Genomic DNA, 40,518 nt, shown 5'->3' with positions numbered 1-40,518 from the left:
TAAGCCCGTTTGCGCCGATGGTACTGCTATACCAAGTGGGAGAGTAGGTCGCCGCCTTCCTTGAACGCCCTTTACAAACGTAAAGGGCGTTTTTTTGTTTTTAGCTTTTTTCTTCTTTTCTTCACAACCAACACTATTTTAAAAGTAGGAATTAACTTACAAATTCTTATATTTGAATGCCTCACATGAATTTGTTTCAATAACCCGCATGTATTAACAATATGTAACGGATTTGCTATGGTTTTGAATTTGTAACCATTAAGACTATATAATATGAGGAAACAATTACTTTTTGTCACACTTTTTGTGGTAACCCTTACCGTAAAATCACAATCTTGTAATTGTGATGTTACTCTTTCTGGGTTGTCATCTACAACTTTAAACCTAGTCTGGGCATCCAATGTTAGCTACTCTCCTGGAGATACAATCTGCATACCAGCAGGGAATTATGCCGGCATACGCTTTTATGATTTTGAAGGAACAGCATCAAACCCAATAACATTTAAGAATTGCGGAGGGCAAGTTGTTCTTAACGAAACCGCCTATTCAGCATTGGAGTTTAAAAACAGTAAGTATATTCATTTAACAGGTACAGGAGACGTTAACCATAATTATGGAATTAAGATAGAAGGAACTGGTCCTTGGGCTATGGGCATGGTTTTAAGTGCTCTTAGTACGGACGTAGAAATAGATCATATAGAAGTTGCGCATGCTGGTTTTGCAGGTTTAATGGCAAAGACGGATCCCGATTGTAACAATCCTGATACATGGAGGGTTAACGGCTTTGTAATGAAAAATTTGAACATTCACCATAATTATATTCATAATACACATGGTGAGGGAATTTATATTGGATTTACCCTGGGATATAAATTAGATTCAGGGAGAAACTGTGGTGGTACAGAGGTCTATGGGCATTGGTTGGAAAATGTTGACATACACCATAACGTGGTTGAAGATACTGGTTGGGACGCTATTCAGTTGAATTTGGCTCATATTAATAGCAAGGTGAGAGACAATACCATTTATGATTATGGTACCAGAGGGAATTGGGGACAAGCCTTTGCCATGAGCATAGGTGGAGGCGCTTATGAAGTCTATAATAATCATGTGGTAAATGGCCCTTTGGAAAAAGGGTGGGGAATGCAGATAATTAATGGCGAGAGCGGTACAAAGGTTTATAACAATGTGTTTGTAAAACCTAAAATGCATGGAATCTTTCTTCATAACAGACATGAGTTTGAAGATTTAAATGAGGGTTATTATGTAGCAAACAATACAATAGTAGAGCCAGAAAGAGCTGGCGTGCATTATAATACTACAGTATTACACCCAGTAGATCCAGCAGATTTGTATAAAAATCAAAGCGAGGTTCCTTCATACTTTGTAAATAACCTAGTAGTTGATCCTGGATATGATTTTGAAGGAGGCAATACTTGGAAACAAAATCAGGAAAGTTATTTTGACTTTAATGAACGGGATACAAGGGACAGTTTGTTAGCCAACATCTATTCAAACATTATGACCCGTCAAATAGATACTTTAGGGTTAATGGATGTCTTGAATAATGATTATAGGCCTTCTTCTGCTGGTTCAGATGTGGTTGATGTGGGTTCAAGTGTTACTTCTTGGGGGGTAACGTTTGATATGGACAACGCATCAAGACCTTCTGGTAGTGCCTTTGATGTGGGAGCATATGAATTTCAGTCTAGCGGAACCTCTCTAAAAGCACAATTGCCTGAAGATGTTGAATTGTTTGATGTTCTTATCGAGAAACAAGCACAAACCTTGTTTTATCCAAACCCCACAAGTTCTTCTTTTAGATTGGAAAACAGTAGTTATGAAGATGTGGTGATCCAATTGATAACTGCTGATGGAAGAATTATTCATGCAGGCAACTATAAAATGGGAGCTTCCTTTAATGTGGAAGAATACACTCCTGGACTGTATTTTTTAAAATTGATCACATCCGAAGAAACTGAAGTTCACCGTTTGGTAATTAGATGATTGGAAACAAAAACTCCCCAAAATAGTTCTTTGGGGAGTTTTCTATAAAGGGTTTGGTTGGGTATTAATATTTAAACTCTTGGTAAATCACCATCACCTTTTAAAGGTAAGTTAGATTTCCCCATTAAGAAGTTGTCCACATGATGGGCCGCTTCTCTTCCTTCGGATATGGCCCAAACTATTAGAGATTGCCCCCTTCTTTGATCACCTGCAACAAAAACACCGGGAATGTTAGTTTTATAATCCTTGGTAGAGGCATTGATATTGGTTCTTGCGTCCATCTTCAATCCTAATTGGTCCGCTATTGTCGTTTCCGAACCTGTGAATCCAAGCGCAAGAAGGGCCAAATCACATTCCCATTCTTTTTCTGTTCCTTCCACTTCTTTAAGGGCAGGTCGTTGTCCTTGCTTTTTTTCCCAGTATACTTCAGAAGTGACCAGACCTTTTAAATTGCCTTTCTCATCACCCACAAATTTTTTGGTCGAAATACTAAAAACGCGCTCGGCACCTTCCTTGTGAGAAGAACTTGTTCTTAGCCTCATGGGCCAGAAAGGCCAAGGTTGCCCCTCCGGTCTGGTTGTGGTTGATTTGGGCATAATCTCAAAATTCGTTACCGAAACTGCTCCATGACGAATTGAAGTGCCAATACAATCAGAGCCAGTGTCTCCACCACCAATAACAATAACTTTTTTTCCTTTCGCAGAAAGCTCCTCACCGGCGTAGGGAATGCCATCTACTTTTCTATTGTTCTGTGGAAGAAAATCCATTGCTTGTACAACACCTTTTAGATCAGAGCCCGGTATGGGAAGACTTCTTCTAACGGTAGCACCACCACAAAGCACAATGCTATCAAATTCTTTTTGGAGTTCATCGGCAGTAACATCGATTCCCACATGAACACTGGTTTTGAAGACGATACCTTCCTTTTTCATTACTTCTAGCCGCCTGTCAATTATATGCTTTTCCATTTTAAAGTCAGGAATTCCATAACGCAATAGCCCGCCAATTTTTTCATCACGTTCTAAAACTGTAACAGAATGCCCTGCTCGGTTCAATTGTTGTGCAGCAGCAAGGCCCGCAGGTCCGGAACCTACGACAGCTACTTTTTTACCGGTTCTTTTTATTGGAAGTTCAGGTTTGATCCACCCATTTTTAAATGCTGTTTCTACTATGTTTTTCTCAATGTTTTCAATAGATACTGGATCCTCATTAATCCCCAATACACAGGCTTCTTCACATGGTGCAGGGCATAACCTGCCTGTAAATTCTGGAAAGTTATTAGTTGAATGAAGAATTTTGGTGGCTTTTTCCCACTTGCCCTGATACACGGCATCGTTAAAGTCAGGGATAAGGTTACCTAATGGACAACCGCTATGACAAAACGGAATGCCACAGTCCATACACCTTGCACCTTGGTCTTTTAATTCATTTTCTTTTAAGGGTATTGTAAATTCCTTATAGTTTTTGATTCTTTCTTTAACAGGAGCATAGGTCTCTATTTTCCTGTCAAACTCCATAAATCCAGTAGTCTTTCCCATGGCTCAACTTATAAGGTTTGCAATTTTTCTTTTTCTAATCGTATTAATGCTTGACGGTATTCTTCTGGAAAAACTTTCACAAATTTAGGTAAGCATTCTTCCCAGTTTTCTAGAATATACTGTGCTAATGGACTCAATGTAGCATTGTAATGGTTTTCAATGAGCTCTTCTAACTGCTTAATATCAATATCTTCTTCAACTGGCAGTAGATTTAATGTTTCGCCATTGCATCTTTTCTCAAAAGAATTGTCCTTGTCAAAAACATATGCAATTCCACCACTCATTCCCGCGCCAAAGTTTCTTCCAACGGCTCCTAAAATTACTGCAACACCTCCTGTCATGTATTCACAGCCATGATCACCAATACCTTCTACTACTGCTTTTGCTCCTGAATTTCTTACACAGAAACGTTCGCCTGCTTTCCCGTTTATATATGATTCTCCCGAGGTGGCGCCATACAAAGTAACATTTCCGGTTATGATGTTATCTTCTGGTTTTAGTGTGGATTTATAAGGTACTTTGATGATAAGTTTTGCTCCGGAAAGCCCCTTTCCTAAATAGTCATTGGTGTTTCCGTTAACAACCATTGTAAGTCCTTTTGTAGCAAAAGCGCCAAAACTCTGCCCGGCCGAACCTGTAAAATTGAGTTTTAAAGTGTTTTCTGGCAGTCCATCTGCCCCATAAATCTTAGAGACTTCATTACTGATAATGGCTCCAACCGCACGATCTGTATTGTAAATGGGGAAATCCAAGGAAATCTTTTCTTTTCTGAACAAAGCGGGATGTGCTTGGGCTATAATATCAAATTCCACGGATTTCTCAATGCTATGAACTTGCTTTTGAGTATTATGGAATTTAGTTCCTTCCGGAACATCCACTTGATATAATATTGGGCTTAAATCAATACCAGCTGCTTTGTAGTGCTCAATGGCCTTTTTTCTGTCTAGTTTTTGGACTTGACCTACCATTTCATCAATGGTTCTAAAGCCAAGTTTAGCCATGATCTCTCTAAGTTCCTGAGCAACAAAATACATGTAATTAACTACATGTTCCGGTTTACCCTTGAATTTCTTACGAAGTTCTGGATTTTGAGTAGCAATGCCCACTGGGCATGTATTTAGATGGCATACACGCATCATTATACAACCAGAGGCTACCAAAGGAGCTGTTGCAAATCCGAATTCTTCTGCTCCTAATAGGCAAGCTATGGCAACATCTCTACCTGTTTTCAGTTGTCCGTCACATTCTAAAACTATGCGGTTTCTTAAATCGTTTAAAACTAAAGTCTGTTGTGCCTCGGCAATTCCTAGTTCCCATGGAAGCCCTGCATGTTTTAATGATGTAAGAGGTGATGCTCCTGTACCTCCATCAAAGCCAGATATCAGGATTACATCTGCCTTAGCTTTTGAAACACCTGCAGCAACAGTTCCTACACCCACCTCGGATACAAGCTTCACATTGACTCGAGCGTCCCTATTGGCTGATTTTAAATCGTAAATTAATTGGGACAAATCTTCAATGGAGTAAATATCATGATGCGGCGGCGGAGAAATTAAGCCTACATATGGTGTGGAATTTCTAGTTTTTGCAATTGCAGGATTCACCTTTGGACCTGGCAGTTGTCCACCTTCGCCTGGTTTGGCCCCTTGGGCCATTTTAATTTGAATTTCTTTAGCATTGGTCAAATAGTTGGAGGTTACCCCAAACCTACCTGAAGCTACTTGTTTAATAGCACTGTTTTTCCAGTCTCCTGTTTGATTTTTATAAAAACGAGCCGAATCTTCTCCGCCTTCACCAGAGTTGCTCTTTCCACCAATTCGGTTCATGGCAATCGCTAAATTTTCATGGGCTTCCTTACTTATGCTTCCGTAGGACATGGCACCGGTCTTGAATCTTTTTACAATTTCGGTCCATGGTTCTACTTCCTCAATTGGAATTGGGTCATAGTTTGAAAATTCAAACAACCCGCGGATGGTCATCAAGTTTTTTGATTGCTCATTAACCAATTTGGAATACTCTTTATAAGTATCCGGCTCGTTATTGCGTACCGATTTTTGAAGTTTGGCAATACTTAATGGATTGAACATATGTTTTTCACCATCCCTTCTCCAACGATACTCTCCGCCAATCTCAATATCAAGATTAGCTGCTAACTCCTGAGTTTTGAATGCTTTTTTGTGGCGTTTTGCTACCTCCTTTTCAATTTCATACAAACCTATTCCCTGAATACGTGTTGGCGTATTAGGAAAGTATTTGTCAACTACCTTGGTATTTATGCCTATGCATTCGAATAATTGAGAACCTCTGTAAGAATTCAATGTTGAGATTCCAATTTTGTTCATCACTTTTAATATTCCCTTTCCTATAGCTTTATTGTAGTTTTTTATAGCCTCATCAAAAGTGTATTCTGTAATGTCATTTTCTTCAATTTGTTCGCCTATGATTTCATTAACTAAATAGGGGTTTATGGCACTAGCACCAAAGCCAAAAAGTAGAGCAAAATGGTGCACTTCCCTAGGCTCTGCAGATTCAATGATGATACTAAGCTTGGAGCGCTTTCCTAATTTGCTAAGCCCGCTGTTTACATAGGAGCAAGCTAGTAGGGCAGGAATCGCCGCCATTTCTGTGCTGACCATTCTATCTGATAAAATGATAATGTTGGCCCCTTCATCTATTGCGGATGAGGCTTTATGCAAAATTGTGTCCAGGGCTTCTTCTAACCCATTATGCCCTTTTGAAATTTCATACAGAATGGAAATGGAGACCACCTTGTAGTCTGGACTGGCATCGTAGTTTTTAATCTTATCCAAATCTTCTTTGGAGATAACAGGATTCTGAATCTTTAGTTTTCTGCAGTGATGCCCTGATGTGTCAAAAATATTTTGGTCGCTACCAAGTGTTAAACTGATATCCGTAATCAATTCCTCTCTAATCCCATCCAAAGGCGGATTGGTAACCTGTGCAAATAATTGTTTAAAATAATTGTAGATAAGTTGAGGACGCTCGGACAAGACTGCTATTGGTGTGTCTGAACCCATAGAACCGATAGGTTCTTTGGCATATTTTGCCATTGGCAAAATAATAGTGTTTATATCCTCTAAGGTGTAGCCGAAAGCAGCTCTTCTGGTTTCAATAGGAAACTCTCCATAAAAAACGGGACAATCATTATAAGGAATGTCCTTTAGGTGAACAAGATTGTTTTGTAGCCATTTTTTATAAGGGTGCTTTTTGGCAATAGCCTCTTTAACTTCCTCATCATTGATTATACGGCCTTCTTCCATATTTACCAGGAACATTTTTCCAGGTTCTAATCGGCCATGAAATTCAATGTCCTCTGGCTCCAACTGAACCACTCCAGTTTCTGACGACATGATTACATACCCTTTTTTGGTAACGGAATACCTGGATGGACGTAGTCCATTTCTATCTAGAACCGCACCTATATAATTGCCATCCGTAAAGGGGATTGAAGCGGGACCGTCCCAAGGTTCCATTACACAGGAGTTGTATTCGTAAAATGCCCTTTTGGATTCTGACATTTCTGTATTTTTCTCCCAAGCTTCTGGCACTAGCATCATCATTACTTCTGGCAGGGAGCGCCCTGTCATCAATAGCAATTCTACAACCATATCCATGCTTGCGGAATCTGACTTTCTTGGTAAAACCACGGGAAGTATTTTTTTAATATCCTCACCAAACCAATCACTTTTTAAAAGCTCTTCTCTGGAACGCATTCTAGATACGTTTCCTCTAAGGGTATTTATTTCTCCATTATGGCACATATAGCGAAAGGGCTGTGCCAAATCCCAGGTTGGAAAAGTATTGGTCGAAAAGCGCTGGTGAACCAGTGCCAAACGAGTTACTACTCTTGGGTCCAAAAGGTCTTCGTAATACCTGCTAATGTCATAGGGAACCAAAAGTCCTTTGAAGATGATGATTTTGGTGGAGAGACTTGGTAGGTAAAAGAACTGGCTCTGCGAAAGTTTACTTTTAATGATAGTATGTTCCGTAATCTTTCTTGCAATGAAAAGCTTCAAGTTAAAGTGAAAATCATCAATAGAATCATCCCTGCCAACAAACACTTGTTTTATAAAAGGTTCGGTCTCAGCAGCTATTCTTCCGGGTATGGAGCGATTGACAGGAGCATTGCGCCATCCCAATAACCGCAATCCTTGTTTTTCAATATTCTCTTCAAAAGTTGAAATACAGAAATTCCGTTGATTTTCTTTTTGTGGAAGAAAAACGTTGCTTACTGCATAATCACCAGCTTCAGGTAAATCGAATTTACATACTTCTGTAAAAAAGTCATGTGGAATATCAATTAGAATACCGGCTCCATCGCCTGTTTTGCCATCTGAGCTAACTGCACCTCGGTGCTCTAGCTTATCCAGTATCTCTAGAGCCTTATGAATGATATCATTGGACTTTTTTCCTTTTAAGCTACAAATGAATCCTGCACCACAGTTATCATGCTCAAATTCTGGTAGATATAATCCCTGTTTCTCTAACATCTTCATTATGGTATTTCTTCAAAAATATCATATTAACTGAATAAATAACAAGATTTTTAGCCAATAACGATTAAATCATCAACGTTTGGAATGAAGAGTTAAAAAATATTCAAAATCAAAATTTGAGCATTGCTAAATTATGATTATCTCAAAACACCTCTAAATATTTAGAGGTACATGTAGAAAAATGGGGGACAGGGATTAAATGTTGAACAAAAAAACAATTTTACCCATAAATAAATAGGGTTTGTTTAACCAAAAATCATATAAAAAGGGAGTTAGCCTATCAATTTGACGGGTAAGGTAAATTGTTTTACTGCTAATCTTTTAAGATACTCCTAGAAATCACAATCTTTTGAATTTCGGAAGTACCCTCGTAGATTTGGGTGATTTTTGCATCGCGCATCATCCTTTCCACGTGGTAATCTTTTACAAAACCGTTACCGCCGTGTATTTGCACAGCTTCAACGGCAGTCTCCATTGCAACTTCAGATGCATAGAGTTTGGCCATGGCTCCAGAAAGTGTGTAATCTTTTCCATTGTCCTTATCGCATGCTGCCTGATATACTAAATAGCGCGCAGCCTGAATTTTGGTATGCATATCGGCCAATTTAAACGCTATAGCCTGATGATTTGCAATTTCCGTTCCGAATGCTTTTCGTTCTTTTGAATATTTCTTGGCAAGTTCATAGGCTCCTGTAGCTATACCCAGGGCTTGCGCAGCAATGCCTATTCTTCCTCCAGCTAGGGTTTTCATGGCAAATTTAAACCCGAAGCCGTCTTCACCAATACGATTTTCTTTAGGCACTTTAACATCATTAAATAAAAGAGAATGTGTGTCACTTCCTCTAATTCCAAGTTTATTTTCTTTAGGCCCAATTTCAAACCCTTCCATTCCTTTTTCAACGATCAAGGCGTTAATTCCTTTATGTCCTTTATCTACGTCTGTCTGCGCTATGACCAAATAAACTTCCGCTGTACTACCGTTTGTTATCCAGTTTTTGGTTCCATTAACAATGTAATGGTCCCCCATATCAATAGCTGTGGTTTTTTGCGAAGTTGCATCACTGCCCGCTTCAGGTTCTGAAAGACAGAAAGCACCTATGTTCTCTCCTGAAGCCAAGCGGGTTAAGTATTTTTTCTTTTGGGCTTCAGAACCAAAAGTTTCTAATCCCCAACATACTAGGGAATTGTTTACGGAAACCACTACTGAAGCTGATGCATCAATTTTAGATAGTTCTTCCATAACAAGGACATATGAAAGGGTGTCAAGACCACTGCCTCCATACTCTTCTTTTACCATCATTCCTAAAAAACCAAGCTCGCCCATTTTTTTCACTTGCTCAGCAGGAAATTTTTGGGCATCATCTCGTTCTATTATCCCGGGCAACAATTCATTTTGGGCAAAATCTTTTGCTGCTTGTTGTATCATTAGTTGCTCTTCAGAAAGTGTAAAGTCCATGAAATTGAGAAATAAATAAAAATTGGATACAAATATAGCTCTATACTAGGATTTTTTTGATAAATGGCGTTAAAAAATGAGAATGATATAATGTTGTTTGTCGATTTTTCTAAATCGAGTATTTTTCTAGAAATTAGATTATGTAGGAAAACTCATTTTGAATATCTTTAGCAAAGTAGATTGCTTTTAAGCAAAATAAATTTCAACTAAATAAACCAACTAAACATGGAAACCATTCTCATTGCCATATTTGTTATTGGATACCTTGCCATTACCCTTGAACACAACTTAAAGATAGATAAGCTGATTCCGGCATTGGCAATGATGGCTGTTCTTTGGGCAATGATGGCATTTGGAATTGACGGGTTTACCACCTGGTTTGATTCTGGTAAACATGCTTTGATGGAAGGGTTTTCTGCCTTAGGACATGAAGATAAAATGCATGTTCTGGAAGAGACGCTATTGCATCATTTGGGAAAGACCTCTGAAATATTGGTTTTCCTCTTGGGGGCTATGACAATTGTTGAGATCATTGATTACTTTGATGGTTTTGCAACAATAAAATCTTTTGTAAAGACAAGGAGCAAAAGAAAAATACTTTGGATTTTTGCCTTTTTGGCATTCATTCTTTCCGCGATTATAGATAACCTTACTGCAACGATTGTTCTAATATCCATTCTACAGAAAATAGTTAAAGTAAGAAATGATAGATTATGGTATGCCGGTTTAATTATTGTTGCGGCAAATGCAGGAGGGGCTTGGTCTCCCATTGGGGATGTTACCACAACTATGTTATGGATTGGAAACAAAGTAACAACAGGTAAGTTAATAGGATACCTTTTATTGCCATCTTTAGTATGTATGTTGGTGCCAACCTTCATCGCTTCTTTTTTGCCTGCTTTCAAAGGAAATATTGATGTTGAGGAAGCGGAACCTGCAAAATCAAAATTTGGAGCAACAATGCTGTATTTGGGACTTGGGGCAATCGTATTTGTGCCCATTTTCAAAACAATAACACATTTGCCCCCCTATGTCGGTATGATGTTGTCTTTGGCAGTAGTGGCAACTTTCGCAGAAATTTACAGTAATTCAAAAATTTCTATTTCTTCTGTAGACCCAGAAAGTGATGCAGAATCGCATCACAGTCCGGTGCATAGTGCTTTAACTAAGATTGAGTTGCCAAGCATATTGTTCTTCCTGGGAATTTTAATGGCTGTTGCAGCTCTAGAATCATTAGGACTGCTGTTCAATTTTGCAGAAGGATTAAAACAAGGTATTGGGTTATTAGGGACTGAGCTTCCAGGTACTGAGATTTCTGATTTGGTCGTAATTATTCTGGGTATTGGATCGGCCGTAATAGATAACGTTCCTCTGGTAGCTGCAAGTTTGGGGATGTTTTCTGAACCCACGGATAACCCGTTATGGCACTTTATTGCTTATTCTGCAGGAACAGGTGGTAGTATGTTAATAATTGGCTCTGCAGCTGGTGTTGTGGCCATGGGGATGGAAAAAATCGACTTCTTTTGGTATTTGAAAAAAATAGCATGGTTGGCATTCCTTGGATTTATCTCTGGTGCTATTTGTTTTGTGGCGATGCGATATTTTTTCTAAAAAATACTTTACTTTAAAAATCTCCGTTATTATTGCAACTTAAATTGGGGATTTTATATGATTACTTTTCAAGATTTAGAGGAAGGGGTTGAGATGGGTGCAGCTATTTCAGAAGAGAAAACTCTTTCTGTCATTGATTTAATAGTTAACGGAGGAACGGGCAGCATAGTCATTATCATGGTGCTTTTTGTACTTCTCTTTGTTGCTTTGTACATTTATTTTGAACGCATTTTTGCGATTAAGGCAGCTTCAAAAATTGATAAAAACTTCATGAACCAGATTCGGGACCATGTCATGAACGGTAAATTGGAAGCAGCAAAGATTCTATGTGCACAAACAGATTCCCCTGTTGCCAGATTAACGGAAAAAGGAGTGTCAAGGATTGGCAAACCTTTAGACGATATAAATACTGCAATAGAAAATGCTGGTACCTTAGAGGTTTATAAACTAGAGAAAAACGTAAGTGTTTTGGCTACTGTGGCCGGTGCGGCACCAATGATTGGGTTCTTGGGAACCGTAATTGGTATGATTTTAGCTTTCCATGAGATGGCAAGCAGCGGTGGTCAAGCAGAAATGGGTTCTTTGGCTTCAGGAATTTATACTGCAATGACTACGACGGTCGCTGGACTTGTAGTTGGTATTATAGCATATATAGGGTATAACCATCTGGTAAATAGAACTGACAAAGTGGTTCATAAGATGGAAGCGAATGCGGTAGAGTTTTTAGACTTATTGAATGAACCTATCTAGAATTTCAGTATGAAATTAAAAGGAAGAAATAAAGTAAGTCCAGAATTTAGTATGTCATCCATGACAGATATTGTATTTCTGTTATTGGTGTTTTTTATGTTGACTTCCAATGCACCAAATGCTTTGGATTTACTGTTGCCAAAAGCAAAGGGAAAGTCTACAAATACGCAGAATGTTTCGGTGACCATTAATAAGAACTTGGAATATTTTGTGAACAATGAACAGATAAACGAGGAATACATTGAAATTGAATTAAAAAAGGCACTTGAAGGTCAAGAAAAGCCTACAATCATTCTAAGAGCAGAAGAAAGCGTGGCAATTAAAGAGGCCGTTAACGTTATGGATATTGCTAATAGAAATAGTTACAAGGTTATCTTGGCGGTGCGGCCAAAATAATGTCATTTTTAGATACGAGACACAAGAAAAAATCATTTACGCTTACTACACTTCTATTAAGCGTGGTATTGCTATTGCTTTTCTATATTGGACTTACCTATTTAGATCCACCAATTGAAAATGGGATTGCTGTCAATTTTGGCACCATGGATTTTGGTAGTGGTGAGGTGCAACCTAAAGAAAAAGTTCGTTCCCAGCCCAAAAAGGAGGTAACAAAACCGGTGGAACAGGTCAAGGAACAGGTTCAGCCAAAAGAAACTGCTACGGAAGAACCGGTAGAAAAGGTATTGACCAGTGAGAACGAGGAGACCATAAGAATAAATCAGCAAAAAGAAGCCAGACGAAAAGCAGACGAAGCTGCTAAAAAAGCAAGGGCCGATGCAGAACGGGTCGAACAAGAGAAAAAACAAGCTGAAGAACAAAAAAGACAAGAGCAAGAATCTAAGAAAAAAAGCCTTGATGCCTTAATAGGAGGTATTGGAAAATCTGACGGAGAAACAACAGGAAGTGAAGGGGACGATAATAAGGCGGGAGATAAAGGAAAACCAGAGGGAGACCCTTACGCAACCAGTTATTACGGAACCCCGGGAAGTGGAAGCGGAACGGGAGGATATGGGCTTAATGGACGTTCTTTGGTGAGTAAAGGAAAAGTACAACAAGAATGCAATGAAGATGGTCGTGTAGTGGTAAGGATTGTGGTAGACAAAAATGGAAGGGTAATAAAAGCAACTCCCGGAGTAAAAGGAACTACCAATAATGCGCCTTGTTTATTGGAGCCGGCAAGAAAAACAGCATTTCTTCATAAGTGGAACCTGGATTCCAATGCGCCATCTCAACAGATTGGTTTTGTGGTTGTCAACTTCAAGTTAGGTCAATAGATGACTTATAAAGAAACTTTGAATTGGATGTTTCAACAACTTCCAATGTATCAACAGAAGGGATCATCTGCATTAAAAAATAAGCTGGACAATATCATCCATTTTTCTGAAGTCCTTGGAAACCCCCATCAGAAATTCAAAAGTATACATGTAGCAGGCACAAATGGAAAAGGTTCCTGTAGCCACATGCTTGCATCTATTCTTCAGGAAGCGGGATATAAGGTTGGTCTTTATACATCCCCTCATTTAAAAGATTTTAGAGAGCGAATTAAAATCAACGGAAAGGCCATTGGTAAAGGCAATGTAAAAGATTTTATAAAAGCTCATAAGTCTTTTTTGGAAAAAAATGAACTTTCTTTTTTTGAAATGACTGTGGGAATGGGCTTTCATTATTTTAAAGAAGAGAAAGTGGATGTTGCGGTTATAGAAGTTGGTTTAGGGGGAAGATTGGATTCAACAAATATTATTGTTCCCGAAGTTTCTTTAATCACCAATATAGGACTGGACCATATTCAACTTTTAGGAGGCACTTTAGAAAAAATTGCTCTAGAAAAAGCTGGAATAATAAAAAGAGGGATCCCCGTGGTCATTAGTGAACGACAACCCGAAACCGAGGGAATTTTTAAGTTAATTGCAGCACAGAAGAATTCTGAAATTGTTTTCGCGGATGAACTTCCAATAAAAAACTATAAAACAGACTTGCTGGGCAACTATCAGCATAAGAATATTCAGGGTGTGGTTGCAACCATCAAAAAGCTAAAAAGTTTAACAGTCCATGATCACCATGTAAAAGCAGGGCTAAAAAAGTGTATTGATAATACTGGTCTTTTGGGAAGATGGCAGATTTTAGGTAAAAAACCAAAAATTGTGTGTGATACGGCACACAATAAAGAAGGGCTTAGTTTAGTGCTAGAACAAATAAAAAAAATTAAATCTCCGCAAGTACATTTTGTTCTTGGTTTTGTAAATGATAAGGTGTTAGATGATGTGCTTAGCTTGTTCCCGAAAAATGCAAAATACTATTTTGTAAAACCAAATGTGCCAAGAGGATTGCCAGCTAAAGAGTTAAAAGACAAAGCGGCAAAATTTGAACTTATTGGAGAAATCTCCAAATCTGTTAAAGAAGGTCTAGAAAAAGCTTTGGGCAATGCAAAGGATGATGATTTAATTTATGTTGGGGGCAGTACATTTGTGGTTGCAGAAGTGGTTTAGATATTTTATGTTTTTTCTTTTTGGTAAACAAAAAATGGTGCTATATTTGCACTCCGTTTTAAGAACGGGCGCGTAGCTCAGTTGGTTCAGAGCACCTGGTTTACACCCAGGGGGTCAGGGGTTCGAATCCCTTCGCGCCCACAACTAAAAACCCACCTTATTAAGGTGGGTTTTTTGCGTTTTGTACATTAGGTCCTCATAGGTAGTTTTACCTATTCTTCAATATTCCATAAAAAAAAGTCCCATTTTGTATACTTTCATTTGGAATCCCTCATCTGTTAATTTTCAAGGATTTAAAAGTAAATGGGTAAGCAACCCCGATATATTTTTACGTAAATCCTTATCGGATAGACCTATAAAGCGCTGTTTTTGTGGTAATTATATATGCAGTTTAACCAAACCACGATAACATGAGAAAACTTATTCAGCATTTTTTCTCTACTTACAAAGCCGGACCAGAAGTGTATAAGGATGTAATGACATCTAAATATGTGAAATCTGGACTTACCCTTCAAGAGGCTAAAGAAATAAGACAAAGGATACAAGAGGCTTTTGAAAATGACAAGGTCTACAAGAACAATGCAATAGGACTTAATGACCTTTCACAACATATTGCCAGAGATAGGTATAAGGTTTCACAAGTATTAAATGAATACCTGGCAAGGAACTTCTACTCCTTATTGAATCATTATAGGGTAAAAGAGGCAAAGGACCTACTAATATCACAACCATTTCTAAGTGTCAAAGCAATTATGTATGAGGTGGGGTTCAATAGTAAAACAAGTTTTTACAGCGCATTTAAAAAAGACACAGGTTTAAGTCCAAATGACTATCGTAGTTTGGCAATGTATGCTTCCTAAACAAGTTACAGTTTTCCATTAGTTTTTTTACCATTTCTGTTTTCCGTGGTTTTCTTCGGACAAACGAAGCTTTCCTTTCATTTAAAAATGCAATAACCCAATGGTCATTTTAGTAGGGTTTACTCTGCATGTTTTACGGTCTTAACCTATGGGTTATGAAGCCAAATGCTCTTTTAAGTTAAAAATTAACAAACCTTTTAAGTCACTGCCCTTAGATAACTAAATGTTAAAAAAGGTATTTCCCGTTGGGGATGAAGTTTTTTGTTGTTCGCCCCGTTTTAGAAGTACTCCTAGTTTTTAATGATGCAATTCTTTTGTTGTTGCAATTGTAAAGGTAAGGCGGTGAGAGGCCTTACTACCTTAAAATAGAGACTTTCCAATAAGTTTTGTTTTCGTACTAGGGAGTATTATTTGAATTAGCTATCAAACACCTTATCCCGCCTGCCTTTCTCAGTTGCGCTAACTCATTAATTACTAACAAAACTTTTAATTCTATGAAAGTAAAGAAGCTATTTGGGACGCTCGTGTTCATGTTATTTTGTGTAGCATTTGCTCGATCTCAAGAAAAAACGATTACCGGTACAATCATTGATCAAACAGGGATACCCCTGCCTGGGGTCAATATTGTAGTCGATGGTACTACTAATGGAACCCAATCTGATTTTGATGGTAACTATGCCATAAGTGCAAGTGTTGGTCAGACATTGGTGTATACTTATCTTGGCCAAAGACCTGCAAGAAGACTCATTGGTGCGCAAAGTGTTATAGATATTCAAATGGAGGAAGATGCGCAAGCCTTGGAAGAGGTTGTGGTAACAGCATTGGGTATTAAAAGGGAAAAGCAAGCTTTGGGATACGCAGTTGCCGAAGTTTCTTCTGAACAATTAGAAGATAAGGCCGAAGGAGATTTGGGAAGAGTCCTGATCGGTAAAGCATCTGGGGTTAATATCACTCAGCAAAGTGGACTTTCTGGATCTGGAACAAACATCATTATTAGAGGTTATAATTCTTTTAGTCAAAGTAATCAACCTTTATTTATTGTTGATGGGGTTCCTTTTAATGGAGATACTAATTCCTCGGGTAGACAAGGGTCTAGACAGGATTTTATTAACGGGAATAACGGATCCAGTAGGTTTTTGGACTTGGACCCTAACAGTATAGAAAGTGTAAATGTGTTAAAAGGTTTGGCGGCGTCTACACTTTATGGGTCTTTAGGTAGAAACGGTGTTATCCTAATAACAACAAAAGCAGGTGCTGGAGGTCAGGGCGCAAAGAAGACAGAGATTACTGTAAACAGTTCTTTGTTTTTTAATGAGATTGCTTCAACCCCAGAATATCAAAATCAATTTGGTAATGGTTTTGACCAGTCCTTTGGATGGTTCTTCAGTAACTGGGGACCTAGTTTTGACAGAGAGGGAATCTCTGGTTGGGGAAACAGTGCAGCTTTTGATGCCAATGGAACACTTCCACACCCATATTCAATTTCTGCTGCGGGACAACAAGCTTTCCCAGAATTTGCTAACGCAAGATATGAATGGAGACCTTATGATAGTTTTGGAGACTTCTTTAAAACTGGAACAGTTACCAATCTATCTATAAATGCAAGTGGTAGCTCTGACGATGGTAAAATATCCTACAATGCCAATTATGGCCATTTAAAAGATATTGGTTTTACACCTGGAAACAGCTTAAATAGAAACAATTTTGGTATAGGTGGTCGTGCTGTTCTTAGTAACAAGTTCACAATATCAGGAGCATTGAATTTTGCAAGAACAAAGTTTATATCGCCTCCAGTGGCCTTGAGTCAAGGTAATGGGGCCACAGGTTCTGGTTCTTCAGTATTTGGAGATTTGTTCTTTACACCTAGAAGTATTGATGTAGTTGGGCTTCCTTTTCAAAGCCCCATTGATGGAAGTAGTATTTATTACAGAAACGGTAATGATATCCAACACCCATTATGGACCGCAAATAATGCAGGAACAAGACAAGAAACCAATAGGGTTTTTGGTAATATGGGCTTACAATATCAGTTTAATGATAATTTAAACTTTATCTATAGGGTTGGTATAGACGTTTATAGTGAGAACAACGTGAATTTTCAAAATAAAGGAGGAATCAACGGGAATGTTCCACAACCTAGACTTGCTAGTGGTATTTATGAAACATGGAACAATACCAACACTATCTGGGATCATAATGCAGCAATCAATGGGGATTATGATTTAACCGAAAAAGTAGGGACCACTTTTAATATTGGTGTTAATGGTAGAAGAGAGATTTTTGACCAACAAGGAGTTGCCAGTGATGCACAGCAAGTGTTTAATGTACTAAGACATTTCAATTTCTTAAATCAAAATGAGATTCAACAAACCTCAGAACGTAACCTAGTTGGGTTCTATGGACAGTTGGAATTTGACTATGATAACTATTTGTATTTAACCCTAGCTGGAAGAAACGATTGGGTCTCCAACCTTTCAACTGCTAACAGATCACTTTTTTATCCTAGTGCAAGTATTTCTTTTGTGCCAACAAAAGCTTTTGATGGTCTCAAAAGTGAAAATGTACTCAACTACTTAAAAATAAGGGCAGGATATGGTACTTCAGCTGGATTCCCAGATGCGAATTCTGATAATTTCCCTGTTTCCAATCGATTGGTATTAGATACTCAGGATTTTCAAGATCCAACAGGGACAAATGTTGTAACCAATACAAGCCCGTTAACACTTGGAAATCCGGATTTGAAGCCTGAGCAGGTTTCCGAAATAGAAATTGGTGTTGAAACAAGATGGTGGGATGGTAGGATTACGTTAGATGCTTCGTTATATGAACGAACTACTACGGATTTGATAGTTCAGCAGCCGCTGGATCCGTCCTCTGGTTTCTTTAGAACCAATACTAATGTAGGTGAGATCAAAGGAGAGGGGGTAGAAATAGACCTTGGACTTAACTTTTTTAGAAGTCAAGAAGAAGGTGGTTTTAACTGGAACACTAATATCAACTTTACTGCCAACGAGTCTGAGGTTACTGATTTGGGACAAGAAACTGATTTAATTGTATACTCTGGTTTTGGTAACCTTGGGAACGCAGCCATAGAAGGAGAACCATTAGGGATTATTTATGGTAGTAGAATTCTAAGGGACGCAAATGGACAATTTGTTGTGAATAGTATTGGAGATTTTGTACAAGATCCACAAGATGGTGTAATTGGCGATCCTAATCCAGATTTTGTAGCGAACATCAACAACACTTTTTCATACAAAAACTTTAGTCTTGGATTCCAGTTCAATTGGACCCAAGGAGGAGATATTTGGTCCAGTACAATTTCCACCCTACTGGGTAGAGGTCTTATTGTAGAAACACTTGATCGTGAAAATACATTTGTATTGCCAGGCGTTCAAAGTGATGGTAGTGTGAATGATGTACAGATAAATAACTCAGATTATTTTTTCAATAACATTTTAGGAAATATTTCCGAACTACAGGTATTTGATGCCACCGTACTTCGTTTACAGGAAGTTACGCTAGGATACTCTTTGCCTAAGAAGTTTTTAAAAGACACTCCGTTTGGTGCACTTTCCTTTACTGTTTCTGGATTCAATCTTTGGTATGATGCAATTAATACTCCAGACGGCGCCAATTTTGATCCTAATACTTCTGGTACAGGAGTGGGTAACGGATTTGGTTTCGATTTCCTTAATGGACCAAGTTCAAGAAGATATGGATTCAGTGTAAAAGCAACATTCTAAGATGATAAAAAAAGATAGAAAAATGAAAATAAGAAGCAAACATATAGCAATGAGTCTTTTTACTGGACTCTTGATGATGACCTCTTGTGAAGTCACTGAATTGGATATAACAAACGATCCAAACTTTCTAACACCAGATTTAGCAGCTCCAGATTTCTTTATTACTTCTATTCAAGAAGATTTTGCTAGACAATTGGACGGTGACGTTTCAGGTGATCCAAACGACAATTTTGTAACCGGTGGTTTTCAATTCGGAGATGGACTTTCACCTTTGGGAATGGAATTGACCAGAATAATGCAAATGTCCAGTAGGGATTATGAAAGTACCTATCAAGATAGCGATGTTGATGATGAATGGGATAATGCTTACAGAGGAATCCTTTTCGATATTAGATTGATGACCCCCTTGGCGGAAGAAGCTGGGCAAACACGCCATTTAGGTATAACGCAGTTTATTGAAGCATATACAATATCTTCTTTGGTAGACTTTTTTGGGGATATTCCATATACAGAAGCAGTCCAAGCTCCAGAAATCGTTAATGCAACTTTAGATAGCGGTGCATCCGTCTATGAGGCAGCACTTGCACTTTTGGATCAGGCAATAATCAATTTTACCAATACGGCGTCTGCCACACCGCCAACGGAGCTTTTTTATGGCAATGACTATACAAAGTGGGTTAAGGCAGCCAATACGTTAAAACTGAAGCTTTACCTACAGACAAGGTTAGTGGACCCAGGTGCTATAGATGCCTTTAATGCAATAGTCAATTCTGGAGATTATATTACGGATACTGCTGACGATTTTGATTTTGTTTGGCCAGGTACAAGCGCTGCGCAGCCAGATAATAGGCATCCAAGATATGGGCTTAACTACGTTTCCAATGGTCCTGGGGATTATGCTTCAAACTGGTTGATAAACAAAATGCAAACATCCAATGATCCTAGGATTAGGTACTATTTTTATAGACAGACCAATGAAGTTCCTGGTCAGGAAATTCCGGCGGATGAGCAGACGTTAAGATGCTCGTTGCAGACCCCACCGGGACATTACACAGCCGGAGGCTTTACATTTTGCAATCTGCCAAATGGGTACTGGGGTAGAGATCACGGAGATGATGAAGGTGCTCCGCCAGATGGTCCCTTAAGAACAACTTGGGGGGTGTATCCTGCAGGCGGTCGTTTTGACGACGACAGCTTTAGTCCTGTGGCGCAGCCTACCGATCCATTATCAAATGGCGGCGGCGGTGCTGGTATAACACCAATCTTGAATGCTTTTATGGTTGATTTTTGGAGAGCGGAAATAGCGTTGGCTGAAGGCAATGCCGCATTGGCCCAAGGTTTCTTGGAAGCGGGAATAACAAAACAGATGGCTAAAGCAAGAAGTTTTGTATCCGTAGATCCTAATGCTGATCTTTCTTTTGAACCCTTAGCTACAGATGTAACCGACTTTATTAATGGAGTGGTTTCAGACTTTGGAGCAGCTTCTGGAGATGACCAATGGAATATCTTGGCAGAAAGTTACTTTGTTGCTCATTATGGAAACGGTATAGAAACATATAACTTCTATAGAAGAACAGGATTTCCAAATAGTTTACAGCCTAATAGGGAACTAGATCCGGGAAGTTTCCCAAGATCTATGTTCTATCCTAACCAGGCAGTGACTTCTAATTCCAACATTACACAAAAAGCAAATCTTGCGGTACAGGTATTTTGGGATAATAATCCAGCGGGACCTTCATTCCCTAGATCAAACTAATTAAAGCAATGACTGATAAAAATAATATTATGAAAAAAATAAGAACATACATATTATTCGCTATAGGGTTTATGACAGCTGTTTCCTGTTCGGAGGAAAAAATAGTGGATGACGTACAAGCAACCGTTGCACGTGGTTTAGTATTGAGGACGGTAACCACTTTAGGGGATAATTTTAATATTTCGGACACAAGTTCAGTATGGGGAAGGACTTTAGAGGCTCAAGACTCTGAGGGTGGTGCCTTACTTTCAGAAATAAGGGTGTTTGTTACGTTCGTTGATAATACCATAGAAGATGGTGACCCGGATTTAAGTACGGATGAAGCGGCTCTGCCATCCGTATCGGCTTCTAGCTTTACCGAGGGACCATTTGGATTCCCAAGAGGAGACGTGAGTGTGACGTATGCGGAAGCAATTGCCGCTACGGGTATAGATTTTGATGACATTGATGGAGGAGATACTTTTAATTTTAGACTAGAGGCTGTCCTTACAGACGGTCGCATATTTACTAACAATGCTGCGGGTACAGTAGCTAATGGGTCATTTTTTAGTTCTCCATTTGCGTATACTTCTCCAGTAGTTTGTCCACCAACAGTTCCTACAGCAGGTGATTGGACCATAAATTTTCAGGATACCTTTGGAGACGGTTGGAACAATGCTGCTTTTAGAGTGACGATAGATGGCACGGCAACTGATTATACGTTAGCCAATGGTGGTGCTGGCTCTGAGGTTTTTACGGTTTCTGGCGGTGCTCAGATAATTTCTATCGTTTTTATATCAGGTGATTTTGATGGTGAGGTAACAGGACAGGTTATTTCGGCCAATGGAAATACCGTGGTAGATGTTGATGGAGTTAATGGGACTATAACAGCTGAAGCAGAACTCATTGATTATTGCTTAAATAATCTATAGTTTAAACTGTATTAATTAATATGGAAAGGGTCGTTCTTGAACGACCCTTTTTTTATTATAGGTAAAATTGTGATGGGTCATATCTTTTTATTTGCTTTGTAGAATGATTGCCACAATTTGTAGAAAAGCACATTTTAATGCAGCTCATAGGCTGCATAACCCTAAATGGAGCAATGAAAAAAATGTTGAGGTTTTTGGTAAATGCAATAGCCATAATTTTCATGGGCATAATTTTGATTTGGAGGTAAGAATTAGGGGAAAGGTAAATCCTGATACTGGTTTTGTAATGGACTTAGCAGTTTTGGGAAACCTGATTAAAGAAGAGATAGAAGACAGGTTTGACCATAAGAACCTAAATGAGGATTGTCCGGAATTTAAGGAACTGTTGCCTACCACGGAATATTTTGTGAAGGTCATTTATGATATTTTGAAACCAGAACTGGAAAAGGATCAGTTACTCCACATTACCTTGCATGAAACGCAAAAGAATTCTGCTGAGTATGGAGATTGGTGACAATTTTACGATATTGCACATCTTTTCTTAAAGGGGATATTAGCTCAGTTGGTTTAGAGCGCTGCCTTGACAGGGCAGAGGTCACTGGTTCGAATCCAGTATATCCCACTTTTTTTAGAAGCTTACCGTACAGGCCTGAGATTTTCCAAACCATTTTACTCTGTTTTTGGAAGCAAGATTGTAAATGGTGTCTCTTATAATTCTAGGAATAAATGCCAACAAAGCGGAGACTAATCGCCATTTGGGTATTTTAGAAATAATTTTTAAAAACCCATCAGAGTGTGTGTACTTTCCATGATCATCAAAAAGAATTACGGTTTCCAATTGATTTGTTGAAAACCCATATTGCTTTAAAAGTTTTTGCCCTTGCGGGGATTGAAAAGGTACAAATTCAAAGATATCTTTAGGGGCAAACTTTAACAACCATCCTACCACGCCATTGCATAGATTGCATTCTCCATCAAAAACTATTGTATTTTTTTCCATGATCCTTTTGGTTTGTCAACTATTATGTCGCACAAAATGAAAGGACATTTCAGAAGGCATTGAAATAAGTGCCTGATATTATTAGAATTATGATTTATTTATGACTTGCTTACAAAAAATCCAGAACTCGTTCAAGAGCCATTCCTCTTGATCCTTTGATGAGCAAAGTGCATTTTTTAATAGGATTTTTAATCAGCATTTCTTTTAAGTCATCAAAGCTTTTAAATTTTTTGAAAGAAGTGTTTGCCCTGCAGAAGTTCTCACCAATAAGCAATACATTGGTAAAACCTAGGTTTTTAGCCAAATCTGCAATTGTTTGGTGTTCTTTTTCTGCATCTGATCCAAGCTCAAACATATCCCCAAGAATAAGGGTCTTTTCTTGCGCGTCCATCAACTGTAGATTTTCCAGGGCTACGGTCATACTTGAAGGATTTGCATTGTAGGCGTCAAGAATGATGTTGAATCCGTTTTTATCTATAATCTGAGAACGGTTGTTTTGTGGTTGATAGGATCCAATTGCACTTTTAATGTCATCCATTGCAACATTGAAATACTTCCCCATTAAAATGGCTGCACAGCAATTGGAGAAGTTATATTTGCCAATAAGCTGTGTTTCTATCCTTTCATCTTCTACTTCAATAACAACAAATGGATTTGCCTCAATAAATGTAATATTGTAGTAATCTGGACGTTCCTTACTGAACCCAAACTTTTTAACATAATGCCCCAGTTTATCACGCTGTATATCGTCATCAGCATTTAAAAAAACATACTTTTCATTAGAAATGAGATAATCATAAAGTTCGCTCTTTCCTTTGATTACACCTTCTACGCCTCCAAAACCCTCTAAGTGGGCTTTTCCAAAATTAGTTATGTAACCAAAGTCCGGTTGGGCAATATTGCTTAAAAACGCTATTTCCTTTTTATGGTTGGCTCCCATTTCAACAATGGCTATTTCTGTATCGTTCTTAATGGACAAAAGGGTGAGAGGTACCCCAATGTGGTTGTTGAGATTTCCTTTTGTGGCAATGGTGTTGTATTTTTTGGAAAGCACTTCATTAATAAGTTCCTTTGTTGTTGTTTTGCCATTGCTTCCAGTAAGAGAGATAATTTTTGCCGAGCTGTAGTTTCTATGAAATATTGATAGTTTCTGTAGCGTTTCCAACACATCTTCAACTAACAAACAATTATCTGCGGCTTCTTCTTGCTTTTCATCAATAATAGCGTAGGCAGCCCCTTTTTCAAGTGCGTCTTTTGCAAAATTATTACCATTAAAGTTTGGGCCTTTTAAGGCAAAGAACAGGCAATTCTCAACTATTTTTCTTGTATCCGTGCAAATAATTGGGTGCTCCAGAAAGAGCGCGTGAAGTTTTTCCAATCTCATAAATCGAAGATAAAAAAAAGCCCTGATTTTGGTCAGGGCTTTTATAAAATACTCTAAGTATTGTTATTTTGCTTTCTTGTGTCTTATTGTCTTATTCTTTGTTTTAGACTTTGAACCTACTCTAGACATTGCACATCTGAACCCAATATCGTCAGTTGCCATGTATTGTGGTAGATATCTACGTTGAGCTGGGTCTAGCCAAAAAGCTCGATCTCTCCAAGAACCTCCTTTATATACCCTTACTTCATCATTGATTAAAGATGTTCTATAATTGGAAGTATCATACTGACGAAGGATTTTACCAGTAGAATCTCTTTCTACCTTATGTTTTGGTGAGTCATACATTTTTCTGTTATCGTTCTCATCGCTAAACCTTTCGAAAAATCTTGAAGAACCTGGGTCGCCATCGCGATAACCACGGTTATCACTTGAAGAAAAATTGGTTCTTAGATAGGTTTCTTGTTCATCTACAGGAACTTCTTTAATTTCTCCTGGAAGATTTAAAGCTATAATCTTGCCGTTTGGTAGTGTGTCATATACAATTTCGTCCTTAAGGATTTCAACTTTTCCGTCTTCACCAATGGCTTTCTTCAAGAAAATGTTTCCACGGTAATAGTTAAAGTCACTTATTTCGTCATCAACAATGGGACGGTATACATCCGCAACCCATTCAGATACGTTACCTGCCATTTCATAAAGCCCAAAATCGTTTGGTTTGTATGATTTTACTTCTGCTGTAATATCAGCACCGTCATCTGACCATCCTGCAATTCCGCCATAATCACCTTTAGCTTGCTTAAAGTTGGCCAGTTGATCACCACGACCTACACGTTGACCATTTCTGGTGTAATCACCTTCCCATGGGTATTTCTTTCTACCTCTGTAGTTGTTGTATTCTCTAGATCCAATAAGAGCTTGAGCTGCATATTCCCACTCAGTTTCCGTTGGAAGTCTATATTCTGGCATTATGATTCCACTGCTTCTTTTGGCAAATGCATTAATGGAGTCCCTTTTCTGCTTTCCTTGAAGCGAATCTATTTGACCCTCATAAACTGATTCTGGGTTGTTCAAATAAGCTTCTGTGCTAAAGGTTCCTCCAATTTCACCGTTCAAAACCTTATATTTTGCATCTTGGGCCAAGAAACCTTCTTTTTCCAACATTGCTTCATTAACCCTATCGGTTCTCCATTCAGCATATTGAGAGGCCTGTACCCAATTTACACCAACCACCGGATATTCAGCATATGCAGGGTGTCGCAAATAATTATTGGTCATGGTCTCATTAAAGCCTAATCTGTTTCTCCATACCAATGTGTCTGGCAATGCACCAGTATAAATGTTTTTATAGTTAGGGTTTTCTGGAGGATATACGGACTTAAGATAATCCAAGTACTCTAAATACATAACATTGGTCACCTCGGTCTCATCCATATAGAATGACTGCACGTGTTGTTGCGTGGGAGTATTGTTCCAATCGTGCATAATATCGTCTTGGACCTTACCTTTGGTAAATGTTCCACCTTCAATGAACACGGTTCCCGGAGGAGTTACTTGTTCTTTAAAATCAGAATTGTATTGAAATCCACCTTCTTTAGCATTTATTTTCCATCCTGTGGCTCTAGAAACGTTCTTGGAAGAAGAGGATGAGGAATTTTTACAACTAGAAAAACTTCCCACTATAACAGCGCAAGAAAGTACAACTTTGATAAAGTGTTTTTTCATAATTTGGGCTTGAGTACTTTAAAACTTAGGGTTTCACCCCTAGCTACTTTAACTTGATTTGATTTATTAAAATCTTTGTATTGGCAATAAAACGATGTTTTAACCATAATATTTTGTGCTTGTAAAATAATTATGACAACCATCAAACAAACTTCTTCTACGATTTAAACGCTAGAGGTTTCAAAATAGTATGATTTAATTGGGTTTTTAACGGTTTTGCACTGCAAATTTAGATTCAAATTATGTGATGCAGGTTACCTTGTCTTTATGATTGATTAAAAAAAAAGGTGTTAATTACAAGAATTTTTGGAAAAGTTCGTTTACATGTAATACGTCTAAAGTTATTTTAATACTTTAGAACGCTCTGAACCTTGAACATTTACTAAACGCTAAACGCTTAAAATGAAAAAGTTACTGATATTGGTAGTGTTACTTGTCATAGCCTCACGGACAAGTGCACAACAAGAAAGAGTAATTACAACAGCTGTCCCATTCTTAACAATTGCAGCAGATGCAAGAGCATCTGGTATGGGAGATATGGGTGTGGCCACTTCTGTTGATGCTTTCTCGCAACAATGGAATCCAGCAAAATTTGCATTTGCAAACCAAAAAACCGGAATAGGAGTAAGTTATACCCCGTATTTGGAAAGCATTGTTAATGATGTTTCCTTATTAAATGCAAACTTTTACAACAAAATCAATGATCGTAGTGCTTTTGCTGCGAGCATACGGTATTTTGGCTTGGGAGAAATAGAACTTCGCCAAACAATTGATGAAGACGCTACCTTAGTAAAGCCTAATGAATTTGCAATAGACGGATCATATTCCTTAAAGCTTAGCCAAACATTTTCTATGGCTGTAGGAGGAAGGTTCATCAGTTCAAATCTTAGATTTCAAGATGGTACGCAAGACTCGCAGGCCGCTAACGCTTTTGCGGTGGATATTGCAGGTTTTTTCCGCTCTAGAGAGATAGCCTATAATAGTTTTGATGGTCGTTGGAGGGCAGGATTCAATATTTCCAACCTTGGTGGAAAGATTCAATACGATGCTGGCGGTCAGGAAAACTTTTTGCCCACAAACTTAAAGTTTGGAGCTGGTTTTGATTTCATCCTAGACCAAGACAATATATTAGGACTTACTACGGAGTTCAATAAGTTATTGGTGCCAACACCAAGGGACTTCACAGGAGATGGACTAATTACTGCAGAGGACAACAATGAATATCAGCAAATAGGTTTTTTAAGTGGAGCTTTTGAATCCTTAGGAGATGCTCCTGATGGTTTTGGAGAAGAACTAAAAGAAGTTACATGGGCATTGGGCGCAGAGTACAAATACCAAGAAGCGTTCATGTTACGTGCCGGGTATTTTAATGAAAACGAAGAAAAAGGTGCTAGACAATTCTTTACTTTAGGAGCAGGTTTTAAATTTAAGGCTGCGCAGATAGACCTTTCTTACTTGTTTTCTACTTCTCAAGTTAGGAATCCTTTAGAAAATACGTTGCGATTCTCACTTACCTTTAATTTTGGTGAGGAGTATGTGAATGACTAAGCAAGTACAATAAAATCATAAGAAAACCTGTCCATCGACAGGTTTTCTTATTTTTGGTCAATACCTAACATCAAAATGAAAAAACAGCACATTGGTTTTGAGCTTTCCGTTTACGATAACAAGGAAGCGCTATCACAAAACGAACAGAAATTGTTAAGTGAAGCTGAACTGGCTAGAGAAAATGCATATGCGCCGTATTCCAATTTTAAAGTAGGTGCAGCAGTTTTACTGGAAAATGGAGAGACTGTTATTGGAAACAATCAAGAAAATTCATCATACCCATCTGGACTTTGTGCAGAGCGTGTGGCCATATTCCAGGCAGGAGCAAAATATCCGGGTATTGGCATCACATCCATAGCTATTAGTGCAACCTCCAAAGATTATGTAGTTGATTCTCCAGCAGGCCCATGCGGTAATTGTAGACAATCGATTATAGAGTATGAACAGAAACAAAAGTCGCCCATTTCCATATTGCTTAGAGGAGAAACGGGGCCTATTTATAAATGTGATTCTGTAGCTGATATTTTGCCTTTAGCTTTTAGTAGTTCATTTTTAAGTGATTCTTAAACCAAATCTTTTTACAAAACAGATATATATGTATTTTTGCTTTTCTCCAACACTGGAGAATTTCATATAATATAACCGTTGATGAAAAAAATCACCAAAGAAGTTTACCTAAAATGGTATGAGGACATGTTGTTCTGGAGAAAGTTTGAGGACAAATTGGCCGCAGTATATATTCAGCAAAAAGTTAGGGGTTTCCTTCACTTATATAATGGTCAGGAAGCAGTTTTGGCAGGTTCGTTGCATGCAATGGATTTGACCAAGGACAGAATGATAACTGCCTATAGAAACCACGTACAGCCAATTGGTATGGGTGTAGACCCTAAACGTGTAATGGCCGAACTTTTTGGTAAAGTAACAGGTACATCCAAAGGTATGGGTGGTTCCATGCATATTTTCTCCAAAGAACATCGGTTTTATGGAGGACACGGTATAGTTGGTGGGCAGATTCCTTTAGGAGCCGGATTGGCTTTTGCTGATAAATACTTTAAAAGAGATGCGGTAACCCTTTGCTATATGGGTGATGGCGCAGTTCGTCAAGGTTCTTTGCATGAAGCTTTCAATTTGGCTATGCTATGGCAGTTGCCAGTAGTATTTATCTGTGAAAACAATGGGTACGCTATGGGAACTTCGGTTGCTCGCACATCCTATTCCACAGATATTTGGAAGTTAGGACTTGGGTATGAGATGCCTTGCGGTCCTGTTGATGGAATGGATCCTGCTATTGTTGCCAAAGAAGTGGATAAGGCTGTTGAGAGAGCGCGCACCGGTGGTGGACCTACTTTCTTAGAGATGAAGACGTATCGTTATCGTGGACATTCCATGTCAGATGCACAGCATTATCGTACTAAAGAAGAGGTGGAAGAGTATAAAAAAATTGACCCAATAAGTCAGGTCAAGGAAATTATTCTTGAAAAAGGATATGCAACTGAAGATGAAATTAAAGAGATGGACAAACGGGTTAAGGATTTGGTGGCAGAATGTGAAAAGTTCGCCGAAGAATCAGATTTCCCACCAGTTCAGCAGATGTACGATACCGTTTACGAACAAAAAGATTATCCATTTTTACAACATAAATTATAAGTAGATGGCAGAAGTAATCAACATGCCTAGATTGAGTGATACCATGGAGGAAGGCACCGTGGCCAAATGGCTCAAGAACGTAGGGGACAAAATAGAGGAAGGTGATATTTTGGCCGAAATTGAAACGGACAAAGCCACAATGGAATTTGAATCCTTTCATGAAGGAACACTACTACATATTGGTATACAGGAAGGAGATGGTGCTCCTGTTGATTCGCTTTTGGCCATAATTGGTGAAGATGGAGAAGATATTTCTGCATTGTTAAATGGAGGCGGTAGTGCGCAGCCACTAGCTGAAGCTCCAGCAGAAATAGAAAGCTCTGCTGAAACTCCAGTTGCTCCAGTTGCTGCAAGTACTGAAATTCCAGAAGGGGTTGAAATTATTACCATGCCACGCTTAAGCGATACAATGGAAGAAGGTACGGTAGCGGCTTGGTTAAAAAAGGTAGGAGATACTGTAGAAGAAGGCGATATTTTGGCTGAGATTGAAACAGACAAAGCCACCATGGAGTTTGAATCTTTTTATTCAGGTGTGTTATTGCATATCGGAATTCAAGAAGGTGAGTCTGCTCCGGTAGATGAAGTTTTAGCCGTAATAGGACCAGAAGGAACAGATGTGAACGCTGTGCTTAGTGCTCCAAGTTCAAGTGCTGCTGAAAGTACTGTAAAAAAGGAAGACCAAGTAACCGAGCAATCCAAAACACCGGAGAAAGCCGCAGAAGTTATTTCTTCACAAAACGGACAGCGTATTTTGGCTTCTCCATTGGCAAAGAAAATTGCTAGTGATAAAGGAATCAATTTGTCTGATGTTACCGGTTCGGGGGATCATGGAAGAATAGTAAAACGGGATGTTGAGAATTACAAACCTTCAGCCTCAGTTGCGCCTGTTGCCGCTGCACCTTCCGAAACTAAGGCCGCCGCTCCAATGGCGCCAATTAATTTACCTGTTGGAGAAGAAAGCATGGAAGAAGTAAAGAACTCTTCAATGCGCAAAGCAATAACAAAGCACTTGGGCGCATCAAAATTTACTGCACCGCATTTCTACCTTACTATAGAGGTGGATATGGACAATGCAAAAGCCTCAAGAGCGCAGATCAACAATTTGCCAGATACCAAGGTATCTTTTAATGACATGGTGCTAAAAGCCTGTGCCATGGCACTAAAAAAACATCCACAGGTAAATACAACATGGACGGATGATGCCACAATCTACAAGCACCATATTCATATGGGAGTAGCCGTAGCTGTTGATGAAGGCCTTGTGGTGCCTGTAATAAAATTTGCTGACAACCTAAGTTTGACCCAACTTGGTGCCTCAGTAAAAGATTTGGCCGGAAGAGCAAGATCCAAAAAGATAAAACCGGATGAGATGGAAGGCAGCACATTCACTGTTTCCAACTTAGGAATGTTCGGAATCTTGGAATTCACATCAATTATCAACAAACCAAACTCTGCTATTTTGTCCGTTGGGGCCATAGTTGAGAAACCTGTTGTAAAAAATGGTGAAATTGTAGTTGGGAGTACAATGAAAGTAACATTGGCATGTGATCATAGAACTGTTGATGGTGCTGTTGGAGCTCAGTTTTTACAGACCCTTAGAGCTTATTTAGAGAATCCGGTTACGATGTTGGCATAAAATCATTGCCACTTCGATTGCCGTAAAAAACAATAAAAATTGAAAGCATCCTTTTAAGGATGCTTTTTTTATCTTTAAAAACATAAATCAATTAAGATGAGAAAAGTTTTAAGCTTTTTTTCAATAGCACTGATATTAAGCTGCGGTTCTACGCAAATAGTTGAAACCACAACGGTCAGTCCGTCAGCAGGACCTTCAGGTCCGGAAGGAGTTAAAGGTAGTGTGGTTGAAGAGGTTTCAGAAATAAAAGCTTCAGGTGATTCAGAAGCTGAATTTACAAATGCAAAACAGATTGGAACCTTGATGAATTATTTGGCTTCGGATGACCTAAAAGGCCGAGATTCAGGTAGCGAAGGCATTGAAATGGCAGCAAAGTATATTAAAAATCATTTCAAATCAAATGGTGTTGCGCCTTATTTTAAATCATATAGGGATACTCTTTCTAACTATAAGAAAACATCTTATAACGTTGTTGGAGTGGTGGAAGGAAACGACCCGATATTGAAGAATGAATACATTTTAATTGGGGCTCATTACGATCATATTGGAATTATTACTATTGATAAAGGGGATGCCATTGCCAATGGAGCTAACGATAATGCATCTGGAACAGCTACAGTAATGGAATTGGCTCGTTATTTTGGAACTAAAAAGACCAATAAGCGCAGTTTAATTTTTGCTTTGTTCAGTGCAGAAGAAAAAGGATTGTTGGGTTCAGAGCATTTAGCAAAAAAACTTAAAGCACAGAATTTGAACTTATATACAATGCTGAATTTTGAGATGACAGGAGTACCATTAAGAGGAAAGGACTATTTGGTTTATATTACAGGGTATAAAAAATCTAATTTGGCAGAAGTAAGCAATGTATATGCCAAAGAGAAACTGGTAGGTTTTTTACCAACGGCTAGAGAATATAGTTTATTCCAGCGATCGGACAATTATCCGTTCCATACAGAATTTGGAGTCCCATCACATACCTATTGCACTTTTGATTTCACCAATTTTGACCACTATCATAAAGTAGGGGATGAAATAAGCCTTATGGATTTTGATCATATGGCAATCTTGGTCAATAAAATGTTGCCTGTTATAGAGGGTATTTCCAATGCTTCTGAGCAGGAAATCAAGGTAAACTAATTCATAATATAACTTCAAACGTAGTTGAAGTATCTCGTATGGCAAATATTATTATAACAGGAACAAGTAGAGGAATTGGTCTTGAACTGGTGAAGTTGTTTGCCCATGAAGGGCACCAGGTTTTGGCACTGTCCAGAAACGAAAAACCAGTTACCGATTTAAAACTTCCCAACGTGCATAGTTTTTCTTTTGACTTGGGGAATGCCGCTGACTTTGAAAAAGTAACTGATTTCATTCAAAAGTGGGATGCGGTGGACGTTCTCATAAATAATGCAGGGCGTTTGCTCAACAAACCTTTTTTGGAAACCGCCCAGGAAGAATTTGAAGCGGTGTACAAAGTAAATGTATTTGGTGTGGCCAAAATGACCAAGACCATATTGCCAAAAATGGGAAAAACAGGACATGTAGTTACCATCAGCTCTATGGGGGGAGTGCAGGGCAGCATGAAATTCCCGGGTCTTTCTGCATACAGCTCAAGCAAAGGCGCTGTAATAACACTTTCAGAACTCTGGGCCGAAGAATTTAAAGAAACAGGCCCCAGCTTTAATGTGTTGGCTTTAGGAGCCGTACAAACAGAAATGTTGGAGGAAGCTTTTCCGGGTTACCAGGCACCAGTATCTGCTTTGGAAATGGCAACCTATATCAAGGATTTTGCCCTTACAGGCCATAAAATGTATAACGGGAAGTTACTTCAGGTATCCTCTTCAACCCCCTGATTTCTATTTTGATTCTTCTTTCTTGAAAATATAAAAATCGGCAAACGAAGTTGTTTTTGGGTTTCTTTTGTCAAAAGGGAATTTGTTTGGAACATGCTTGATCAGCTTAAAATCTGGTTTATTTTGTTCCACCCAATCTGTAAACTTTCTGTGTTTTACATGCACCGCGGTTTCCTCATTTTCTGTAGTGTTTGATGAGTATACAATGACATAGTTGGAAGAAGCATTGAACAGATTGTTCATATATTGAAAAAAGGTTTCATCTTCAATTAAATGATAGATCACATCCAGGCTGAGTGAAAGATCAAATGTTTGACCCTGGTATTCGCTAACGTGAAAGAATGAAGTAGAAGTGTCATTTTTAAAAGTTTCCCTACATTTTTCAATAATTGTATTGCTTACGTCATAGGCTGTATAAGACTTAAGTCTAAAAAACTTCAATTGGTTTCCATCTCCACAACCAAACTCTACTACAGTTTCTATATTTTTTTCAGTAACAAATGAGTTAATAATTTCCGCTTTGAACTTGGCAAGTCTGTTATAAGATCCTGCTCCGGAATTGCCTCCAACCTTGTAACGGTCTTCCCAGTACTGTTTGGAAGTTTCAAATTCAATGTTTGTGGAGTCTTTTTTTTTTAAAAGCGAAGAAAGTGCTCGTAGTATTTTGGACATACTTTTTTGGGGCTTAATAATCAGGGTTATGCGGGCAAAATAGACATACTTCTCTTCCTTTGCAAATAGATCTTTAGGTATTTTTCAATACGATTTAGATTCCAAGATGATTCATAAATAAACTACTTTTGAATTCATGGATGATGTTCTCCAAAAATACCTTCCAGATTTAGCAGTAGCACCTTGTTTTGCTTTAATACAGCAGCATGGAGTGCATTTGAAAATTGTTGATCACAGGGTAACGCGGCATGGTGATTATAGGAAAATGCCCAACGGACTGCATCAAATTACCGTAAATGCTTCACTGAACAAGTATCGATTCTTGATTACGCTTGTTCATGAAATTGCCCATTTGGTTGCCTTTGAAAAATATGGACGGTTTATTAAACCTCATGGAATTGAATGGAAAAGCACTTTTCAGCATATGATGATTCCTTTTATACGGCCAGAGATTTTTCCTTCTAAATTGTTGCCTATCATCGCGAATCACTTTAAGAACCCAAAGGCTAGCAGTAGCACGGATGCGCACTTATCAATAGCACTAAAAGCTTTTGACAAAGAAGAAAGGAAAAACAGTTATGTATTTGAATTACCAATAGGTAGTACCTTTCGCTTGTATAATGGGCGTTTGTTCAAGAAAGGAAAAAAAAGAGTAAAACGATATGAATGTATCGAATTATCTACGGGTAGGTTATATTTGTTCCAGCCCAATGCAGAGGTAGAACGGATTCAGGATAAACATATTGAGCCACCATTTTAAAATAAGAAATACAGAGCAAGCATGAACAAGAATTATTATGCAGTATTAATGGCAGGGGGCGTAGGTTCCCGTTTCTGGCCTGTTAGCACATCTTCCTACCCCAAACAGTTTCATGATATGTTAGGGACCGGTAAAACCTTAATTCAAAAAACATTTGACCGCCTTAACCGGTTCATCCCAACCGAAAATATTTTGATCCTTACCAATGAGCGCTATAACGAGTTGGTTTTGGAACAGTTGCCCATGGTTACAAAAGAGCAGGTAGTTTTAGAGCCTGCAATGCGAAATACGGCACCCTGTATTTTGTATGCTTCATTGAAAATTCAGAAAATGAATCCCAATGCGGTGATGATCGTAGCGCCAAGTGACCATTGGATTGAAGATGAACAGGCCTTTGAGGATAATGTTAAAGCCTGTTTTGATAAATGTGAAAAAGAGGAAGTGCTTTGTACGTTGGGTATTCAACCTACATTTCCCAATACAGGTTTTGGATATATTGAGTTTGAAAAAGGTAGTGACAAAAAATTAAAAAAAGTATCTCAATTTAGAGAGAAACCGGACTATGAAACTGCCAAGGAGTTTTTGGAACAAGGCAATTTTCTGTGGAATGCAGGAATATTTATGTGGAGTGTATCTACAATTGTAAATGCTTTTAAAAATTATCAACCTAGTCAGTTTGAGTTGTTTCAAGACGGTATTGCATGCTACAACACTGTTGATGAAAAACCATTTATCCAGGAAAACTATGCCAAGGCAGAAAACATTTCGATAGATTACGCTATATTGGAGCAATCCAAATCCATTTTTACCCTGCCTGCTACTTTTGACTGGAATGACCTGGGAACATGGGGCGCTCTTTATGACAAATTAGACAAAGATGAATCGGAAAATGCAATTGTCAATAGCAAAGCACTGTTGCAAGATGCCAAAGGAAACATGATACGTTCCCCTAAAGGAAAAATTGTTGTTGTTGATGGATTGGAAGATTACATCATTGTGGATAAAGAGGAGGTTTTACTTATTTATCCTAAATCTAAGCAGCAGGATATTAAGAAAGTGCTTGTTCAGGTAAAAGAAGAGTTTGGCGAGCAATACACATAGATATGAGTGAACATTTGTTTGGTGGGAACGATGCTCCCAATCAGGATAGCGGAGACGAGGTAAAAAAAGACTTTAAAGGCCTGTTGGGCAGCATACGTAAGTTTCTTTCAGATCTTCTGGAAATAAGGACCAATACAGATGCTGTCGCCACTAAGGAGTCCATAATCGCGGATATTCCTTTTAAAGGACATACTTCTTGGATTCTTATCTGTTCCATTTTTATAGCTTCGATAGGACTTAATGCAAACTCCACTGCCGTTGTTATTGGAGCAATGTTGATTTCGCCTTTAATGGGGCCTATTTTAGGAATGGGACTTTCTTTGGCAATCAACGATATAGATACATTACGTAGATCTATCAAAAATTTTGCCGTGATGGTGGTGCTGAGTGTAATCACGGCTTTTTTGTTTTTCTATTTGTTTCCACTTAGGGATGAATCTTCAGAACTTTTGGCAAGAACGAAACCGGATATTCGAGATGTTTTAATAGCATTTTTTGGTGGTTTGGCCTTGGTGATTGCCCGTGCCAAAAAAGGGACAATAGCCAGTGTTATTTTTGGAGTTGCCATTGCCACTGCACTTATGCCTCCATTATGTACTGTAGGTTTTGGGTTGGCCATTGGTAAACCATGGTATGCAGCAGGTGCAATGTACTTGTTTACCATTAACACCATTTTTATTGGTTTGGCCACTTTTTTGGTAATTAAGTTTTTAAGGTTTCCAATGGTGCGCTACGCAAATTCGCAAAGACGCCGATTTATTGCAAGAGTGGCTTCCATTACAGGTATTTTGGTTATGATTCCTGCGGGATTCACATTTTACCAAGTATTCCAAGAATCTTTGTTTAAAAAACAGGCACAGGAGTTCTTAAAGGAGACCATTGAGGTGTATCAGTTTAATGCATCTGGCCGTTATGTGGATAACCTTACCAAAATTCAATATGTTGATGACGGAACACCGTTAATAGAGTTAGTCTGTATGGGCGATGAATTAATACCTGAAAACATCATAAATACATGGAGGGTTCAAAAGAATGAATATTCCAGATTAAAGGATGCTGAGTTTCGAATTTTACAAGGAGGAAAAGATGATTCAGAAGAGAAGTTCAACTACGTTAGCGAGCTTTATGAGAAAAATAAGGCCGAATTGCTGAACAAAGATGAACAGATTCGATTACTGGAAGAAGAAGTTGCCAATTTAACCAAGAATGCGGGCAAACAAATTCCATTCAGAAATATAAGTGCAGAGGCCAAAGCAAATTATGAAAATGTTGCAGGTTTAGGTTTCTCTTATCAGATGCAGACAGATTTTAATAAGTTGGACACAGTTCCCGTATTTGAAGTGAAATGGAAAGATGGTATTAGAGGAGACCAGAAGGAAACAGATGCTAAAAAGATGGCTGCTTGGTTAAAACTTAGGCTTCAGGATACCACACTTGTTGTTAAGGAAGTAGAATAACAATTCTATCACCTATCGCTAAATATCAATTCCTTTCTTCAATATACATTTGGCGTACTTTTTTAAAGAGTTCTGAAGAGTAAACAAAGTTGGTTACAGCTTCATTGTCAGTTTTAAAGATTTCTTTATTGGTGCCTTCCCATTCTTTATGACCATCTTTTAGAAAAATGATTTTTTCTCCAATTTCCATAACGGAATTCATGTCATGGGTATTGATGATAGTGGTTATGTTGTATTCCTTAGTTATTTCTTGAATAAGATTATCAATCAATATTGCGGTTTTTGGATCTAGACCAGAATTGGGTTCGTCGCAAAAAAGATATTTTGGGTTCATAACTATAGCTCTGGCAATAGCAACCCTTTTTTTCATTCCCCCAGATATTTCGGAAGGAAATTTTTTATGTGCATCAATAAGGTTTACGCGCTCTAAAACAAAATCTACCCGTTCTTGCATTTCAGCTTTAGACTGTTTTGTGAACATGCCCAGCGGGAACATTACGTTTCCTTCAACAGTCATAGAATCAAATAGGGCGCTTCCTTGAAAGACCATCCCCATTTCTTGTCTTAGATTACGCCTTTCACTGTTAGAAAGTTCAGAATAAAACCGGCCGTTATAGCAAATTTGGCCTTCTTCAGGTTCAAATAACCCTAATAAACATTTTAAGAAGACCGTTTTTCCAGAACCACTTTGGCCTATGACCAAATTTGTCTTTCCATCTTCAAAAGTAGTGCTGATGCCCTTGAGCACATGGGTATCTCCAAACGATTTATGAATGTTTTCAACTTCTATCATCAGCCTAACATTAGTTGTGTAAGGGTATAATTCAAAATAATGATCACCACACTTGTCCAAACAAAAGCGGTGGTACTTGCCTTACCTACCTCTAAAGCGCCTCCTTTCATGTAAAAGCCATGATAAGAAGGTACTGTGGCAATAACAAAGGCAAATACTAAGGTTTTTATAAATGAATAGGTGACATGAAACGAATCAAAATCTAGCTGCAATCCCTTAATAAACTCTCCGCTTGGGGCATAACCGCCAAAAACTGCTGCAACCCATCCACCAAGAATACCAACATACATGGCAATAGCAACAGCAAAAGGATACATTAGCATTGCAATTATCTTAGGAAAAACCAAATAGTTCAAGGAGTTCACTCCCATGACCTCGAGTGCATCTATCTGCTCCGTGACCCTCATGGTGCCTATACTGGAAGTGATGTAAGAACCAACTTTACCGGCCATGATTATTGAAGTAAAAGTGGGGGCGAATTCTAAAATAACAGACTGTCTTGTTGCAAAACCAATAAGGCTTTTTGGTAAAAACGGACTATTTAGATTTAAGGCTGTCTGTATAGTAACAACCCCTCCAATAAAGAAAGCAATAAAAATGATGATGCCAAGAGAGCCAAAAATCAACTCATCGATTTCTTTTAAAATCAGGGATCTCATGATTGGCCATTTGGTTGGTTTTTTAAATACCTCCCATATCATGATGAAGTATTTTCCAATCGCTTCAAGATAGTTCATGCACTAAAAATAGACTTGCAGCCATAAAAATAAGAATATTGATGTGTATTTAACCTTCATTTAAAGTTTTAAAAAGATAAATGAATAGTTTTGCTCCTGTTTAGCAATAATTCGATCCATGAGAAAAACGAACCTCTTAGTCTTACTGCTGGTTTTATTTACGGCCAGTTCATCTTTTGCACAGCGCAAAGGAAAAAATGGAATCCCTGAAAAACCAAAACAAATAGCACATTCTCCAAAATTGGTAGTGGGGATTGTTGTAGATCAAATGCGTTATGATTACCTGACCCGTTTTTGGAACCACTATGGTGAAGGTGGGTTTAAGCGTTTGGTAAATAGTGGGTTCAATTGTAAAAACCATCATTTTAATTATGCCCCTACAAGTACAGGGCCTGGTCATGCATCTGTTTATACGGGGACTACCCCGGCCACACATGGTATAATAGGCAATAATTGGTATGACAAAACTCAGGATAAAGAGGTTTACTGTGCGGGAGATGATACATACGAGTCAGTAGGTACGTCTTCTGACGCAGGAAAAATGTCACCACATCGTATGCTGAGCACGACCATAACAGATCAACTAAGACTTCATACCCAGAAAAGAGGGAAGGTGATTGCTGTGGCATTAAAAGATAGGGGAGCGGTACTGCCTGGCGGACATACTGCGAATGCTGCCTATTGGTTTGAAGGTGGTGATACGGGTAAATGGATAAGCAGTACCTACTATATGCAACAGCTCCCCAAATGGGTTGATGATTTTAATGGGTCTAACAAAATTAAGGCGTACAAAAAGGCATGGACAACATTGAAGGATGTTAGCTTATACTTGGAAAGTGGCACTGATAATAATGCTTATGAAGGGGTGTTTGAAGATGAAGCTACACCTACCTTTCCACATAGCACACCAAATTTATTGAATAAAGAAAAGGATTTTGAAATTCTAAAATATACCCCTTACGGCAACAGTATTACTGCCGATTTTGCTTTGGAAGCCTTGGAAAAAGAAAATTTGGGGACTGATGCCATTACAGATTTTTTAGCAATCAGTTTTTCAAGCACTGATTATATCGGGCACAAATATGGTGTGAATTCCAAAGAAGTTCAAGATGCATATTTACGATTGGATGTGGACTTAGAACGGATTTTGAATACCCTAGATCAAAAAGTAGGCGTAGGTCAGTACACAGTATTCTTGACCGCTGATCATGGTGCCATCAATGTACCTGCATATTTAAAGGATCAAAAAATTCCAGCTGGATATTTGGAAATGGATGGGAATAAAGAAAAGTTTGATGAATTCTTGAAATATAAATATGGGACCACGGACATTGTGAAGGGGATTAGTAATTATCAAGTTTTTTTGGATAGAAAAGTTATTGATAACCTTGATATGGATTTAGACAATGTACAAGAGGAAATTGCATTTGAATTATTGGGATATGAAGGTATTGCCAAAACCTATACAGGTTATCAGATGTGGCAAAATGAGTATACTAAAGGGCTGCCTAACATTATACAAAACGGATGGAACCAAAAACGTTCTGGGGACGTGATTTATGTGCAGAAACCCGGTTTTGTTTCATATCCAAGAATGGGTTCCACACATGGTTCACCTATGATTTACGACACTCATGTGCCTTTGTTGTTTTATGGAAACGGAATAAAAAAGGGTAGTACCACCAACCATACTGAAATCCCAGATATTGCGCCTACCGTATCAACTTTGTTGGGGATAGCTTTTCCTAATGGGACTACTGGAAGGCCGATAGGAGAGGTTTTGGATTGATTGGAAAGAAAGGACCTCATAGTGTGATAGTTTGGAATTATCATTTTTAAGAATGAATTGGTCAAATCAAGTATTACTGAAAACTATTAGACTTCTATTTTACTGTCATGATTTTCTTTATGAACTTCTTTGAATTTTTCAAATCCAGAAATATCAGAGTATAGACTCCTTGTTGTAACCCCTGAAGATTTAACACATCCTGAACTTTATCCGTAAGCACTAATCTCCCGTTGCTATCAAATATCGAAACATTATATGTGGTATTTTCCGGACCCGATATATACAGTAGTTCTTTAGTAGGGACCGGATAAACTGAAAATCCATCGTCTCTGGATTTCTCAATGATTTCTGAGATATTCGTGTCGGCATCATTTTTGTCCAATGTTGCGGGATCGCAGTNTCGCAGTCGTCATCGATGCCGTTGTATGGGATCTCTTCCTGACCTGGATTGACGGCCTGGTCGCCATCGTCACAGTCATCGGCGTTGTCGTAGCCGTCCCCGTCCATGTCGTCGTCCAATGTTGCGGGATCGCAGTCGTCATCGATTCCGTTGTATGGGATCTCCTCCTGTCCTGGATTGACGGCCTGGTCGCCATCGTCACAGTCATCGGCGTTGTCGTAGCCGTCCCCGTCCATGTCGTCGTCCAATGTTGCGGGGTCGCAGTCGTCGTCGATTCCGTTGTATGGGATCTCTTCCTGACCTGGATTGACGGTCTGGTCGCCATCGTCACAGTCATCGGCGTTGTCGTAGCCGTCCCCGTCCATGTCGTCGTCCAATGTT

At 38.6% G+C, this 40,518-nt stretch carries 32 protein-coding genes and 2 tRNA genes; 23 read left to right on the top strand and 11 right to left on the bottom strand.

Going from position 1 to position 40,518, the window contains the following annotated elements:
- Positions 1–273: 273 nt before the first annotated feature.
- A complete protein-coding gene (locus DKG77_RS16820) occupies positions 274–2,007 on the top strand; it encodes a T9SS type A sorting domain-containing protein (protein ID WP_109665806.1) in 1,734 nt (577 codons plus the stop codon).
- 71 nt (positions 2,008–2,078) lie between these two features.
- On the opposite strand, the gene DKG77_RS16815 is transcribed toward DKG77_RS16820, so the two are convergent.
- From DKG77_RS16815 to DKG77_RS16805, 3 genes are all read right to left on the bottom strand, one after another.
- Entirely contained in the window at positions 2,079–3,545 is a 1,467-nt protein-coding gene (locus tag DKG77_RS16815) for a glutamate synthase subunit beta (protein WP_109665804.1), read from the bottom strand.
- An 8-nt stretch (positions 3,546–3,553) separates the two neighbouring features.
- Positions 3,554–8,062 carry a glutamate synthase large subunit gene (gltB, locus tag DKG77_RS16810; protein ID WP_109665801.1) on the bottom strand — a complete coding sequence of 1,503 codons (4,509 nt, stop codon included), beginning with the start codon at positions 8,060–8,062 and terminating at the stop codon, positions 3,554–3,556.
- A gap of 313 nt (positions 8,063–8,375) precedes the next feature.
- Positions 8,376–9,518, bottom strand: a complete 1,143-nt coding sequence (locus DKG77_RS16805; RefSeq protein WP_109665798.1) for an acyl-CoA dehydrogenase family protein — start codon at positions 9,516–9,518, stop codon at positions 8,376–8,378.
- Between the two features lie 225 nt (positions 9,519–9,743).
- Here DKG77_RS16805 and nhaD point away from each other — a divergent pair, with 225 nt between their 5' ends.
- The 12 genes from nhaD to DKG77_RS16745 all read left to right on the top strand — a co-directional run bounded on the left by nhaD (position 9,744) and on the right by DKG77_RS16745 (position 22,260).
- The gene (gene nhaD, locus DKG77_RS16800; protein ID WP_109665794.1) at positions 9,744–11,129 is read left to right on the top strand and encodes a sodium:proton antiporter NhaD; all 1,386 of its coding nucleotides are present in this window, start codon (positions 9,744–9,746) and stop codon (positions 11,127–11,129) included.
- Positions 11,130–11,186: 57 nt separating this feature from the next.
- Complete coding sequence (locus DKG77_RS16795) at positions 11,187–11,879, top strand: MotA/TolQ/ExbB proton channel family protein (RefSeq protein WP_109665791.1); 693 nt, start codon at positions 11,187–11,189, stop codon at positions 11,877–11,879.
- A 9-nt stretch (positions 11,880–11,888) separates the two neighbouring features.
- Positions 11,889–12,275: an ExbD/TolR family protein gene (locus tag DKG77_RS16790; RefSeq protein ID WP_055396910.1), complete on the top strand. Its 387-nt coding sequence runs from the start codon at positions 11,889–11,891 to the stop codon at positions 12,273–12,275.
- Positions 12,275–13,153: an energy transducer TonB gene (locus DKG77_RS16785; RefSeq protein ID WP_109665789.1), complete on the top strand. Its 879-nt coding sequence runs from the start codon at positions 12,275–12,277 to the stop codon at positions 13,151–13,153. Before DKG77_RS16790 ends, DKG77_RS16785 begins: the two co-directional genes overlap by 1 nt.
- Complete coding sequence (locus DKG77_RS16780; RefSeq protein ID WP_109665786.1) at positions 13,154–14,365, top strand: bifunctional folylpolyglutamate synthase/dihydrofolate synthase; 1,212 nt, start codon at positions 13,154–13,156, stop codon at positions 14,363–14,365.
- Positions 14,366–14,431: 66 nt separating this feature from the next.
- Positions 14,432–14,506: transfer RNA gene (locus DKG77_RS16775), tRNA-Val, on the top strand.
- Positions 14,507–14,775: 269 nt separating this feature from the next.
- A complete protein-coding gene (locus DKG77_RS16770; RefSeq protein ID WP_109665783.1) occupies positions 14,776–15,225 on the top strand; it encodes a helix-turn-helix domain-containing protein in 450 nt (149 codons plus the stop codon).
- Between the two features lie 494 nt (positions 15,226–15,719).
- Complete coding sequence (locus tag DKG77_RS16765; RefSeq protein ID WP_109665781.1) at positions 15,720–18,971, top strand: SusC/RagA family TonB-linked outer membrane protein; 3,252 nt, start codon at positions 15,720–15,722, stop codon at positions 18,969–18,971.
- 22 nt (positions 18,972–18,993) lie between these two features.
- Complete coding sequence (locus DKG77_RS16760) at positions 18,994–20,727, top strand: SusD/RagB family nutrient-binding outer membrane lipoprotein (RefSeq protein ID WP_109665811.1); 1,734 nt, start codon at positions 18,994–18,996, stop codon at positions 20,725–20,727.
- 29 nt (positions 20,728–20,756) lie between these two features.
- Positions 20,757–21,638, top strand: coding sequence for a hypothetical protein (locus DKG77_RS16755; RefSeq protein ID WP_133248470.1), 882 nt, complete (start codon positions 20,757–20,759; stop codon positions 21,636–21,638).
- A gap of 103 nt (positions 21,639–21,741) precedes the next feature.
- A complete protein-coding gene (locus tag DKG77_RS16750) occupies positions 21,742–22,152 on the top strand; it encodes a 6-pyruvoyl trahydropterin synthase family protein (protein ID WP_109665776.1) in 411 nt (136 codons plus the stop codon).
- 33 nt (positions 22,153–22,185) lie between these two features.
- A tRNA-Val gene (locus DKG77_RS16745) sits at positions 22,186–22,260 on the top strand.
- A gap of 6 nt (positions 22,261–22,266) precedes the next feature.
- On the opposite strand, the gene DKG77_RS16740 is transcribed toward DKG77_RS16745, so the two are convergent.
- The 3 genes from DKG77_RS16740 to gldJ all read right to left on the bottom strand — a co-directional run bounded on the left by DKG77_RS16740 (position 22,267) and on the right by gldJ (position 25,744).
- The gene (locus tag DKG77_RS16740; RefSeq protein ID WP_109665773.1) at positions 22,267–22,638 is read right to left on the bottom strand and encodes a thiol-disulfide oxidoreductase DCC family protein; all 372 of its coding nucleotides are present in this window, start codon (positions 22,636–22,638) and stop codon (positions 22,267–22,269) included.
- A gap of 109 nt (positions 22,639–22,747) precedes the next feature.
- The gene (locus DKG77_RS16735) at positions 22,748–24,022 is read right to left on the bottom strand and encodes a UDP-N-acetylmuramoyl-tripeptide--D-alanyl-D-alanine ligase (RefSeq protein ID WP_109665770.1); all 1,275 of its coding nucleotides are present in this window, start codon (positions 24,020–24,022) and stop codon (positions 22,748–22,750) included.
- Positions 24,023–24,085: 63 nt separating this feature from the next.
- A complete protein-coding gene (gene gldJ / locus DKG77_RS16730; protein ID WP_109665768.1) occupies positions 24,086–25,744 on the bottom strand; it encodes a gliding motility lipoprotein GldJ in 1,659 nt (552 codons plus the stop codon).
- A 402-nt stretch (positions 25,745–26,146) separates the two neighbouring features.
- Here gldJ and porV point away from each other — a divergent pair, with 402 nt between their 5' ends.
- The 6 genes from porV to DKG77_RS16700 all read left to right on the top strand — a co-directional run bounded on the left by porV (position 26,147) and on the right by DKG77_RS16700 (position 32,428).
- Entirely contained in the window at positions 26,147–27,292 is a 1,146-nt protein-coding gene (gene porV, locus DKG77_RS16725) for a type IX secretion system outer membrane channel protein PorV (protein WP_109665766.1), read from the top strand.
- Positions 27,293–27,367: 75 nt separating this feature from the next.
- Entirely contained in the window at positions 27,368–27,859 is a 492-nt protein-coding gene (gene cdd / locus DKG77_RS16720) for a cytidine deaminase (RefSeq protein WP_109665764.1), read from the top strand.
- Positions 27,860–27,940: 81 nt separating this feature from the next.
- The gene (pdhA, locus tag DKG77_RS16715) at positions 27,941–28,939 is read left to right on the top strand and encodes a pyruvate dehydrogenase (acetyl-transferring) E1 component subunit alpha (RefSeq protein ID WP_109665761.1); all 999 of its coding nucleotides are present in this window, start codon (positions 27,941–27,943) and stop codon (positions 28,937–28,939) included.
- A gap of 4 nt (positions 28,940–28,943) precedes the next feature.
- Positions 28,944–30,575, top strand: coding sequence for a pyruvate dehydrogenase complex dihydrolipoamide acetyltransferase (locus DKG77_RS16710; RefSeq protein WP_109665758.1), 1,632 nt, complete (start codon positions 28,944–28,946; stop codon positions 30,573–30,575).
- 96 nt (positions 30,576–30,671) lie between these two features.
- Complete coding sequence (locus DKG77_RS16705; protein ID WP_109665756.1) at positions 30,672–31,712, top strand: M28 family metallopeptidase; 1,041 nt, start codon at positions 30,672–30,674, stop codon at positions 31,710–31,712.
- Between the two features lie 38 nt (positions 31,713–31,750).
- The gene (locus DKG77_RS16700; protein WP_109665753.1) at positions 31,751–32,428 is read left to right on the top strand and encodes an SDR family NAD(P)-dependent oxidoreductase; all 678 of its coding nucleotides are present in this window, start codon (positions 31,751–31,753) and stop codon (positions 32,426–32,428) included.
- A 3-nt stretch (positions 32,429–32,431) separates the two neighbouring features.
- Here DKG77_RS16700 and DKG77_RS16695 read toward each other — a convergent pair whose 3' ends face one another.
- Positions 32,432–33,100 (bottom strand): class I SAM-dependent methyltransferase, encoded by a 669-nt coding sequence (locus tag DKG77_RS16695; RefSeq protein ID WP_109665751.1) that lies wholly within the window; start codon positions 33,098–33,100, stop codon positions 32,432–32,434.
- Between the two features lie 136 nt (positions 33,101–33,236).
- On the opposite strand from DKG77_RS16695, the gene DKG77_RS16690 reads away from it, so the two are divergent.
- The 3 genes from DKG77_RS16690 to DKG77_RS16680 are packed head-to-tail and all read left to right on the top strand — an operon-like array spanning position 33,237 to position 36,418.
- Positions 33,237–33,860: a SprT-like domain-containing protein gene (locus DKG77_RS16690; RefSeq protein ID WP_109665748.1), complete on the top strand. Its 624-nt coding sequence runs from the start codon at positions 33,237–33,239 to the stop codon at positions 33,858–33,860.
- A gap of 21 nt (positions 33,861–33,881) precedes the next feature.
- On the top strand, positions 33,882–34,961 hold the full coding sequence (locus DKG77_RS16685) for a mannose-1-phosphate guanylyltransferase (RefSeq protein ID WP_109665746.1): 1,080 nt from the start codon (positions 33,882–33,884) through the stop codon (positions 34,959–34,961).
- 2 nt (positions 34,962–34,963) lie between these two features.
- Positions 34,964–36,418, top strand: a complete 1,455-nt coding sequence (locus DKG77_RS16680) for a DUF389 domain-containing protein (protein ID WP_109665743.1) — start codon at positions 34,964–34,966, stop codon at positions 36,416–36,418.
- A 25-nt stretch (positions 36,419–36,443) separates the two neighbouring features.
- Here DKG77_RS16680 and DKG77_RS16675 read toward each other — a convergent pair whose 3' ends face one another.
- Both DKG77_RS16675 and DKG77_RS16670 read right to left on the bottom strand, forming a co-directional pair.
- Positions 36,444–37,211, bottom strand: a complete 768-nt coding sequence (locus tag DKG77_RS16675; RefSeq protein WP_109665741.1) for an ABC transporter ATP-binding protein — start codon at positions 37,209–37,211, stop codon at positions 36,444–36,446.
- Positions 37,211–37,948 (bottom strand): MlaE family ABC transporter permease, encoded by a 738-nt coding sequence (locus DKG77_RS16670; protein ID WP_109665738.1) that lies wholly within the window; start codon positions 37,946–37,948, stop codon positions 37,211–37,213. Before DKG77_RS16670 ends, DKG77_RS16675 begins: the two co-directional genes overlap by 1 nt.
- Positions 37,949–38,066: 118 nt before the next feature.
- Here DKG77_RS16670 and pafA point away from each other — a divergent pair, with 118 nt between their 5' ends.
- Positions 38,067–39,737, top strand: coding sequence for an alkaline phosphatase PafA (gene pafA, locus DKG77_RS16665; RefSeq protein ID WP_109665735.1), 1,671 nt, complete (start codon positions 38,067–38,069; stop codon positions 39,735–39,737).
- A 94-nt stretch (positions 39,738–39,831) separates the two neighbouring features.
- Here pafA and DKG77_RS17295 read toward each other — a convergent pair whose 3' ends face one another.
- Together DKG77_RS17295 and DKG77_RS16655 are read right to left on the bottom strand one after the other, a co-directional pair.
- Positions 39,832–40,017 carry a T9SS type A sorting domain-containing protein gene (locus tag DKG77_RS17295; protein WP_417935481.1) on the bottom strand — a complete coding sequence of 62 codons (186 nt, stop codon included), beginning with the start codon at positions 40,015–40,017 and terminating at the stop codon, positions 39,832–39,834.
- Positions 39,957–40,502: a MopE-related protein gene (locus DKG77_RS16655; RefSeq protein WP_470295046.1), complete on the bottom strand. Its 546-nt coding sequence runs from the start codon at positions 40,500–40,502 to the stop codon at positions 39,957–39,959. Before DKG77_RS16655 ends, DKG77_RS17295 begins: the two co-directional genes overlap by 61 nt.
- Positions 40,503–40,518: the final 16 nt, after the last annotated feature.

This window comes from Flagellimonas aquimarina (genome assembly GCF_003149745.1).
Lineage (GTDB): Bacteria > Bacteroidota > Bacteroidia > Flavobacteriales > Flavobacteriaceae > Flagellimonas > Flagellimonas aquimarina.
The sequence above is the reverse complement of the archived record's forward strand: the minus strand, read 5'-3'. Positions and strand labels throughout refer to the sequence as shown.

Excerpts from the sequence above, each read along its gene's own strand:
- gltB (WP_109665801.1), bottom strand. The coding sequence starts at position 8,062 with ATGAAGATGTTAGAGAAACAGGGATTATATCTACCAGAATTTGAGCAT.
- DKG77_RS16780 (WP_109665786.1), top strand. The coding sequence starts at position 13,154 with ATGACTTATAAAGAAACTTTGAATTGGATGTTTCAACAACTTCCAATG.
- pafA (WP_109665735.1), top strand. The coding sequence starts at position 38,067 with ATGAGAAAAACGAACCTCTTAGTCTTACTGCTGGTTTTATTTACGGCC.
- DKG77_RS16670 (WP_109665738.1), bottom strand. The coding sequence starts at position 37,948 with ATGAACTATCTTGAAGCGATTGGAAAATACTTCATCATGATATGGGAG.
- DKG77_RS16790 (WP_055396910.1), top strand. The coding sequence starts at position 11,889 with ATGAAATTAAAAGGAAGAAATAAAGTAAGTCCAGAATTTAGTATGTCA.
- DKG77_RS16815 (WP_109665804.1), bottom strand. The coding sequence starts at position 3,545 with ATGGGAAAGACTACTGGATTTATGGAGTTTGACAGGAAAATAGAGACC.
- DKG77_RS16695 (WP_109665751.1), bottom strand. The coding sequence starts at position 33,100 with ATGTCCAAAATACTACGAGCACTTTCTTCGCTTTTAAAAAAAAAAGAC.
- DKG77_RS16705 (WP_109665756.1), top strand. The coding sequence starts at position 30,672 with ATGAGAAAAGTTTTAAGCTTTTTTTCAATAGCACTGATATTAAGCTGC.
- DKG77_RS16765 (WP_109665781.1), top strand. The coding sequence starts at position 15,720 with ATGAAAGTAAAGAAGCTATTTGGGACGCTCGTGTTCATGTTATTTTGT.
- DKG77_RS16710 (WP_109665758.1), top strand. The coding sequence starts at position 28,944 with ATGGCAGAAGTAATCAACATGCCTAGATTGAGTGATACCATGGAGGAA.
- pdhA (WP_109665761.1), top strand. The coding sequence starts at position 27,941 with ATGAAAAAAATCACCAAAGAAGTTTACCTAAAATGGTATGAGGACATG.
- DKG77_RS16750 (WP_109665776.1), top strand. The coding sequence starts at position 21,742 with ATGATTGCCACAATTTGTAGAAAAGCACATTTTAATGCAGCTCATAGG.
- DKG77_RS16680 (WP_109665743.1), top strand. The coding sequence starts at position 34,964 with ATGAGTGAACATTTGTTTGGTGGGAACGATGCTCCCAATCAGGATAGC.
- DKG77_RS16785 (WP_109665789.1), top strand. The coding sequence starts at position 12,275 with ATGTCATTTTTAGATACGAGACACAAGAAAAAATCATTTACGCTTACT.
- DKG77_RS16740 (WP_109665773.1), bottom strand. The coding sequence starts at position 22,638 with ATGGAAAAAAATACAATAGTTTTTGATGGAGAATGCAATCTATGCAAT.
- nhaD (WP_109665794.1), top strand. The coding sequence starts at position 9,744 with ATGGAAACCATTCTCATTGCCATATTTGTTATTGGATACCTTGCCATT.
- DKG77_RS16760 (WP_109665811.1), top strand. The coding sequence starts at position 18,994 with ATGAAAATAAGAAGCAAACATATAGCAATGAGTCTTTTTACTGGACTC.
- porV (WP_109665766.1), top strand. The coding sequence starts at position 26,147 with ATGAAAAAGTTACTGATATTGGTAGTGTTACTTGTCATAGCCTCACGG.
- DKG77_RS16770 (WP_109665783.1), top strand. The coding sequence starts at position 14,776 with ATGAGAAAACTTATTCAGCATTTTTTCTCTACTTACAAAGCCGGACCA.
- DKG77_RS16755 (WP_133248470.1), top strand. The coding sequence starts at position 20,757 with ATGAAAAAAATAAGAACATACATATTATTCGCTATAGGGTTTATGACA.
- DKG77_RS16675 (WP_109665741.1), bottom strand. The coding sequence starts at position 37,211 with ATGATAGAAGTTGAAAACATTCATAAATCGTTTGGAGATACCCATGTG.
- DKG77_RS16805 (WP_109665798.1), bottom strand. The coding sequence starts at position 9,518 with ATGGACTTTACACTTTCTGAAGAGCAACTAATGATACAACAAGCAGCA.
- DKG77_RS16735 (WP_109665770.1), bottom strand. The coding sequence starts at position 24,022 with ATGAGATTGGAAAAACTTCACGCGCTCTTTCTGGAGCACCCAATTATT.
- gldJ (WP_109665768.1), bottom strand. The coding sequence starts at position 25,744 with ATGAAAAAACACTTTATCAAAGTTGTACTTTCTTGCGCTGTTATAGTG.
- DKG77_RS16795 (WP_109665791.1), top strand. The coding sequence starts at position 11,187 with ATGATTACTTTTCAAGATTTAGAGGAAGGGGTTGAGATGGGTGCAGCT.
- cdd (WP_109665764.1), top strand. The coding sequence starts at position 27,368 with ATGAAAAAACAGCACATTGGTTTTGAGCTTTCCGTTTACGATAACAAG.
- DKG77_RS16820 (WP_109665806.1), top strand. The coding sequence starts at position 274 with ATGAGGAAACAATTACTTTTTGTCACACTTTTTGTGGTAACCCTTACC.
- DKG77_RS16700 (WP_109665753.1), top strand. The coding sequence starts at position 31,751 with ATGGCAAATATTATTATAACAGGAACAAGTAGAGGAATTGGTCTTGAA.
- DKG77_RS16685 (WP_109665746.1), top strand. The coding sequence starts at position 33,882 with ATGAACAAGAATTATTATGCAGTATTAATGGCAGGGGGCGTAGGTTCC.
- DKG77_RS16690 (WP_109665748.1), top strand. The coding sequence starts at position 33,237 with ATGGATGATGTTCTCCAAAAATACCTTCCAGATTTAGCAGTAGCACCT.